The sequence below is a fragment of the uncultured Dokdonia sp. genome, from assembly GCF_947492535.1.
Taxonomy (GTDB): domain Bacteria; phylum Bacteroidota; class Bacteroidia; order Flavobacteriales; family Flavobacteriaceae; genus Dokdonia.
In genome coordinates this window covers 1-49,109 of sequence record NZ_CANLNH010000024.1, presented here as the reverse complement: position 1 = coordinate 49,109, position 49,109 = coordinate 1, and the positions used below count along the sequence as shown (strand labels likewise).

Sequence of the window (49,109 nt, the reverse complement as noted above, 5' to 3'; positions counted from 1 at the left end):
AAAGCCTCAGGAAAGAGGCTTAGAATGAGTTGTTTTTATCAGAATTATGGACTTGTGCAACGATTACCATTGTTACCACCAGTTATTTATTCATAAGTTGTATAAGTATTCCTAATATTCCGATTGTCAAACACAAAGGGATAAACCATTTTGAATCAGCTTTCGCAAATTCAGTATTCTTTATTTTTTTAAATAACCCAATATACTTAAAATCACCAATTGCTCGTAAAATAAAAATGGAAGGAATTATCCAACTTCCATAGGTAATTATCCAATTCGGAATTTGAAAATTGATTATGCCTGTTTTTATCAAATAGATTAAACCAAATGAAATTAAGCCTATACCAACAATTACAGTAGCGATTTTTGGTGGTTCCATTGCTTTTTGTCCAGCTTCTTTTGTAGGTAGAGCTTTTTCAAGTCCCCATTTTCCGCCCAAAATCCAATAAAAATGGATAAAACCTAGTGAAGAAAAAACAGCAAATAAAATTATGGATAATACTGTTATCATATTTTTACCAATTGAAAAATTTGTTCATTCTGTTTTCTATTAACAGACGAAGGTGTTAATCTCAACATTTGATTACGAAGACCAATTAATATAGGGTTTGAAAGATGTGCCATTTTTCCAACAAGCCAACTCGCTTTCACCACTTGATGTGCTTTAGGCAATCTTAAATTTTGATATTCGGAAAATGCTTTAGTAGTTTTATATTTGCTCAAACATTCTGAAAGAACATAAGCATCTTCTATGGCTTGACAAGCACCTTGTCCCATATTTGGGGTTGTTGCGTGTGCAGAATCTCCGATTAAGCAGACATTTTCTTTATACCAAATATTTGTTGGTTTTAAATCAGAAATTTCGGCAGTATTAATTTGTTCTTTTTTAGTTGATTTTATAATGCCTTTAATTACTGAATTGTAATCGCTGAAATACTGTTCTAAATAGTGGATAGAAAACTCTTTTTTATTTTTTTTGAACGATTTTAAAGCATACCAATAAACTTTATTTTTTGCAATTTGAACAAATCCAAAACGTTCTGATTTTCCCCAAGCCTCGTTTAGTTCGTTTCTGAATTTTATCGGTAATTCGTATTCCGTAATTCCTCTCCAACATATTTGATTAGCATTTCGGATGTTATTATTCGGGAATAAATTTTGTCTAACTACTGAATTTAGTCCATCAGCACCCAAAACCGTTGAGGATTGTATTCGTTCTCCATTTTCAAATTCTAACGAATATCCATTTGTGTTTTCAACTATTGAAGTTAGTTTATGGTCAAGATTAATTTTGGTCGATTTTAATTTATCAATTAATATCTGTTGTAAAGTTCCTCTATGAATTGCAATGTTTTTGGTGTTATGTTTTTGTTCAAAATATGACAAGTCGATTTTAGAAAGAGGTTTAAGACTTGATTTGGTAATATTCATTGAAGAAATTGGATTTCCATTTTCCTCAATTAGTTTTCGCAAGCCTAACTTTTCATAAACTTGCATTGCATTATTAGCCAAAATAATTCCCGCTCCAACTGGTTTTATTTGTTCGGCTTGTTCAAAAATTCTTGTTTTGATTCCTTTTTGTTCAAGTGCAATAGCGGTAGTTAACCCTCCTATTCCAGCTCCTATAATATCTATGTTCATAAATGTTTTTTCTAATTGGTGGTAACGGACTTGTGTATGAAACGTAGCGTGTAAAAAGACACTAGTTTTTCGAATTAACACAGAGCCGAATTTTTATATTTTGTTTTTAATTTTTCTCTTTTTAAAAGCCAAATTAAAAATTTTGGCGGACTTTCTAAATATACACAAACCTTTCGGTTAAGCACTTTTTAGCTATGTTTTATACACCGTGTTGTGCCTAGTTTTTTACTTTTTGGTCTTTATATTTTATTACAAATTCTTTTGCTTCTTCGATAGTTTTAGGATACTCTACATAATTTTCAGATTTCGTTTTATAATATTCCGATTTTCCTTCTTGATAAATATGTTGAAATGGAAAACCTTCTGAAACTAGAAACTTAACAAGGTCCTATTTTTTAGTATCAGTCTTTTTAGGTGGTCTAAATTTATGATTTATAAAAATCATTTGATTAGTACATAAAGGACATTTTCCAATATTAATATTAGTTAAATTACTTCCTAGGTTCTCAACTCTATAGCATTCTAAGCAAACTGCTTTATGTCCCATTTATTTTTTAATATTTATTTAGAGTATAATCACTTTATCCACTCAATATCAAGAACATCTCTTAACCTGTCAAGGCTATTTTTAGATATAAACCTAAAAGCTAAACCAATAAAGGCATATCTTATCATTAAAATTTGTCCAATCACTACTAAAATAAAGATTGGATTAGGCTCTTCATTTCCAGTTAGAATCGCAACTAAAATTGCTATTGCAGGAAAACAAAGTATAATGCTCAATAAAATTCGAAACACTTTATGTATTTCCACTCGGACATTTCCTTTATTTGACCCAATTTCTCCAATCATTACACAAAATGCACCTTTTCCAATTACAGATGAAATCAATTTAAAATTGTTTTCACTTATAACTCCACGAAAAGACTTATCTGTATGTTGCGATGTCAAGCTTTCTGACTTTTCAGTTCTTCGATTAAGTCTATTTAGAGTCTCAGATTGGCTATCAATTAATTTAAACTTTAATTCTTTAGTTGGAAATATTTTCATTTTTCATATTAGGTACAACTAGTGTATATCATTACCCATATAATAATTCTATACTAAGGTGTTTCTTCCCAAATGTAACATAATTTTTAAAAAAAAATAGCATTGTAACTAATTGTTTTATAGGCGTTTTTGTTTTGTGGTAATATGGATGATATCATGTGCAAACGACTATAATTATTTGTAAACGTTTGTAACTGTTACGAAACTTACCACATCCTAACTACACTTCTTTACGGTTTCCCGTATGTGAAGTGAAAAAGAGACTTTATTGTAGGATGGAAGTCCTAATAAGAGTGAATTTATTTTCTAAGTCACATTTAAGTTAGCTACATACATAACTCCCCTCCGTCTGAATTTCATTCTTCAATTCATCCACCTCCCCTCAAAGAGGTGAGGAGCTTTTATTTTTGTGTTATAAGTCATATTTGAGCAAGTTTTGTGTATGCCTCCCTTCCGTCTATATCTCGTGCCTCGATATAGCCACCTTCCCTCGCTGAGGGAAGGAGCTTTAATTATTATTGAAGATTACTTTCTGTTCCCCCTTTAGGGGTTAGGGGGCTTTTGAGTCCTGTTTCCATTTTCGCGCAAGCGAATAGAAAAAATCTCCCTATCTTTGCTCTCCGAACATTGTTTTGGAATCATCTATGAGTCAAAAAGTATTACTTAATGCGACCGAGGTACATATTATCCTCAATAGACTAGCTTGTCAACTCATTGAAAATCACGAAGACTTTACCGATACTGTACTTATAGGAATTCAACCACGTGGGGTATTTCTAGCGGAGCGTATCAAGAAATTACTCACCGATACTTATAAGATTGAAAATGTAGAATTAGGGTATTTGGATATTACGTTCTTCCGTGATGATTTTCGCAGAAGCGAAAAAATATTAGCAGCCAATAAAACGCAGATCGATTTTGTAGTCGAAAATAAAAAAGTCGTCTTTATAGATGATGTACTCTATACAGGACGTAGTATCAATGCGGCATTAACTGCCGTACAGAGTTTTGGGCGACCCAAAGAAGTAGAATTATTGTGTTTGATAGACAGACGTTTTAGCAGACACCTCCCTATACAACCTGATTACCGAGGACGCCAAGTAGATGCCATCAATGAAGAAAAGGTAAAAGTGAGTTGGGTAGAAAATGAAGGTGAAGACACCGTGTATGTCATTAATAAGTAGCCATGAGTGAATTAAGTGTAAAACATTTACTAGGAATAAAATACATCACCAAAGAAGATATTGAACTGATCTTCCAAACCGCCGATAACTTTAAGGAGGTGATCAACAGACCGATCAAAAAAGTACCTTCCCTACGTGATATTACCATCGCCAATCTATTTTTTGAAAATAGTACGCGTACCAAACTCTCGTTTGAACTTGCTGAAAAAAGACTCAGCGCTGATGTGATTAACTTTTCGGCAGCAGCTTCATCCGTAAAGAAAGGAGAGACGCTTATTGATACGGTAAATAATATCCTGTCTATGAAAGTAGATATGGTGGTGATGCGTCATCCAAATCCAGGAGCGGGTGTGTTTTTATCGAAACATATCGATGCCAGTATCGTTAATGCTGGTGATGGAGCGCATGAGCACCCTACACAGGCATTATTGGATAGTTACTCCATACGCGAACGTCTAGGCGATGTAGGAGGGAAGAATGTGGTGATTGTAGGTGATATTCTACATAGCCGAGTAGCATTGTCTAATATTTATGCGCTAAAATTACAAGGCGCTAATGTCAAAGTATGTGGTCCTAAAACCTTAATGCCAAAGTATATCGAAAGTCTTGGCGTTGAAGTAGAACTAGATTTACGCAAAGCCCTTGAATGGTGTGATGTGGCAAATATGCTACGTGTACAGAATGAGCGTATGGATATCAGTTATTTCCCAAGTACGCGAGAATATACCCAGCAATATGGAGTAGATAAGGCCTTATTGAATTCGTTAGATAAAGAGATTGTGATTATGCACCCAGGTCCGATTAACCGAGGTGTGGAAATCACCAGTGATGTCGCCGATTCTGATCAGGCGATTATCTTGAATCAAGTAGAAAACGGAGTTGCCGTGCGTATGGCAGTTCTTTATTTATTAGCTTCAAAAATCAAACAGTAATGAAGATTACACAAACAGATACGTATACAATTCTAGAAGATGAACGTGACGATGTACTTGATTTTGCATCGTATTTAGAACGTGTGGTTCCTGAAAAATATGAAGATCTTAATCTCGTGATTGATCTTTTACAATATACCGAACTCACCTTAGAACAACTCGTTGGTTTCATCAAACTTTCAAACTACCAACGCGCCGATAAAAAGTCTTTTGTGATTGTCAATACAGGGATTGATTATGACATCATTCCTGACGAAATGATTGTCGTACCAACGCTACAAGAAGCCGAAGATATCATCCAAATGGAGGAAATCGAGCGTGATCTAGGCTTTTAATTTCATTCCCGCGAAGGCGGGAATCTCAATATCGTTTTCCAGAATCATACATTCTTTTCAAGATTAAGTAAGAGAGTATGAGATTCCCGCCTTCGCGGGAATGAAGAAATATTAGGATTCGAATTCAATTCTATAAACTTATATTTATTTTCGCATTCTTATTTCATAAACAAGAAACATTCATGAGCAGTACATTTACCGTATCCATTTTAGGCTGTTATGCCGCTGCTCCAGGCGCATTTAAAAATCCGACGTCACAAGTACTTGAGATGCGGAATCATGTATTTCTAATAGATTGTGGAGAAGGAACACAGGTTGCCTTACGGCGAAATAAAATAAAGTTTGTACGCATCAAGCATATTTTTATTTCACATTTACACGGAGATCATTTCTTCGGACTCATGGGGGTTATCTCGACCTTTAGTCTTTTAAAACGTACCGCACCGCTTACCATTTATGGTCCTGTAGGTATAAAAGAAATAGTACTGTTACAGCTGAAACTTACACAGAGTTTTACAAGCTATCCGTTACATTTTAAAGAATTGAGTAGCAAAGAACCTGAATTGGTGTATGAAGATGATGCAGTGACGGTGATAACGATTCCGCTGCAACATCGTATTTATGCCAATGGCTATTACTTTCAAGAAAAAGTAGGACAACGTAAATTAAATATCAATGCAGCGCTTAACCTTGAGATTGATAAAGCTTATTTCAATAAAATCAAACAAGGCGGTGATGTGACCTTAGACGATGGGACTATAGTTCCTAATAGCGAACTCACCTTTGATCCACCAAAACCAAAAAGCTATGCCTATTGTAGTGATACAAAGTACAAACCTGCCATTGCTGATCAGATCCAAAAGGCAACCGCATTATACCACGAATCTACATTTCTAGAGAGTCATGAGCATTTGTGCAAACCGACAGGTCATAGTACGGCCAAACAAGCCGCGAGTATCGCCAAACAAGCCGAAGTAGAAAATCTTATCTTAGGACATTATTCTACCCGATATAATGACTTAAACGAATTTAAAGAAGAAGCAGAAACTATATTTCCAGATGTTCATCTTGCCGATGATGGGAAAGTATTCACGTTTTAAAAGAGACCCGAAAAAAGATGATGGAAGAAAAGAAAAAAATATCCAAAGCCGCTGCTGCCCAACTGCAAGAGCACTTTGATCAATTAATACCACGTAATCTTTTTTTGGTAAAACAAGATACCTATCCTGATCGCGTATATCGCATTGCAGGATCTACTGCGATAAAAAATAATATTACCATTGCTTTTAAAATCATAGAAGACAATGGCTATATCTGCGAGTATTTCCTCGATGCCGATGGTTATACCGAACACAGACGTTATTTTATGGCGACAGATCAAGTAGAATTACTCGAAAACTACGAAGCGCTGTATGATGATGAAGAACTATCTTATGAAGAGCATATGCGTATCGTTAAGCATAATAAAGCCGTACGTGATCTCCTTATCCAAAAAGGATTTGTAAAAGGGAAGAAGAAAAAAAATAAGTAAAAGAATAAAGAACATAGACCGCTTCGCTCATAGAACATAGATTTCTTTGTTTTGAATAACACACCCCTTAGTCCCCTCTTCTTAGAGGGGAAACTCATATCTACAAATATTTTATTTCCGCTTTCGCGAAATATCATTCCGAGTCTGTTGAAGTAGTGTACCTAGTTATGCTTTCATCTGAGTATTCTCTCCTAAGAAGGAGGGGTAGAGAGGTGTGCAACTATTGTAGTTTTATGATTTATTATACGCTTTCGCAAAAGCATATAAAAGAATATAGCATATAGATTTCTTTGTTTTGTGAAATCAGAAAAAAGCTCCTTCCCTCAGCGAGGGAAGGTGGCTATAGCGAGGAACGAGATATAGACGGAAGGGAGAGCTTATACAATCTTGCATAAAAGCATATTCAATAACCCACATCAGAAATAGAGCAACACGCTATATTTTGGTATGATCTTTTACAGATGAAACAATAACACCTCCCTAACCCTTACTTCTACATACTCAGCACATCGCCTTCTTAGAAGGGAACACTCAAATGAAGATTTTATAAAACAGAACAGTTTCCTTTTTTTATGAAGATACTGATTGGTACATACTTTAAACTCCCCTCCGTCTGAATCTCATGCTTCGATTCATCCACCTCCCCTCGTTAAGGGGATGAGCTTTTTTTGTGCTCCTGTCTGTCAGCAGAGAGGCGCGTAAAAGTGTACCTAGTACTACTCAAAATGAAGATTTTTTAATACAGAACAGTTTCCCCTCTAGAAAGAGGGAGTAAGGGGTGTGTATGTATAGCAACACAAAATAGAGTACTACTCTATTTTAGAGTGTTACTCTATTTTGATTTCAAGAGAAGTAGCTAAAGTTCCCCCTTCGGGGGTAGGGGGCTTTTAAACAATTGGCCCTAAAAGCATATCCAACCCGCAGCGTTCTATGAATTTATTGGTAAATACTTTTGCTGCATCATTTGTGAGTAATGTATTACGAGCATCAATCCATGCATTTACATGGGTAGTGCCGTACATGTTTTTAACACGCGTTTTGTTGAGGTTAAAATTAATTTTACCCCAATGTAATGTGTATGGAATATTCTTTTCTTCCAGTCGGTTCCAGACGGCTTCATAAAATGTACGTGCCGCTTTACTGTCTACACCATCCATTTCTAGGACACAGGTATGTGTGAATCTTGTAAACCCTAAGGTCGCTTTGGTACCTTTTACATACCGTAAAGAAAGCCCGCCAGGGAATGGACATTTCTTGTTAACGTCTATGATTTCTTCTACGACTTTTGCAGAATTGGCGATATCAATACCTATCGCGGCACTCGCTACTTTTCCTCTGAATTTGGTGTAGTTAAAGAGTTCGCGTATCGTTCCTGTTTGTGGTGGTTGTGGCGCAAATGCGAGTCCAAACATGGTATTCACCATGGGAGGAATTAATAAATCTGAAATAACGCCCAATCGATCGAGGGTAGAAGACATAATCCCTAGTAAGTCATCTCCATAGGTAAAGTTATTATCACGTACTACAGGTGTATAAGGAAGTTGATACGGTTTCTTATACATGTACTTTAAGAAGGCGCCTTTATTTGGATTGTTCTTTTCAAACTTGTGTAGATTAAAGAGGACTTCAAAATGGTATAATTCTTTGTTAGGACCAGCTCCGGGTAAATTAAGACCAGAGAAATCTAGTTGTGTCATCGCCTTTTTTAGATCGGCGTTGTATGGGATATCTCCTTTACGATGTTCTTCTAATAGGAAGATAGGTTCGGTTTCTATCATGACGCCGTGTATAAAACCAAAGCTCCCAAAACTGACTAAAGCTGCTTCAAATAATGCATCATCTTTAATGATTTTGGCATCTAACCAATCAACAAATGTTGGTGCCGCAACGGGATAGGAAGCTCGCTCCAACCATACATGTTCGTTAGGGCCTGTAATGAGATGTAATCCTACCACAAAATCTTGAATAGCACCTACTTCAAAAGCCGCACCATGCGTACCAGTGGATAAGGCTCCAGCAATCGTCTGACCATTACTCGCTCCAGATGCTTTGATAGATCGTGCAGGATTTTTGGTCGCTAACCGATTATTGATTTCGTAGATAATACTTCCACATTGTAAGAAGTACAAATCTTGTGGTTGTTTCGGGTAGTCGGTCGCTACATATTTTCGCGTAAGCGGAAATGAAAAATTTAAAGAGGCTGTATCGATCAATCCTCCTTCGGTAACGCCTACTTTGGTAAACGACCAACCGCTTCCCATAGCGCGAAGTCTGATGTCATTGTCAATGCCGTGTTTGATGAGCCACTGAAAGTTTTTGGTGGTTTTTTGATAACGATCCCTACGATTTTTTCCTGTAGGATTGAATACTTTAAAGGAAGTATCTGGTACGAGATCATGTGTGAAATTTTCGTGCTTATTGGTCCATTCTTGAATGGGTAATTTCTCTAGTCCTTCTGGTATCATAATATGTAGTATTAATCGTCTAATCCGCCATCTCCCTCTTGATCTCTTGCACAACCATAGGTGACGGTTCTGTGGTTTACAGTGCCTACCGTTATTAAGCTTAATAAGAAATCTCCTAAGGAAGATTTGGTTTCTACCCAAGTCATTGCTTTGTTTCTACACGGGCATTCGGTGCCTTCTATTTCAGGGTTTGCACTTACGGTTTTTTGTTTTAATCCCCAGAAGTAACTCCAGCTACTTTTTTCTTGACATGGAATGTTTACCGCTCCGTCTTGATAGGGATTTGCTTCTACACGCGTACTAACGCAAGAAGTGAGATTACTTAGAAAAAATAGCGTACAAATTACGTATAAGTAGCGCTGTAGATATCTTTGTGATTTCATGTGAGAATGGTTTACTTGTAAAGTTATAAAAGTCAGTATGGTATAACAAGGGGTGAATGCCCCTATTTGCGGGATCGTTGTGGAAGGTTAATTCTATGTGAAACCGTATATGACTACTTTTAACTTCGTTAGCTTTCTCGTACCTTAGCAGGTATGAATAGAGACTTACATGCGTTTAGACAAAATTATGAAAAAGGGGCATTGCTTATAGCTGATATGAGTGACAACCCTATAGCGCAATTTGCTACGTGGTATCAAGAAATTGAAGAAGATGGAGGTGTAAAAGAACCCAATGCCATGACACTAGCAACTCTAGGGGAAGATGGTTTTCCTAAGTCACGCATTGTGTTACTAAAAGAATATGATCAGGAAGGGTTTGTGTTTTATACAAATTATGAAAGTGAGAAAGGGATCAGTATGGCAAAGCATCCGCAAATTGGATTATCTTTTTTCTGGCCAAGTATGGAGCGTCAAGTTATAATAAAAGGCACTGTACGAAAAGTAACTCCAGAGCGATCGGATCGTTATTTTAATGCCCGTCCTAAAGGTAGTCAGTTAGGGGCTTTGGTTTCAAATCAGAGTACGGTGATTGAAAATCGTGAAGTTTTAGAGGATAGAATGAATGCGCTTAAAGCGAAATATGCCAATGAAACGATTACAAGACCATCACATTGGGGTGGTTATTTAGTAACACCTGTTTCTGTCGAGTTTTGGCAAGGAAGGCCGAGTAGACTCCATGATAGAATTCGATATAGATTGGATGGAGAACAATGGATCAAAGAACGTTTAGCACCTTGATATATGAAAACACTGTATGTAGTTCGCCATGCGAAGTCTAGTTGGAAATTTGATGTGATAGATCATGAGCGTCCTTTAAATGATAGAGGACTCAATGATGCGCCTAGAGTAGCTGCTCATGTGGCAAGTAAGATGCCAAAGCCAGACTTGATGATGAGTAGTGATGCGATGCGTGCGAAGACAACGTCGTTTTTTTTCGCGAAAGCGTACCAAATACCAGAAGAAGAAATCATATTAGATCATAAACTGTATGATTTTGACGGGAGAGATTTGGTGGATGTGATTCGAAATTGTGATGATGGAATTGATTGCCTCATGGTTTTTGGACATAATAATGCAATGACTAATTTTGTGAATACCTATGGGAGCTTATATGTAGATAATGTACCTACTTGTGGATTTACTGCTATTACATTTAATATAGATCATTGGAAGGATATGAGTCAGGGAGAGACTATTTTTACGTGCATACCTAAAGAATTATAAAATATGAATGAACTCCAGAAGAGTAAGTATATAAATAGAGAGTTAAGTTGGTTACAGTTTAATGGTCGTGTATTACAAGAAGCTGCCGATGAGACGGTCCCTCTAATAGAACGACTCCGTTTTTTAGGTATTTTTTCTAATAATCTCGATGAGTTTTTTAAAGTTCGTTATGCGACAGTACGTCGTATTGTAAGAGCAGGACGAAAAGGTAGAAAAGCATTAGGGGTATATACTGCAGAGGAATTACTACCTATGATTACAGATATAGTAATTGATCAACAGGCAGAAAGTTTACATATTCTACAAGATATTTATAAAAAGCTTGAGGCTGAGGGAATTCATGTTATTAAAGAAACAGAGATTGAACATGAAGAGCATGAACGGTTTGTGAAAGACTTTTTTACAGAAGAAGTGAGTCCTGCTATTGAAACGATCATCTTGAGAGAAGATGTAGAGTTACCACGTATTCAGGATCTAGACGCCTATCTTACGATTAAAATGGTCATGAAAGGAGAAGAAGCTCCTATGTATGCATTGCTTGAAATACCTAGTAGTATTGATCGTTTTATTGTGCTTCCTAAGATAGATGATCAAGATCGTATCATTATGATTGATGATGTGATACGGTATAATCTGGATAGTATCTTTAATATTTTTGATTATGAGTCTATTTCTGCTCATATGATTAAGATTACACGTGATGCTGAGTTGGATATAGAATCTGATTTAGGGAAAAGCTTTATTGAAAAATTATCAAAATCTGTGCAAGGGAGAGAAGATGGAGCGCCTGTACGTTTTGTATTTGATAAAACCATAGAGAAAGAGACCTTAGATTTTTTATTGAATAAGCTGGATATAGAAAATGATGATAGTATCATTCCTGGGGGGCGATATCACAATCGAAAAGATTATATGGGATTCCCTAGTTTGGGACGTAAAGATTTACTGTATCCAAAACAAAAACCACTTCCTATAAAAGGAATCACATTAGATTGTAGCATGTTTGAAAAAATAGCTCAAAAAGACTATTTACAATATGCGCCTTATCACACATTTGCGTATACTATTAAATTTTTACGTGAAGCAGCTTTAGATCCAAAGGTAAAGTCGGTTAAAATTACAATCTATAGACTTGCAAAAATATCTCACATTGCGAGTGCTTTAATTAATGCGGCTCAAAATGGAAAAGAGGTAACTGTTCAGATAGAATTACGAGCGCGTTTTGATGAAGAGTCAAATATGATGTATGCGAAACAAATGGAAAACCAAGGGGTGAAGCTTATTTTTGGTGTGCCTGGTTTAAAAGTACATAGTAAAGTATGTGTAATTGAGAGAGAAGAACAGGAAAAAATAGTAAGATATGGTTTTATAAGTACAGGTAATTTTAATCATAAGACAGCCAATATTTATACAGATTATACCTTATTTACTGCAGATCAGAAAATATTGAAAGATCTATCAAAGCTGTTTGTGTTTTTTGATACGAATTATATCGTTAATAAATATAAGCATCTAGTAGTCTCTCCTCATTATAGTAGGAATACATTTTATAGATTGATAGATGAGGAAATAGAAAAAGTAGAGGAAGGTGGCAAAGGGTATATTCGCCTTAAATTGAATAGTCTTTCTAATTATGCAATTATCGATAAGTTATATGAAGCTAGTCAAGCGGGTGTAAAAGTAGATTTAATTGTAAGAGGTATTTGTTGTTTAATTCCTGGCGTACCTGGATTGAGTGATAATATACGTGGGATTAGTGTTATAGATCGATTTTTAGAACATCCAAGAGTGTATGTTTTTGGAAAAGGAGAGGATTCAAAAGTCTATATATCTTCTTCAGATTGGATGTCTCGTAATTTGGATAATAGAGTAGAGGTGAGTTGTCCTATTTATGATCAAGATGTGAAGAGAGAAATCTTAGAGACCTTAGATATATGCTGGAATGATAATGTGAAAGCAAGAAAACTGAACGAAAGACAAGATAATGCATATGTAGAAAATGATAAACCTAAAGTAAGATCTCAATTTGCTACCTATGAGTATTACTTAAATGCAGTGAATAATTAATGTTAACTATTGAAAAATATGCTGCTATTGATATAGGTTCTAATGCGATTAGGCTTCTGGTTGCTAATGTTATAGAACAGGAGAACAAGCCTACTCTGTTTAGAAAAAATGAGTTAATTAGGGTGCCTATTCGTTTAGGGGAAGATGTTTTTTCTGTAGGAAAAATTTCAGAAAAAAATATTCAAAGGATGTTAGATGCTATGCAAGCATTTAGATTGCTTATGAATGCACATCAAGTAAAATATTACAGAGCTTGTGCCACTTCTGCCATGCGAGAAGCTTCAAATGGTGATGAGGTAGTGCAATTAGTCAAAGAAAAAACATCTATTGCGATCGAAGTCATCGATGGAAAAGAAGAAGCGGCGATCATTGCAGCAACAGATTTACATAGTGTAATAGAAAAAGATAAAGTATACCTATATGTTGATGTAGGAGGAGGGAGTACAGAATGTACTTTGTATGATCAAGGAAAAGTAAAGGCCTCAAAATCGTTTAAGGTAGGAACTGTACGTATTCTAAAAAATCTTGTAGATGAATCTAAATGGGAAGCAATTTCTATTTGGATCAAAGAACAGACAAAAAGCTATTCAAAAATAACGGTGATTGGTTCTGGAGGGAATATCAATAAGATTATTAAAATGAATGGGAAGAAATCTAGAAAATCACTTTCGTATTTAAATATGCTCAACTTTTACAAAATGTTGGAAGATTTGAGTTATGAAGAACGTGTTGTTAAATTAGGGCTAAATCCAGATAGAGCTGATGTAATTATTCCTGCGCTTACAATCTATTTAAGAGCCATGAAATGGGCAAACGCCGAGCATGTTATTGTGCCTAGTATAGGGCTGTCTGACGGTATTATAAAGACCTTGTATAAGAGGAAATAGAAGCTTTTATCGTTCAACTTTTAATGAATATTGGTCATTAGTCGATGTTTTTTTAACATTCAAAGATTAATAGGAATCCTTTTTTTGTTTTTTTTTATAAAACCCGTAAAAGGATGTATCTTTCGCTCGGAAGATAAATACTTGAACTATAAAGGGTGACAGTTTACTAGCTATAGTATGACAACACTTTTATAGTATATAACACTTATACATTATGAAAAAAATTACATTGTTATCTAGCATTTTAATAGCTCTATGTTGTTCATTATCCCATGGGCAAGGTATAGGGTATGGTTTTAAATTAGGAGCTAATGTGAGTCAGATTAATAGCTTCTCTTTTGATATTGTTAATACTGCGGGTGACACCCCTCGAGAAGCTTTTGATATATTAGAAAACAGTAACCTTGGATTTGCTATTACTTTTTTTGCTGAAATTCCAATTAGTGAGCGTCTTGCTTTTCAACCAGAATTTATGTTTTCTTCTCAAGGAAATAAATTTGAAGGATTGCGATATGAATACCTTCAATTGCCATTAGCACTAAAGGTTAATTTGAATAAATTTTTTATTAACCTTGGACCTCAAGCGGGATTAAAAGTATCTGCTTTTGAACAATCGGATGATTTTAAGAGTTTTGAATTTTCAGGATTTGGAGGTCTTGGATACCAATTTACAGATAATATTTTTGCAGAAGTACGTTATACCATAGGATTTTCAGAGGTATTTGAAGATGATGCTGTTATTGAATTACCTAAATTTATAAGTGGTAGTAATGAAACCAATGTAGATAACGTTCTCACGAATCTTTCGGGAAAGAATAGCTACGTTACAATTAGTATCGGATACCGATTATAAGAGTGCATATCATAAAATAATAGAAAAAACCTAATCATTACGATTAGGTTTTTTTGTTATTTATATATATTGAATTTTTTATCCATGTATTGTTTCAGATGTGCTAAGTTCTTTCATAACCTGTGCTTCAAAATCGAGAAGCTCTTGCCATTTTTTATCTACAACTTCACGTTCTCCGTATTGACGTGCAAATCTTAAAAACATAGCATAATGACCTGCTTCGCTAATCATTAACTTCTTATAAAATCTTGCTAACTTTTTATCTTGTAATTCTTCAGAAAGTAAACGGAAGCGTTCACAACTTCTAGCTTCTATAAGACCCGCAACGAGTAACCTATTAATAAGACTTTCTACCCGACTACCTCCTTTTGGGAAATAAAAACGCAGTTTATGCACATAGGCATCCTTGCGTTCACGACCTAATGATAGTCCGCGTTCTACCATAATATCATGGACCATTTTAAAATGACTCATTTCTTCTTGAGCAAGATCACTCATTTCTGCTACAAGATCTGAATACTCAGGAAATCCAATAATAAATGAGATGGCAGAAGAGGCTGCTTTTTGCTCACAATACGCATGATCTGTAAGGATTTCGTCAATGTTTTTTTCTACAATATTTACCCATCTTGGATCTGTAGGTAATTTGAGATGTAGCATCTGTATAGGTTCTTTCTCTTCCATAGGTTATAATTCTAAATCAAATGCACGTTTAAGAATTTCTAAATCAGGGTTTTGTTCCTTTAATTTATCATATTTTTCTTGAGGTGTATAGGCATATTTGCGTTGTACTTCCTCATTTACAATAATATCAAGGGTGATATCATAGTTATTCAATTTTCTTTTAAGAAATTCTAGTAAAGGTCCTTGGGCTCTTTCTACCTCTACCTTCATCGTCGCATTCGGATATTCTAATTGTATGACCGTACCCTGTAGCTTTGGTGTATCAGCTTCTAAATTGGAAGCTATGATTTTTTCTCCTCGATTAGATAATTTAGTAACATATTCTTTCCATGCAGCTTGCATGGCTATTTCTGTAAAAGGCTCTTTAGGTAGATTGGTGATATCTACTTTTTGTTCTTTACGTTTTTCTTCTAGCTCTTTTTTACGCTGTAATCCCTTTAATGATAAACCGGATATTCGTTCTTTAGTAATAGCTAGTTTAGGTTGGGTAACTTCTGGTTTACTTTCGGTTTTAGCAACTTTAGGAAGTACGTCTGTATGAGTTTTTTCAATTTGAGGTTGTACTGAGTTCTCAGTGAGTACTAATGGTTGGGTAGGTGCTGTAACAGTTTTGGTAACTGGAGTTACTTCTTTTTCAATAGTAGCAGTTGCTTTTAATGTTCTATCTACCTTTTGAGCATTTTCTGGAGATAGTTTATAAAATGACGGTGGAATTATGAAAGGTTGGTCATTTTTTTTTTCTCCATCATAGGTGATAGAGGCAAGTTGCATCAGGCAAAGTTCTACAAGTAGTCTTTGGTTGCGGCTTGTTTTATAAGTGAGATCACAACTGTTTGCCATATCAATCGCTTTTAATAGAAAAGCGAGTTCGGTTTGTTGTGACTGTTCGTAGTATTTCTTTTTTGTTCCATCGCCAACTTCTAATAGATGTATGGTTGGTGGATTTTTACATACCATTAAATCTCTAAAGTGAGAAGCGAGCCCTGCAATAAAATGATGTCCATCAAATCCTCTAGATAGTATATCGTTAAACTGTAATAGTAATTGCGGGATATTGTTCTTTAGAATATGGTCAGTCGCTGTAAAGTAGGTATCATAGTCTAAAACATTTAAGTTTTCTGTTACCGCTTTTCGCGAAAGCGTTTTACCACTAAAACTTACAACTCTATCAAATATAGATAAGGCATCTCGCATTGCACCATCTGCCTTTTGAGCAATAATATGTAATGCTTCTTCATCTGCATCTATCCCTTCTTCTTTCGCAATTTGAACAAGATGTTTTCTCGCATCAGCTACTGTGATTCTTTTGAAATCAAATATTTGACAACGTGATAATATCGTTGGTATGATTTTGTGTTTTTCTGTGGTCGCTAGTATGAAAATAGCATGCTTAGGAGGCTCTTCTAATGTCTTAAGGAATGCATTAAAAGCCGCTTGTGACAGCATATGAACCTCGTCAATAATATACACTTTATACGTGCCAACTTGTGGTGGAATTCGTACCTGATCTATAAGATTTCTAATATCATCTACAGAGTTATTAGAAGCGGCATCTAATTCAAAAATATTAAAAGCAAAATCTTCGTCAGGACGCGTATTTTCATCTTGATTAATACGTTTTGCTAAAATACGTGCACAACTGGTCTTTCCGACACCACGGGGTCCACAGAAAAGAAGTGCTTGCGCAAGGTGATTATTTGCAATGGCATTTTCAAGCGTATTTGTGATAGCCTGTTGACCCACAACATCTTTAAATGTCTGAGGGCGGTATTTTCTGGCAGATACGATGAAATGTTCCATGGCTACAAATATAAAATAGGGATTTCAATATCGGCCTATTGCTAGAAAGATTTCTAATTTATTTATTAACAGAAAGTGCAGCAATCTCTTTTTCTATTTCGGCAGCTTTAGCATATAATGCATCACTTTCTGATCGATTACTCTTTGAAAGTTTAAATGCATCTTCAAGTATTTTTTTATGCTGTTTCTGTAATTTTTCTAGGGGTGATTTTTTTCCAAAAAGTCCAAACATAGTTTTTTATTTAAAAATACATCATTCTACAGTATTTATAGCAGTATCAATCAAAAAAACTACAAGTTATGTACATATACTTTTGTATTTTGCAGTAATGTTAAAACTTATATATAATATCAGGCATTATTTTGAGAAACATGGATTTTATGTTTCTTCTCGACTAGCAGATCGACTAGGAATGCGTGCTAAAAATGTGCGTCTGTTTTTTATATATATATCTTTTGCAACATTGGGTGTTGGTTTTGCATTATATCTTACTTCAGCTTTTTTATTAAGACTTAAAGATTTAGTGTATACAAAACGAACTTCTGTTTTTGATCTATAGCGTATGTTTGAATTTTTTAGATCTAAAATATATGTAGCTATCGCATTAGTGCTGGTAACACTACTTATTGGAGTGTTAGGGTATAAAGCAATTGCGGGTTATGGATGGGTAGATGCCCTGTATATGACTGTCATTACGGTAACTACAGTTGGGTTTGGAGAGGTAAACCCGCTCACTCCTGAAGCCAAAATTTTTACGGTTATTCTTATATTGTGTAGTGTTGTAATAGTAGGATATGCTATTTCTGTAATTACTGAATATATTATAAGTAGAAGTGCTTATGATACTATAAAACATAAAAAAGTGCAAAAACAAATAGACAAACTTTCAGGCCATATTATTGTATGTGGCTATGGTCGTAATGGAAAACAAGCGGTAGAAAAACTTCGAGCCTATAACAAGTCTTTTGTTATCATAGATAAAGAAGAAGATGTTATAGAGCGTTATGAAGATGCGACTACATTATTTGTAAAAGGAAATGCAAATGAAGATGAGATATTATTAAATGCAGGTGTAGAACGCGCAAGTACGCTTATTTCAGCACTACCTGACGATGCAGATAATCTTTTTGTTGTTTTAAGTGCACGACAATTGAATCAAAAACTTAAAATCATAAGTAGGGCAGAGTATGAAACTTCTCAAAAGAAATTAAAACTTGCAGGCGCAGATAATGTTATTATGCCTAATAGAATAGGAGGCGATCATATGGCTTCACTTGTTGTGGTGCCTGATTTGATAGAGTTTTTAGACAATCTTTCTGTAGTAGGAGAAGAAGACTCTATTAATGTAGAAGAAATTGGTTTTGAAAAATTTTGTCCTTCAGGTGAAGAAGTAAGTATTAAAGATATAGACTTGCGTTATAAAACGGGTTGTACTATTATAGGGTATAAATCTCCAGAAGGAAAGTATACCGTAAATCCTAGTGCAGATTTTATTTTAAAAAAAGGCTCTAAACTGGTCGTGATAGGGCGTCCAGAACAAATTATTAACCTACATCATATTTTTGAAATTTAATAATTATCACTGATTTTAAGAGTCATTCCTTTGATTAAGGAGCTTTTTTTTGCATATTGCTAGCTGAATTTAATAATAACCTAACATACATTAAATGATGAAGAAATATCTTCTTTCACTTTTAGCCATTTTAACTCCCTTTTTGATTTTTGCTCAAGAAACTCAAGAAGTAGGTATAGATCAAAAAATAGATCAAGCCTTTAAACCAGTTTCTGATTTTTTTAGTGATACAATATTTTTTCTTGTATGGAAGGATCCAGATATTCCATTTGTATTAGTTCTTCTAGTAGCAAGTGCTTTATTTTTTACTATTTATTTTGGATTCCCTAATATCAGATATTTTGGAAAAGCGATTAATGTAGTTCGTGGTAAGTATGATGAAATTGAAGGAGGACATTCTTTAGGTGATGAGAGAGCGGGGGTAGATGGAGATATTCCAGATACGATTAGAGATGAGAGTCAAGATGGAGAAGTAAGTCATTTTCAGGCACTGGCAACCGCAGTATCTGGAACTGTAGGTAATGGTAATATAGCAGGGGTCGCATTGGCTATCGCTTTAGGTGGTCCTGGAGCTACATTTTGGATGATCATCTGTGGTTTGTTAGGAATGTCTACAAAATTTGTAGAGTGTACATTAGGAGTTCAATATCGTGATGTTGGTGAAGATGGGACTGTTTATGGAGGGCCTATGTATTATATAAGTAAAGGCCTTAAAGAAAAAGGATTTGCGGTGCTAGGTAAGATAGCTGCTGTTCTTTTTGCAATATTCTGTATTGGAGGTTCTTTTGGAGGAGGTAATGCTGCTCAATCTAATCAGGCTACGATTGTTTTAAAAGAAATTTTCAACCTAGAGAGTACTGGAGCTGGTTTCTGGATAGGAGTAGTCTTAGCTGTTTTAGTAGGGGTTATTATCATTGGAGGTATCAAGCGTATTGCTTCTGTAACGGAGAAAGTAGTGCCGCTTATGGCTGTAATGTATATTGTAGCTTGTTTGTACATCATATTAAGTAATTTCTCATTGTTAGATGATGCTATTGGTCTCATTGTAAAAGAAGCATTTAATCCAACTGCTTTTGGTGTTGGAGGTGTTATTGGAGTGTTGTTGGTAGGATTTAAACGTGCTGCATTCTCAAATGAAGCTGGGGCAGGATCTGCATCTATTGCGCATTCAGCAGTAAAAACAAAATATTCTGCTAGTGAAGGTCTTGTTGCTTTATTAGAACCTTTTATTGATACGGTAGTAATATGTACAATGACAGCACTTGTAATTGTAATCTTTAATTTTGGTGGATTCTTTGAATATGGAGGAGATGGCTCAGGAGCTGTACTTATAGATGGAGTATCTTATGAAGGAGCAGGAATTACTTCAAAAGCATTTGCTGAATATATACCTTACTCTAATGTGTTCTTAACTATAGCAGTAGTATTATTTGCTGTGTCTACGATGATCTCTTGGTCATACTATGGTCTTCAGTCTTGGAAGTTCTTATTTGGACGTGGTAAGACGGCTGATTTAGTGTATAAATTTTTATTCTTAGCATTTGTAGTTGTTGGAGCTTCTGCGAGTATGCAATCTATATGGGACTTCTCAGACGCAATGATCTTTGCAATGGTATTCCCGAATATGGTAGGATTGTACTTCTTATTCCCAGTTGTGAAAAAACAACTTAGAAGATTCTTAGATGCAATAAAAGCAGATAATAGTTAATAAATAAAGCATTCTATAATGAATAACTTAAAATCCCACTTCTTTTACGATAGACAAAAAAGAAGTGGGATTTTGGTATTTATAGGACTCATTTGTGTTCTTATGAGTGTTTCATTTTGGTATGAGCCTACGCAAGATATTGCGATATCTGAAGAAGAACATGTAGAGGTTCTTGCGTTTCAAAAACAAATAGATTCCCTTAAAGTCGTTGCGTTAGAAAACAAGAAACCTAAACGATATCCTTTTAATCCAAACTACATTACAGATTATAAAGGGTATATGTTAGGAATGAGTGTAGAAGAGGTGGATCGCTTGCACCGCTTTCGCGAAAGCGGACAATGGATCAATTCCGTTTCAGACTTCAAGAAGGTAACCAAAGTGTCCGACTCGTTATTAGCAACTATATCTCCATACTTTAAATTTCCAGATTGGATCACAAACCCAAAACCTAAGAAAAAATATACTGCTAAACCAAAATGGAAAACATACGATCAAAAGAAAGATCTCAATAAAATAACTTTGGAAGCTTTGATGGCTATTGAAGGTTTAGGTGAAGTAGCTGCTGATAAGATACTACGGAATATTCAAAAAATAGGCGGCTATCAAGTAGATGCCCAATTGTATGATGTGTATGGGGTTACTACAAAACAAAAGCGAGCAGTACTTAATGAATACACAGTAAAAGAAAAACCTGTAGTAAAATTTATAAATGTAAATACAGCTTCTGCATCAGATTTGTCTACAATTCCACTTCTTAATTTTGATCTTGCTAAAGAGATCGTGGATTATAGAATACTACATGAAGGAATAAAATCTTTAGAAGAATTGTCAGGACTAGATGGTATGACAGACTACAAATTTGCTAGAATTAAGTTATATTTGTCTATTGAATAGAACTACTGCAAATCTGTTTAACAATCACACGATTTTAAGCCTAAATTTAAGAATAAAGATGAACGAATTATATTTTACAGAAGAACATAATCTTTTTAGAAAAAGCTTACAGGATTTTCTTCAAAAAGAGGTGGTTCCTCATATAGATAAATGGGAGGAAACTGGAAAGATTGATCGTTTTATCTGGGAGAAATTTGGAGAAATGGGCTTTTTTGGAATTGCATACCCTGAAGAATATGGAGGTATGGGATTAGATTTCTTTTATACGGTTATTCTTCTTGAAGAACTTCAAAAAATAAATTCTGGTGGTTTTGCAGCGGCTATATGGGCACATGCATACCTTGCTATGACACATCTTAATGCTGAAGGTGACGCACGTATAAAATCAGAATACCTTGCACCGAGTATTACAGGAGAAAAAATAGGCTGTTTGTGTATTACAGAGCCTTTTGGAGGAAGTGATGTGGCTGGTATGAGGACAACAGCTGTAAAAGATGGAGATCATTATGTTTTAAATGGGTCAAAAACATTTATAACAAATGGAGTCTACTCAGACTACCTAGTAGTTGCAGCAAAAACAGCTCCTGAATTAGGAGGAAAGGGGATGAGTATTTTTCTAGTAGATCGTGATACACCAGGTGTATCTGCAACCAAGCTAGATAAATTAGGGTGGAGAGCTTCAGATACAGGGGAGATTGCATTTGACAATGTTCGTATTCCTGTGGCTAACCTAATGGGTGAAGAAAATAAAGGTTTTGGTTATATTATGCAGCATTTTGCTACAGAACGTTTAATTATGGGAATTAATGCACATGCAAGAGCAGAGTATGCTATAGATTATGCATTAGACTATATGAAAGACCGTATGGCCTTTGGGCAAACCATAGACCGTTTCCAAGCATTACGTCATAAAATTGCAGAACGTAAAGCAGAAGTGGAGATGTCAAAAACATTTAATTACGCGATTGCGTATCGCCTTGATAAAGGGGAATATGTGGTAAAAGAAGCGACCATGTCAAAATTAACAGCAACCAAAATAGCTGATGAAGTAATCTACGATTGTCTTCAAATGCTTGGAGGGTATGGGTATATGGAAGAGTATCCAATGGCTAGATTGTTAAGAGATAGTAGGTTAGGCCCTATAGGCGGAGGTACTTCAGATATTCTTAGAGAGATTATAGCAAAGATGATCATCGATAAAAAAGAATATAAGGTGCAAACTGAAACAAAAGCATAAAATAATTCAATACAAGGTTGCAGGAATAACTAATAGTAGTATATTTGCAGCCTGAAAACAGAATAAGAATTTAAAGAAAGGAGGTCCCACTATGTTAATTATACCAGTAAAAGACGGAGAAAATATAGATAGAGCGCTTAAACGTTTCAAGCGTAAATTTGATCGTACAAAGACTATGCGTAACCTTAGAGAGCGTAAGCAGTTCACAAAACCTTCTGTAAGTAGAAGGCGTGAAATCCAAAAGGCTGCATATATCCAAGGTCTTAGAGATAAAGAAAATATCTAAAAAAGAGTATCCGTCACTCATATTACATGAGAAGTCTGGATATATAGGAAGAGAATACCTCTTTCAAAATATATAACCGTTACTTTATAAAGTATATCTTTGTAGAGTAACGGTTTTTTATTGCGTTTTAGTGATATATCTCCACGAAAGTTGAGACCTCTCTTCAGGGTGACTGTTGCACGCTAAAAACCACTACGTTGAAATGTTCTTACAATCTTTTATAGATTACCTCTCCTTAGAAAAGAAGTATAGTTCTCATACAGTGCTTGCTTATGAGAAAGATATTGAGGCTTTTTACGCTTTCGCGAAAGCGAACTATGATCAAATAGAACTTCAGGAAGTGCATTACAGTCAAATACGAAGTTGGATCGTATCGCTTGTGGATGAGGGTATTTCAAATAGAAGTATTAATCGAAAAGTCTCTTCGTTAAAATCGTTTTATAAGTTCCTTGTAAAGATGGAAGCAATTAAAGTTTCACCCTTGGTAAAGCATAAGGCATTAAAAACATCTAAAAGGCTTCAGATTCCTTTTTCAGAGAATGAAGTGTCTGAGGTATTTGATTTATTATCTATTTCAAATGATTTTGAATCTATACGAGATCTTTTGTTATTGGAGTTATTGTACGGAACAGGGATGAGAAGGGCAGAGCTTATTGGTCTTACCATAGGCAGTGTAGATGTGTCTCAAAAAACAATACGCGTTATCGGGAAGCGTAATAAAGAGCGTTTGATGCCTTTGTTGCCCAATGTGTGTGTTACGATTTCTAAATATTTGGAGAAGAGAAATGAGGTTTCTTTAAATGAATATGATGCGCCACTGCTTATTACTAAGAAAGGCGTTAAATTATATGATACACTTGTTTATAGAATAATAAATCATTATTTTAGTAAGACGTCAAACAAAATCAAAAAGAGTCCGCATATTATTAGACATTCTTTTGCTACTCATTTGCTTAACCAAGGGGCAGATTTAAATACATTAAAAGATCTGTTAGGTCATGCAAGTTTAGCTTCTACGCAAGTATATACTCATAATAGTATAAAAACACTGCGTAATGTTTATAATAATGCCCATCCTCGTAATAAAAAATGATGATTGTTTGTTAAAGTATGGCAGTAGTGCTGCCAAAGTTCTAACCCTTAAAATATCGTGGCATATGAAAGTAACTGTTGAAGCACCACAATTTGACCCAGATGTAAAATTGATTGAATTTATCCAGAAGAAGTTAAATAAGTTAGAGCAGTTTTATGATAAGATAATACACGCAGATGTGTTTTTAAAGCTTGAGCCTAATAATAAACCAGAAAATAAGATTGTAGAAGTATTAATAAGTGTTCCTGGAGATGAGTTTATTGTAAAGAAGAGTGCAAAGTCATTTGAAGAAGGTATCGATGTATGCGTGCAATCCCTTGAAAGAGTGCTTAAAAAAAGAAAAGAAAAGTTAAGAGCACACATTGCATAAAAAAAAATAAATAAAATGTTTTGTTAGATATTAAAAATGTCTACATTTGCAGTCCGTTAGAAATAACGGACTTTTTTTATGTCTCTTTTGAGACTTTTAAAAGTAAAAAAGCCGATGTAGCTCAGCTGGCTAGAGCAGCTGATTTGTAATCAGCAGGTCGTGGGTTCGAGTCCCTCCATCGGCTCTTTAATTTGAAATGTTGGAATACTTTAAACGAATTGCTTTTTTGGGTAATTTATTTAGATTTATTGGGTAAAAAGTCTGCGTTAAACGTAGTTGAAATAAGTCCCTCCCTCAGTTCGAAAAAAAGATTAAAAAAGTTCTTTAAAATTATTGTTGTTTATCGATTTAAAATGCATACTTTTGCATCCTGAAAAATTGATGAAAGGGGAGATACTCAAGCGGCCAACGAGGACGGACTGTAACTCCGTTGTTTTTAACTTCGCAGGTTCGAATCCTGCTCTCCCCACGCTAATTATTTTCAAGTGAAAACTTAATAGGTTTTCACTTGAAAATTTTTGTATGACTGCATTGTTTGTGGTCTGTTTTGAAATATTGAAATCACCTTTTGATACTATAATATATAGTGTTAATAAAAGCGGGAGTAGCTCAGTTGGTAGAGCGTCAGCCTTCCAAGCTGAATGTCGCCGGTTCGAACCCGGTCTCCCGCTCTATAAATGCCTTTGGGTATTGAGCTTTCGCGAAAGCGTAAACTAGCCGACGTAGCTCAGGGGTAGAGCGTTTCCTTGGTAAGGAAGAGGCCACGGGTTCAAATCCCGTCGTTGGCTCAAAAAAATGAATAATTAAGTATAGGTCGTACTAGCCTTTTGTGTTTAGATGAAGAGGGGGTCGATCGAAAAGAAATTAGTACACTAATAATAACTAAGACTAAAGATTAAATAATTACATTATGGCAAAGGAAACATATGATCGTTCGAAACCCCATTTAAATGTTGGTACTATCGGGCACGTAGATCACGGTAAAACAACTTTAACTGCTGCTATCACGAAAGTATTAGCAGATGCTGGTTATTCAGAAGCTTCTGCTTTTGATCAAATTGATAATGCTCCTGAAGAAAAAGAAAGAGGTATTACTATTAACTCTTCTCACGTTGAGTATGCGACTGAAACACGTCACTACGCACACGTTGATTGTCCAGGTCACGCCGATTACGTAAAGAACATGGTAACTGGTGCTGCTCAAATGGACGGTGCTATTCTTGTAGTTGCTGCTACAGATGGTCCTATGCCACAAACACGTGAGCATATCCTTCTTGGTCGTCAGGTAGGTATTCCTCGTATCGTTGTATTCATGAATAAAGTGGATATGGTTGATGATGAAGAATTACTTGAGCTTGTTGAAATGGAAATTAGAGAGCTTCTTTCTTTCTATGAGTACGATGGGGATAATGGTCCTGTAGTTGCTGGATCTGCTTTAGGTGCACTTAACGGTGAGCAAAAGTGGGTTGATACTGTATTAGAGCTTATGAATGCTGTTGATACTTGGATTGAAGAGCCATTACGTGAAACTGAAAAAGATTTCCTAATGCTAATAGAAGATGTATTCTCTATTACAGGTCGTGGAACTGTTGCAACTGGTCGTATTGAAACTGGTATCGCAAACACTGGAGATCCTGTAGAGATTATCGGTATGGGAGCTGAGAAATTAACTTCTACTATTACTGGTATTGAGATGTTCCGTCAAATCCTTGATAGAGGTGAGGCTGGAGATAATGCAGGTATCCTATTAAGAGGTATTGAGAAAACTCAAATCTCTAGAGGTATGGTAATCGTTAAGCCAGGATCTGTAACACCACATGCTAAATTCAAAGCTGAGGTTTATATCCTTAAAAAAGAAGAAGGTGGGCGTCACACTCCATTCCATAATAACTACCGTCCTCAGTTCTACGTACGTACAACTGATGTAACAGGAAATATTGCACTTCCTGATGGAGTTGAAATGGTAATGCCTGGAGATAACTTAACAATTACTGTTGAGCTTATCCAACCTATCGCATTAAATTTAGGTCTTCGTTTTGCTGTTCGTGAAGGAGGTAGAACTGTAGGAGCTGGTCAGGTTACTGAAATCCTAGACTAAGAATAAAAATGAATTTATAAAAGTAAAGGTGTTCCGATTATTCGGAACGCCTTGACTTTTGTTTAAAAGGGGTTTATATGTAAAGGCCTTTTAAACATACGGGTTTAGCTCAGTTGGTAGAGCACTGGTCTCCAAAACCAGGTGTCGTGAGTTCGAGTCTCTCAACCCGTGCTAAGTAAAATGATGGAAGTGTTTATCATTTTCTAAATAAGAATAAAATTATGGCTGGATTTATAAATTACGTACAAGAATCGTACAACGAGTTAAAGAATCATGTGACATGGACACCGCTAGCGGAAGCTCAACGTCTTATGGTAGTAGTTGCTGTTTTTTCAATTATATTCTCTTTGGCAGTTTGGGGTGTTGATTCTGTATTTAGTAATGTGATCAAGCTATACTTTGAAAAAGTAGTAGGTGCTTAATTTTTAACTATGGCTAAAACAAACAACACCAGACATTGGTATGTAGTAAGGGCTGTTAGTGGTCAAGAAAATAAGATCAAAGCTTATATAGAACAAGAGATTACTAGACTTAATCTTGAGGACTATATAGAAGAGGTTTTAGTTCCTACTGAAAAAGTAATTCAAATCCGTAATGGTAAGAAAATAAACAAAGAAAGAGTTTATTTTCCTGGATATATTATGGTTAAAGCTCATTTAGGAGGAGAGATTCCTCATATTATCAAATCGATAAATGGAGTGATTGGATTTTTAGGAGAGGTAAAAGGAGGGGATCCTGTGCCACTTCGTAAAGCAGAAGTAAATCGTATGCTAGGTAAGGTAGATGAGCTTTCTGTAAAACAAGACAATGTAGCAATACCTTATACGGTTGGAGAAACTATTAAGGTAATTGATGGTCCTTTTAACGGGTTTAATGGAACTGTTGAAAAAGTAAATGAAGAAAAACGTAAGCTAGAGGTGATGGTGAAGATATTTGGTAGAAAGACACCGCTAGAGTTAAGCTACATGCAAGTAGAAAAAGTATAAATAATTAAGTGTTACACTAATATTTTGGATTTTGTTCTATTGCTTCCAACTCTAAGAACAAGTCAAAGTTAAATTTTGAAAAATGGCAAAAGAAGTAAGTAAGGTTGTAAAGTTGCAAGTACGAGGAGGTGCCGCAAACCCTTCTCCACCAGTAGGACCTGCTTTAGGTGCGGCCGGAGTTAATATCATGGAGTTCTGTAAGCAATTTAATGCAAGAACACAAGATAAAGCTGGCAAAGTACTTCCTGTTGTTATTACTGTTTATGGAGATAAGTCTTTTGACTTTGTAATTAAAACTCCACCAGCAGCAGTTCAATTAATGGAAGCAGCTAAAGTAAAAGGTGGTTCAGGTGAGCCTAACCGTAGAAAAGTAGCAAAAGTAACTTGGGATCAAGTAAGAACTATTGCAGAAGATAAAATGCCTGATTTAAATGCATTTACAATTGAAAGCGCTATGAAAATGGTAGCTGGTACTGCAAGATCAATGGGTATTACGGTTAAAGGTGGAGATGCTCCAGCTTAACATCCAAAAAGAAAATTAAAATGGCAAAATTAACAAAAAAGCAAAAAGAGAATCAAAGCAAGATTGAAGCTGGTAAAGCTTACAGTATTGATGATGCTTCTGCTTTAATAAAAGAAGTAAGCAACGTAAATTTCGATGCTTCCGTAGATATTGCTGTACGTCTTAACGTAGATCCTCGTAAAGCAAACCAGATGGTTCGTGGTGTAGTAACACTACCACATGGTACTGGTAAGGATGTAAAGGTGCTTGCACTTGTTACTCCTGATAAAGAGGCAGATGCAAAAGCAGCTGGTGCAGATTATGTTGGTCTTGATGAGTACCTTGATAAAATCAAAGGTGGTTGGACAGATGTAGATGTAATTATTACAATGCCAAGTGTAATGGGTAAATTAGGACCATTAGGACGTGTTCTTGGACCACGTGGTTTAATGCCTAATCCAAAGACTGGTACTGTAACTATGGATATATCTAAAGCAGTTTCAGATGTAAAAGCTGGTAAAATTGATTTTAAAGTCGATAAAACTGGTATTGTACATGCATCTGTAGGAAAAGCATCTTTTGATGCAGATAAAATTGCAGGTAACGCAAAAGAATTACTTAGTACATTAGTGAAATTGAAACCTACCACAGCAAAAGGAGTATACATTAAAAGTATCTTCATGTCTAGTACAATGAGTCCTGGGATTGAGGTAGATTCTAAAAGTTACGCTACTAGTTAAATTAGAAATTATGACAAGAGAAGAGAAATCACAAGTAATAAAAAATTTAACTACACAATTAGCAGACAACACTAATATTTATTTAGCTGATATATCTGGATTGAATGCAGATAATACATCTAAGTTACGTCGTGCTTGTTTCAAGCAAGGTATCAAATTAGCTGTAGTTAAAAACACATTGCTTGCAAAAGCAATGGAAGCATCAGATAAAGATTTTGCAGAACTTCCTGAAGTATTAAAAGGAAACACTGCAATAATGTTATCTGAGACAGGTAATGCCCCTGCAAAAGTGATCAAAGAGTTTCGTAAGAAAGCTGACAGACCTTTGTTAAAAGGAGCATTTATAGAAGAAGCTATCTATGTTGGAGATGACCAACTAGATGCACTGGTAGATATCAAGTCGAAAGAAGAACTTATTGGAGAAATCATTGGATTACTTCAGTCTCCTGCTAAGAACGTTGTTAGCGCTCTTAAATCTGGAGGAAGTACAATCGCTGGTATTATCAAAACCCTTTCTGAAAAGGAAGGTTAAGCAGTACGCACTATTAACAATTATATAATTAAGATTATTTTTTTTAAAACGATAGAAAAATGGCAGATTTAAAAGAATTCGCAGAACAATTAGTTAACCTTACAGTAAAAGAAGTAAATGAGTTAGCTGGTATATTAAAAGATGAGTATGGTATTGAGCCTGCTGCTGCAGCTGTTGCTGTTGCTGCTGGTGGTGGTGCTGGTGGTGGAGACGCTGCAGATGAGCAAACTGAATTTGACGTAATCCTTACAGCAGCTGGTGCTTCTAAATTAGCAGTAGTAAAACTAGTTAAAGAATTAACTGGTGCTGGTCTTAAAGATGCAAAAGGATTAGTTGATAACGCACCATCTCCAATTAAAGAAGGTGTTTCTAAAGATGAAGCTGAAGCACTTAAAGCTCAATTAGAAGAGGCAGGAGCTGAAGTTGAGCTTAAGTAAGCTCTCATAATAAAGACATAAAGGTTTAGGTCTGTTATGCTTATATAAAAGCATAATTTGACCTAAACCATTTGTCGTATATAAAGGTTACTATAAGGTAACAAAGACATTTTCTTGATTTTAATGTCTTAAAAATTAAAATCAATAATCGATTTACCCCAACAGTAAATCTAGTTTCTAATCAAATTCCGTTCGTTGATGATGCAAGATGCAAAACAAGCAGAAAGAATTAGTTTCTCATCGGTAAAGAATAGACCTGATTATCCAGATTTCTTGGATATTCAAGTAAAATCCTTCCAAGATTTCTTCCAACTGGAAACAAAACCAGATGAAAGAGGTGATGAAGGACTCTACAACACTTTCCTTGAGAACTTCCCTATTACAGATACCCGTAATAACTTTGTACTCGAATTTTTAGATTATTTCGTAGATCCACCAAGATATTCTATACAAGAATGTATAGAAAGAGGACTTACGTATAGTGTGCCTTTAAAAGCACGTCTAAAATTATACTGTACAGATGAAGAGCATGAAGATTTTGAAACCATCGTACAAGATGTATACTTAGGTACAATTCCATACATGACTCCTAGTGGTACATTTGTTATAAATGGAGCAGAACGTGTAGTAGTTTCTCAATTACACCGTTCGCCAGGTGTATTTTTTGGACAATCTTTCCATGCTAATGGAACAAAGCTTTATTCTGCCAGAGTAATTCCTTTTAAAGGTTCTTGGATAGAATTTGCTACAGATATCAATAGCGTAATGTACGCATATATTGATCGTAAGAAAAAGTTACCTGTAACAACGCTTTTCCGTGCTATTGGTTTTGAAAGGGATAAAGATATCCTTGAAATATTTGATCTTGCAGAAGAGGTTAAAGTTTCTAAAACTGGACTTAAAAAATATTTAGGACGAAAGCTTGCTGCACGTGTATTAAATACATGGCATGAAGATTTCGTTGATGAAGATACAGGAGAGGTTGTATCTATAGAGCGTAATGAGATCGTTTTAGATCGTGATACGATACTAGAGAAAGAACACGTAGAAGAAATTGTTGAAGCAGGAGCAAAAACAATTCTCTTACATAAAGAAGATAATCAGCAAGCAGATTATGCAATCATACATAATACGCTTCAAAAAGATCCTACAAACTCTGAAAAAGAAGCTGTAGAACATATATACCGTCAATTACGTAATGCAGAGCCGCCAGATGAGGAAACTGCACGTGGTATTATTGACAAATTATTCTTCTCAGATCAACGTTATAACTTAGGTGAAGTTGGTCGTTATAGAATGAATAAAAAATTAGGTCTTGATATTGAGATGGATAAGCAAGTACTTACCAAACTTGATATTATTACGATCATCAAATATCTTATTGAGTTAATTAACTCAAAAGCAGAGATTGATGATATTGATCACCTTTCTAATAGACGTGTACGTACCGTAGGTGAGCAATTATCCGCACAATTTGGTGTAGGTCTTGCTCGTATGGCTCGTACCATTAGAGAGCGTATGAACGTGCGTGATAACGAGGTATTTACTCCTATAGATTTGATTAACGCAAAGACATTGTCTTCTGTTATTAATTCTTTCTTTGGAACTAACCAGTTATCTCAGTTTATGGATCAAACCAATCCACTAGCTGAAATTACACACAAACGTCGTTTATCTGCACTTGGACCAGGAGGTTTATCCCGTGAGCGTGCAGGATTTGAGGTACGTGATGTTCACTATACACATTACGGTCGTTTATGTCCTATTGAAACACCAGAAGGACCAAACATTGGTCTTATTTCTTCACTTTCTGTATATGCAAAAGTGAATAGTATGGGATTCATTGAAACACCATACCGTAAAGTAGAAAATGGTAAAATAGATTTATCAACTGAACCAAGATACTTAAGTGCTGAAGAAGAAGAAGGAATGTTAATTGCGCAAGCAAACAATCCTATGACTGATGATGGTACTATTGAATTAGATAAGGTAATTGCTCGTATGGAAGGAGATTTCCCAGTGGTGGAAAAATCTGAAGTACATTATGCCGATGTATCTCCTAATCAAATTGCATCAATTTCAGCATCATTAATTCCTTTCTTGGAGCATGATGATGCAAACCGTGCACTGATGGGATCAAACATGATGCGTCAGGCAGTACCATTATTAAGAGCAGATGCTCCTATTGTTGGAACAGGATTAGAAAGACAAGTCGCTACAGATTCTCGTGTATTAATTAATGCAGAAGGAGATGGAACTGTTGAGTATGTAGATGCAAACAGAATTGATATACGATATGATCGTACAGAAGATGAAGTATTAGTAAGTTTTGATGATGATATCAAATCATACAACCTTATCAAATTCCGTAAGACCAACCAAAGTACAAGTATCAACCTTAAACCTATTGTTAGAAAAGGTGATCGTGTATATAAAGGACAAGTATTATCACAAGGATATGCAACTGAAAATGGAGAGTTAGCACTTGGACGAAATATGAAAGTAGCCTTCATGCCTTGGAAAGGGTATAACTTTGAGGATGCGATTGTAATTTCAGAAAAAGTGGTACGTGACGATATCTTTACATCTATCCATATTGATGAGTATTCTTTAGATGTACGTGATACAAAATTAGGTAATGAAGAATTAACTAATGATATTCCTAACGTTTCTGAAGAGGCAACAAAAGACCTTGATGAACATGGAATGATTCGTATAGGTGCAGAAGTAAAACCTGGAGATATACTTATAGGTAAGATTACACCAAAAGGAGAATCTGATCCTACACCAGAAGAAAAATTACTTCGTGCAATCTTTGGAGATAAAGCAGGAGACGTGAAAGATGCTTCATTAAAAGCATCACCATCTCTTCATGGAGTTGTAATTAACAAGAAGTTATTTGCAAGAGCTATAAAAGATAAACGTAAGAGAGCAAAAGACAAAGAAGATATTGCTATACTTGAAGCTCAATACGATGTGAAGTTTGACGAATTACAAGCAACATTAATTGAAAAATTATTCAAGCTTGTAAATGGGAAAACTGCACAAGGTGTTATGAATGACCTTGGGGAAGAAGTACTTCCAAAAGGAAAGAAATATACACTTAAGATGTTAAACTCTGTAGAAGATTACACGCACCTTACACAAGGAACGTGGACTACTGATGCAGATACAAATGTTCTTGTTGCAGATTTACTTCACAATTATAAGATTAAAGAAAATGATCTTCAAGGAAATCTTCGTCGTGAGAAATTTACAATCTCAGTAGGAGATGAGCTTCCTTCAGGAATTATCAAACTTGCTAAAGTTTATATCGCTAAGAAACGTAAACTTAAAGTAGGAGATAAGATGGCAGGACGTCACGGTAACAAAGGTATTGTTGCACGTATCGTTCGTCAAGAGGATATGCCTTTCTTAGAAGATGGAACTCCAGTAGATATTGTATTGAACCCACTAGGGGTACCTTCTCGTATGAATATCGGACAGATATATGAGACGGTTCTTGGATGGGCAGGTCAAAAATTAGGTAAGACTTATGCGACCCCTATTTTTGATGGAGCAACACTAGATGAGATTAATGCTTTGACAGATGAAGCTGGAATTCCTCGTTTTGGACATACATACTTATATGATGGTGGTACAGGAGATCGTTTTGATCAACCGGCAACCGTAGGTGTGATTTATATGTTAAAACTAGGACATATGGTAGATGATAAGATGCACGCGCGTTCTATCGGACCATACTCTTTAATTACGCAACAACCTCTTGGAGGTAAAGCGCAGTTTGGAGGTCAGCGTTTTGGAGAGATGGAAGTATGGGCTCTTGAGGCTTATGGAGCATCAAGTACCCTACGTGAAATCCTAACGGTAAAGTCTGATGATGTAATTGGTAGAGCAAAAACATACGAAAGTATTGTAAAAGGAGAGCCTATGCCAGAGCCAGGCTTACCAGAATCTTTCAACGTATTGATGCACGAACTTAAAGGACTAGGACTAGACATTCGTCTGGAAGAGTAGTTTGATATACCCTATAGCGAAAGCGTATTTTTCTGAGTACGCTTTCGCGAAAGCGGACGATCAAACAACACAATTTTAATTAATTCGCATACATTGAATTATGGCAAGAAATAATGATAATGCAACACAAAAGCGCTTTAACAAGATCTCTATAGGTCTTGCTTCTCCAGAATCTATTCTGGGAGCTTCTAAAGGTGAAGTTTTAAAGCCAGAAACTATCAACTATCGTACGCACAAACCAGAGCGTGACGGGTTGTTCTGTGAGCGTATTTTTGGTCCTGTAAAAGACTATGAGTGTGCTTGTGGAAAATATAAAAGAATACGTTACAAAGGAATCGTATGTGACCGTTGTGGTGTAGAGGTAACAGAAAAGAAAGTACGCCGTGATCGCGTAGGACACATTAGTCTTGTAGTGCCTGTAGCTCACATATGGTACTTCAGAAGTTTACCAAATAAAATAGGATATTTATTAGGGCTTCCTTCTAAGAAGCTTGATATGATTATCTATTATGAGCGTTATGTAGTAATCCAACCTGGTATTGCAACAAACGAAGAAGGAGAGCCATTACAGAAAATGGATTTCCTTACAGAAGAAGAATACCTTAATATATTAGACGCATTACCTCAAGAGAATTTATATCTTGATGATACAGACCCTAATAAATTCATCGCAAAGATGGGGGCTGAGTGTCTTATTGAACTATTAAGACGTATTGATCTTGATGCGCTTTCATACGAATTACGTCACAAAGCAAATAACGAAACGTCTAAGCAACGTAAAACAGAGGCTCTTAAGCGTCTTCAAGTTGTACAAGCGTTACGTGACGCAAATAAAAATCGTGAAAACCTTCCAGAATGGATGATTATGAAAGTAGTTCCGGTGATTCCACCAGAATTACGTCCATTAGTACCACTTGATGGAGGTCGTTTTGCAACATCAGATTTAAATGACTTATATCGTCGTGTAATTATACGTAACAACCGTCTGAAGCGTTTGATGGAAATCAAAGCACCAGAAGTAATTTTACGTAATGAAAAGCGTATGCTACAGGAATCTGTAGATTCACTTTTTGATAACACACGTAAGTCATCTGCAGTAAAAACAGATAGTAACAGACCACTTAAATCACTTTCTGATTCCTTAAAAGGTAAGCAAGGACGTTTCCGTCAAAACTTACTTGGAAAGCGTGTTGATTATTCTGCACGTTCTGTAATTGTTGTAGGTCCAGAACTTAAATTATTTGAGTGTGGTCTTCCTAAAGGAATGGCAGCAGAGCTTTATAAGCCTTTTGTAATCCGTAAATTGATTGAAAGAGGAATTGTAAAGACTGTAAAATCTGCAAAGAAAATTATAGACAAAAAAGAGCCAGTAGTTTGGGATATACTTGAAAATGTTCTTAAAGGACATCCAGTACTTCTAAACCGTGCTCCTACACTTCACCGTTTAGGGATACAAGCATTCCAACCTAAACTTATTGAAGGAAAAGCAATACAGTTACACCCATTGGTTTGTACAGCATTTAACGCCGATTTTGATGGAGATCAAATGGCGGTACACTTACCATTAGGACCAGAAGCGATTCTTGAAGCACAATTATTAATGCTTGCTTCACATAATATCTTAAATCCTGCAAATGGAGCACCAGTAACGGTACCATCTCAGGATATGGTATTAGGTCTTTACTATATGACAAAGGCCAGAAAATCGACGCCTGAATTCCATGTGAAAGGAGAAGGGATTACATTCTACTCTGCTGAGGAAGTAACAATAGCATACAATGAAAAGCGTGTTGATATTAACGCGATGATCAAAGTACGTGCTTTAGATTATAACGAAGAAGGAAATCTTTCATATCAAGTGATAGATACTACTGTAGGTCGTGTATTATTTAATGAAGCTGTACCAGAAGTTGCAGGATATATTAATGAAGTATTAACTAAGAAGTCATTACGTGATATTATTGGTAACATATTAAAAGTTACAAGTGTACCACAAACGGCAGAATTCTTAGATCGTATCAAGACGATGGGTTATGGATATGCATTCCGTGGAGGATTATCATTCTCACTTGGAGATATCATTATTCCAGCAGAGAAGCATACGATGATTGCTGAGGCAAATTCTGAAGTAGATGGTATTACAGGATCTTATAATATGGGTCTTATTACAAATACTGAGCGTTATAATCAAGTAATTGATGTTTGGACATCTACCAATGCTACGCTTACAGAATTATCTATGAAGCGTATTCGTGAAGATCAGCAAGGATTTAACTCGGTGTATATGATGCTTGATTCTGGAGCTCGTGGATCTAAAGAACAGATTCGTCAGCTTACAGGTATGCGTGGTCTGATGGCAAAACCTAAGAAATCTAATGATGGAGGAGGAGCTATTATTGAAAACCCAATTCTTTCTAACTTTAAAGAAGGACTTTCAATTCTTGAATACTTTATCTCTACGCACGGTGCTCGTAAAGGACTTGCAGATACCGCTCTTAAAACAGCAGATGCAGGATACTTAACACGTCGTCTAGTAGATGTATCACAAGATGTTATTATAAACAGTACAGATTGTGGTACGTTACGAGGAGTTGAAGTATCTGCGCTTAAGAAGAATGAAGAGATTGTAGAAAAACTAGCAGATCGCGTTGTAGGTAGAACATCATTAAATGATGTTATAAATCCATTAAACAATGAGATTCTTGTTCATTCTGGAGAAGAAATTACACAAGATATGGCAGATGCTATTGGCGCTGCACCTATTGAAAGCGTAGAAGTAAGATCGGCTCTTACTTGTGAAGCTAAGAAAGGTATCTGTGTAAAATGTTATGGTCGTAACCTAGCTACTGGTAAGACAGTACAAATGGGAGAGGCTGTAGGAGTTGTTGCAGCACAGTCTATTGGAGAACCTGGTACACAGCTTACACTTCGTACGTTCCACGTAGGAGGAGTTGCTGGAGGGGTATCTGAAGATAGTAATGTAGCAGTAAAATTTCCAGGTAAATTAGAAATAGAAGATCTTAAGACAGTAAAAGGAGAAGATAATGAGGGTAATGAAGCGCTTATTGTTATTTCTCGTACTTCTGAGGCTAAAATTACAGACCCTAAGACAGGTATCACGTTAAGTACAAATCCAATTCCTTACGGTTCTCAACTTTTTATAGAGTCTGGAGCTACAGTAAAACAAGGAGATGTTATTTGTAAGTGGGATCCATTTAATGGAGTTGTAATCTCAGAATTCTCAGGAAAAATTAAATTCGAAAGTATTGAACAAGGTATTACATACCGAGTTGAAACTGATGAACAAACAGGATTCCAAGAGAAAGTAATTTCTGAATCTAGAGATAAAAAGAAGATCCCTACGTTAATTATAGAAGATACTGCAGGTAATGCATTACGTTCATATAACCTTCCTGTAGGCGCTCACTTAATGATAGATGATGGTGATAAAGTAAAAGAAGGAAAGATTCTTGTTAAGATACCGCGTAAATCTGCAAAAGCAGGCGATATTACAGGAGGTCTTCCACGTGTAACAGAATTGTTTGAAGCACGTAACCCTTCTAACCCAGCAGTAGTTTCAGCTATAGATGGTGTTGTTTCTTTTGGTAAGATTAAGCGTGGTAATCGTGAGATTATCGTTGAGTCTAAATTAGGAGAGATAAAGAAATACTTAGTGAAGTTATCTAATCAGATTCTTGTACAAGAAAATGATTATGTACGTGCAGGTATGCCGCTTTCTGATGGTTCTGTAACACCAAATGACATCTTAAATATAAAAGGCCCATCGGCTGTACAGCAATACTTAGTAAATGAAGTACAAGAAGTATATCGTTTACAAGGGGTGAAGATTAATGATAAGCACTTCGAAGTAGTTGTACGTCAAATGATGCGTAAAGTACGTATTGAAGATCCGGGAGATACTATCTTCCTAGAAAATCAATTAGTACATAAAGATGATTTTATTGAAGAGAATGATGCTATTTTCGGAATGAAAGTAGTTGAAGATGCAGGAGAATCAGAAAACCTTAAACCAGGTCAGATTGTTTCACCTCGTGAACTTAGAGATGAGAATTCAATACTAAGAAGAGAAGATAAAAACCTTGTTGTTGCTAGAGGAGTAACTCCAGCAACTGCATCGCCAATTCTTCAAGGTATTACAAGAGCATCACTTCAAACAAAATCATTTATCTCTGCGGCTTCTTTCCAAGAGACAACGAAAGTATTAAACGAAGCTGCTGTAAGTGGTAAAGTAGATACATTAGAAGGTCTTAAGGAGAATGTAATTGTTGGACATAAAATACCAGCAGGAACAGGAATGCGTCGTTACGATAATATTATCGTAGGGAGCAAAGAAGACTTGCAGAATATGATGGCTGAAAAGCAAGAAGTAAATTATAACTAGTACGCTTTTTTAAAGCAGACTAATTCATAATAACAATCCCATCTTGCATTTTGTGAGATGGGATTTTTTAAATGAAAGCCTTCTTTGAAGGTGGAAGTATTATAAATTAAGTAACAATCGCTCTAGGCTGAATAAGATTTCCGCCTTTGCGGAAATATAGAATTATGGCAGACGATAAGAGTACTCAAAAGAAAAAAGGACAAATCAATATAGAATTAGATGAAGCGATTGCACAAGGAACGTATTCTAACTTGGCAATTATCAATCATTCTGTATCCGAATTTGTGGTTGACTTTGTCAATATTATGCCTGGAACACCAAAAAGTAAAGTAAAATCTAGAATTATACTTACGCCTCAACATGCAAAGAGATTGACAAAAGCATTGGCAGAAAATATCAAGCGTTTTGAGAAAGCACACGGCGAAATCAAAGATTATGAGAAACAACCGATTCCATTAAATTTTGGACCGACTGGACAAGCATAATAGTATTTAAAGGGTGTTTAACCTTTTGACTATGAATAAAAAAGCCAAGAATATTTCATTGTTCTTGGCTTTTTTTATTTACTGCAATGCCATCTTGTCATATTCCTAAAGTTGGTATTTTTTTTGTCTAAGCATTCCCAGAGTAAAACAACAAATTATCAAAAAATAAAAATATGTCAACAGGAAAAATTAATGTGTCGGTAGAGAATATCTTCCCACTTATTAAAAAGTTCTTATATAGTGATCACGAAATATTTCTCAGAGAACTAATTTCTAATGCAACAGATGCCACGCTTAAACTAAAGCATCTTACTAGTATAGGAGAATCTAAAGTAGAATATGGAGATCCTATTATTGAAGTAAAAGTAGATAAAGAAGGAAAAAAACTTCATATCATAGATCAAGGTCTTGGTATGACCGCAGATGAAGTAGAAAAGTACATTAATCAAGTGGCATTTTCTGGAGCAGAAGAGTTTTTAAATAAATATGAAGATTCTGCTAAAGATGCTGGAATCATAGGTCATTTTGGTTTAGGATTTTATTCTGCGTTTATGGTTGCAGAAAAAGTTGAAATCATTACAAAATCTCACAAAGATGAGCCAGCAGCACACTGGACATGTGATGGATCTCCAGAATTTACCCTTGTAGAAGCAGATAAAACAGAGCGAGGATCAGAAATTATTCTTCATATAGCCGAAGATAGTACAGAATTTCTTGAAGATGCACGTATTACAGAGCTGTTGACAAAGTACAATAAGTTCATGCCAGTACCGATTAAATTTGGTATGAAAACAGAAACACTTCCAAAGCCAGAAGACGCTAAAGAAGAAGATCCAGCACCAACTCAGGAAGTAGATAATATCATTAATAACCCTAATCCAGCTTGGACAAAACAACCGTCTGATCTTGAAGAAGCAGATTACAAAGGCTTTTACCGTGAGTTATATCCGATGCAGTTTGAAGAGCCGCTGTTTAATATACATCTTAATGTAGATTATCCATTTAACCTTACAGGAATATTATATTTCCCTAAGCTAGGACAGGATATGAATGCTCAAAAAGATCGTATCCAATTATACCAAAATCAAGTATTTGTTACTGATAATGTAGAAGGAATTGTACCTGATTTTTTAACAATGCTACGCGGAGTTATTGACTCGCCAGATATTCCTCTTAATGTATCTCGTAGTTATTTACAGGCAGATGGTGCTGTAAAGAAAATCTCAGGATATATTACACGCAAAGTGGCAGATAAACTGAAGTCATTATTTAATAATGATCGTGCAGACTTTGAAAAAAAATGGAATGATATTAAAGTAGTAATCGAGTATGGAATGCTTTCTGAAGATAAATTCTTTGAAAAAGCAGACCAGTTCGCTTTATATCCAACAGTAGATGACACCTACCTTACTTGGGAAGAATTAGAAGCAAAAATCAAAGATTCACAAACAGATAAAGACAATAAGCTTGTCATATTATATGCAAGTAATAAGGATGAACAACATGCATATATCCAAAGTGCAAAAGACAAAGGATATGAAGTGTTACTATTAGATTCTCCTATTGTAAGTCACTTAATCCAGAAGTTAGAAACAAGTAAAGAAAATGTTTCTTTTGTACGTGTAGATGGCGATCATGTGGATAACTTAATCAAGAAAGAAGAAGAACAAATTAGTAAGCTTTCTGATGAAGAAAAAGAAGCGCTTAAAACCGTTATTACAGAGTCTATAGGAGATACATCGTATACAGTGCAAATGGAAGCGATGGATAGTAATGCAGCGCCATTTATTATTACACAACCAGAATTTATGCGTCGTATGAAAGAGATGCAGCAATCTGGTGGCGGTGGCGGCATGTTTGGTATGGGGAATATGCCAGATATGTACAACCTAGTAGTCAATGCAAATCATGAGTTAGTTTCTGAAATCATGAACACCAAAACAGCTAAGAAGAAAGAGCGCTTAATTAAGCAATCTTTCGATCTTGCTAAACTTTCTCAGAACCTTTTAAAAGGAGAAGAACTTACTGATTTTATCAAGCGTTCATATAGCATGATAAAATAAAATGTAAAAGCAAGATTTTCGTCATTCTGAATTTATTTCAGAATCCCACTGAGTCAGATGTATTGGGATGAGAAACTGAAACAAGTTCAGTTTGACATATTAAAACTTAAGTACATATAAGAAGAACCACTTTCTATATTTTTGGAAGTGGTTTTTTTTACGCTTTCGCGAAAGCGTACACATTAAAAAGACTATTACAAGAGTAGCCGATAACATTATAAAAGAGCAACTCAATACGTAACAAACCACTGTTTTTTGCGTCCAATTAGTATGTATCTTTAATGAGATACTATTAATCTATAATTTATACTATAAACTATGGCACTTACACCTTCAAATATGATTGAGCTAGGTACAAAAGCTCCCGATTTTAAACTTATAGATAGCATTACAAATCAACAATGTAGCTATGCAGATATAAGCGGAAAACGTGGGACTGTCGTGATGTTTATTTGTAACCATTGCCCTTTTGTTGTTCATGTGATAGACGAAATAGTACGTGTTGCAAATGATTATCGTGTATTAGGGTTTGGATTTGTAGCCATAAGTAGTAATGATATCGTAACATATCCACAAGATGGACCTGCTGCTATGTGGGATAATGCACGTAAAAATAATTTTACATTTCCGTATCTGTTTGATGAAACTCAAGAAGTAGCAAAAGCATATGATGCTGCATGTACGCCTGATTTTTATCTTTTTGGAGCCGATGAAAGATTGGTATACCGAGGACAACTAGATGCTTCTCGTCCAGGTAATGGAATCCCTGTAAATGGACGTGACTTAAGGGAAGCTTTAGACAATGTATTTAATAGTAGACCACAAACGATGATTCAGAAGCCAAGTGTGGGATGTGGTATTAAGTGGAAGTGATTGTTACACTCTTATATTTATTAAGTTATTACCTAAGGGTAACAAAAATAATCAATAAGGAACTATTGGTTGTAAAATAGGAAAGACCTATTTAATAATATAAATATAAGTTACAATGAAAAAAAAGAATCTAAAGTCTTTAAGTCTTAATAAAATGACCATTTCACGTTTGCAACAAAATCAAATCAATGGTGGTATTGAATCTCATATGCTTACGCCTATGATAGAGTTTATAACAGATTTGAGTAATGAGGTGTGCCTCACCGATACGTGCATTTCTACAGTGTACGACGGTCCAGTTAAGCATACATGTGCTAATTGTTAAAATATCTATTATTAAATTTTATTTTAATAGATATATAATATAACCGTATACATTAAACCGTTTTTAGACTCCTAAAAATGGTTTTTTTATGTAGCAAGTTTTGGAATGTCATTTTTTCCTTTACTTTTACTACAAAGCATTTTTTTTGGAAATATTTGAAAATTTTAGAATTCTCGATATCATAGATATTGTTTTAGTGGCTACGTTGCTTTACTATGTATATAAACTAGTGAAAGGAACAGTGGCTATAAATATATTTATTGGAATTGTCGTGATCTATCTCATATGGCAGCTTACAGCGCTATTAAAGATGGAAATGCTCAGCACAATCCTTGGGCAATTTATTGGCGTTGGGATGTTTGCTTTAATTGTTGTGTTCCAGCAAGAGATACGAAAGTTTTTACTGATGATTGGAAGTACAAACTTAGCTAGAGGAAAAGGCGTATTTAAAAATTTCCAATTTTCTAAAAATGATACATTATTAGAAATAGATGTCAATGCCATTTTAGATGCTTGTGTGAATATGGGAAATATACACTCAGGCGCACTCATCGTGATACGAAGAACAACAAGTTTGGAATTTGTAAAAGCATCAGGAGATGCTATGGATATTGAAGTTAATAGGCCTATTATTGAAAGTGTTTTTTATAAAAACTCTACACTTCATGATGGAGCTATGATTATAGAAAATAATAAAATTACGGCTACTAGAGTGATTTTACCAGTCACACAAGAGCGTAATATTCCTTTACGATTCGGACTAAGACATAGAGCTGCATTTGGAATCACTGAAAAAACAGATGCACTAGCACTTGTTGTCAGTGAAGAATCTGGAGAAATTAGTTATGTTAAGAATGGAGAGTTTGTACGTTACAAAACAATAGATGAATTACGCGAATTAATTACATTAGATTTAAGTTAATCTTATGGAAGAAGATATACTCCCAGAAGAAGAAAAAAAAGAGATAATACTGCCTAAAGAAGGAAAGGAAAAGAAGCGAGAACAGCTTCGTCTCATTTCCGATAGATGTAAAAACTGTGATACGTTATTAAACTTAGATCAAGCTTATTGTCCAAGTTGTGGAGCAAAGCGAATGTACAATAGACTAAATTGGAGTAATCTTACCGAAGATTTTGTAGATCGATTTTTAAATATTGAAAATAATTTTCTTAGAACTTTTTTTGCACTTTTTAGAAAGCCCGAGGATGTTATAGGAGGATATATAGATGGAATGCGTAAGCGCTACTTATCTGCCTTTAGTTATTTTGCAATTTCTCTTACCATTACAGGATTGTACACCTTTGTTTTACGAAAATGGTTTCTAAATGAAGCTATGTTTGAAGCTGCTGCAAAGGAAGGCAATGGAGAAGCTGTAGTTAACTCTATAGGCCCTACTATGGAGATCGTAAATTGGGTATTTGAATATCAATCTATTCTTACATTTATTAATATTCCTCTATATGCATTGATTTCAATAATGGTATTCTGGAATTATAAAAAATACAATTTTATAGAACATGTGGTGATTTACTTATACGTATACTCACACACACAAATTATTACTTCTGTCATATCAATCCTTTTTATGTGGTCGAGCTTTATACAAGTAATGATTAGTTCTTTAGTAACGTTTTTATATATCATTTATACCGCCTATGTATTGATGCGTCTTTTTAATTTAACGATTGAAAAAATAATTTTAAAGACCTTATTGTTTTTTGCTGTTGGTCTGGTCATTAGTATACTCTTTTTTGGTATAAGTGGTTGGTTTTTATATGAATTAGGTGTTTTTGATACGTTTATAGAAAAAATAGATCAAATGAAGGAAGCTCAAAAAGCAGCAAAAGAAGCAAGAAAGGCAATTATAGATAGTCTTAAAATAGATAGTATCAAACAAGTGCCAAAAAACGTAAAGGATACAGTGTTACTTTTGGGAAGCTAGTAACATTATAGTAACTTGTCATTGCTAACAGACCAAATGATCCCTATGGGTAAAGTATCCAAACGTAAACAAGAACTTCTTGAAGTAAGTAATACATGCATTAATTGTGAACAACCCCTTGCCTTAGATCAACGTTTCTGTTCTAATTGTGGAGGGAAACGTATGTACAATAGAATTACGTGGCGTAATCTCTTTGAAGACTTTGTAGATCGTTTTTTGAATATAGAAAACGCATTTTTAAAAACTTTTTTTGCCCTTTTTAAAAAACCAGAAGATGTTATCGATGGCTACATGAGGGGAATGCGTAAAAAATACCTCCCAGCCTTTAGTTATTTTGCAGTAGCACTTACGGTAGCGGGGATATATGCTTTTATTATAAAGCATTGGTTTATGGATGATATGATACAAGCACAAACCAGCTTTTATAGTGGTGACGCAGCAGAGATTCAAAAATCTTTTGCTTCTAAATGGCTTACAACAGTCATGGAAAATCAATCAGTGATCTATTTTGCGATTATTCCGGTATTAGCATTACTCTCTAAAGTAGTTTTTTGGAATTATAAAAAATACAATCTGGTAGAACATTTTGTTATTTACTTATATGGTTATTCGCATATTGCTTTAATAACCACAGTACTAGGGTTATTATTTATATGGAATCAAACAGCATCTCAGCTATATGGAATGATTACGCCATTTATTACGATTGCTTATATGGGCTATGTGTTGAAACGATTATTTAAATTAGACTCAGGGAATTTGGTACTGAAAACAGGGCTTTTCTTCTTGTTGAGTTTTGTCTTATTACTGCTATTTTTTGTTATCACAGCAGTTACAGGTTATTTTATGGCCAAAACAGGAGCATTAAACGATACAGAGTTTTATAAATTAATACAAAAACAAGCTGAAGCACAAAAAGCAGCAAAGGCTCTAAGAGACTCTATAAACGGAGATACCCTTAAACACACTGTAGAACTTATTAAAGATAGTATTCAGTAAGGGTGCGCTTTCGCGAAAGCAATAAAAATATGCGCAAATTTTCTAAAGAAGAAATCTGGTATTATGCAAAACGAGCTTTTTGGGTGCTTTTTGCTTGGGTGCTTATTTTTAATTCGTTGTTTCTATATGAGTATTTGACATTAGTAGAAAATAATGCGTTGACTTCAGAATATGATTTTACAATCTCTTTTCGAGCGAGTCTTTTAGTATCTATAATCGCCGGTCTTATTGGTGGTACCGTTACGCTTAACTTTATGGAGCGTAGTCTTCGAAAGTATGCGTTTGGTAAAGCACTTATTGTAATAGCACTTACATACATTGTAGTAGCGCTTCTTATTAGTTTAATAGGAAGTGTTTTTTACTATAGTGATTATACAGGAGAACCATTTCATAGTAAAAAAGTGATCACTGAAGTAAAGCTATTTTTTCAAAGTTGGCTTTTTATAAAAAATCTTATTATTTGGTTATTTATTGTATTAAGTACCGTAATTATTTTTATGGTTAATGATAAGTATGGTCCGGGTGTGTTTCCTGATTATCTTAAGGGGAAATATTTTAGTCCCAAAAGAGAACGCCGTATTTTCATGTTTGCAGATATACGTAACGCAACAGGAATTGCTGAGGTATTAGGCGAGGAAAAATATTTTCATTTTTTAAAAGATTTTTTTAATGATATAGCTTCTCCCATTCAACAAACACAAGGGGAAGTATACCAATATGTAGGCGATGAAGTTGTGGTTACTTGGAAAATGAAGAATGGACTTAAAAGGGGAAATGCATTACGGTGTTATTATAAAATGCGAGATGCAATTACAAAACGAGAAGCTTATTATACTAAGGCATATGGATATTTACCAATATTTAAAATAGGACTTCATTATGGAGCCGTTATGGTAGGAGAGCTTGGAAGGATTAAACGTGATATTGCTTTTTCTGGAGATGTTCTTAATACAACAGCTCGTATTCAAGCGAGATGTAATGAAAACAATGTAGATATTTTGGTTTCTAGTGATTTTGCAGATGTTTTATATCAATTACCAGAAGGTCTTACTAAAGAAACGATAGGCAGTGTACAATTGCGAGGGAAATCTGAAGAGATGACGTTGGTGACATATCGTGAATTATAATATTCTTTATACCGTTTCTACTTCAGTAAACTGAGCTTCATAAAGCGCTAAATAATGTCCGCCTTTATTTTTAAGAAGTTCTTTATGAGTTCCTTTTTCGACTACTCTTCCATTATCCATGACCATAATTAGATCTGCTTTTTTGATGGTCGCAAGGCGGTGTGCAATTACGATAGATGTACGTCCTTTTGTGATTTTACCTATCGCTTTCTGAATAAGTTGTTCGCTATATGAATCTACAGATGAGGTGGCTTCATCTAAAATCAAAATAGAAGGATTACTCACATACGCACGTAAAAATGCAATCAGCTGTCGTTGTCCACTAGAGAGCATAGCGCCTCGTTCTTTTACATTATAATGATACCCGTCTGGAAGACTAGAAATAAACTTATGAACACCAATTTCTTTTGCAGAAGTAATCACCGTTTCTTCAGAAATTGCAGGATCATTAAGTGTAATATTATTAAGTATAGAATCTGCAAATAAGAATACATCTTGAAGTACAACGGCAATTTCTTTACGTAGTTGCTGTAATTTGATATCGGCTATAGAAGTTCCATCTATAGCAATACGACCACTATCAATCTCATAAAAACGACTCAACAAATTAATGATGGTTGATTTCCCAGCTCCCGTAGAACCTACAATTGCAATCGTTTGTCCAGGCTTTGCAGTAAAAGTAACTCCTTTTAAAACCTCTTCATCTGGCACATAACTAAAGTGTACATTTTCAAAAGTGATTTCTCCTCTTACTGTAGTGAGTTCTTTCGTTCCTATATCTTTAATTCGAGACTCAGTATCTAAAATGCCAAATACACGATCTGCGGCTACCATTCCCATTTGTAAGGTGTTAAACTTATCAGCTATTTGACGTAATGGTGTAAACAGCATTTGGATATAACTTATAAATGCAGTGATCACCCCTAGTGTAATAGCTTCAGATTCGGCGATATGCATTCCTCCGTACCATACAATAAGTCCAATTGTAATAGAGGTACACATCTCTGCAATGGGAAAAAAGATAGAATTATACCATACTGTTTTATTCCAAGCATCCATGTGCTTTTTATTAATAGCTCCAAATTTTTTGTGTTCTATCGCTTCACGATTAAAGATTTGTACAATTTTCATACCCGTAACACGCTCTTGTACAAATGTATTTAGATTGGATACTTGTGTGCGAACTTCTTCAAAAGCTATTTTCATTGCACGTTGAAATACGCGTGTTGCATATAATATAATAGGAAAAATTGCAAGTACGATAAGTGTGAGTTGCCAGCTTTTCCAAAACATAAAGCCTAATACTACTCCCATTGTAAGTAAATCTGCAATGATCATAAATAATCCTTGACTAAAAATACTGGCAATCGTTTCTATATCGCCTACAGCTCTAGTAACCAATCTTCCCACAGCAGAAGTGTCATAATATTGCATTTTAAACTGTAGCATATGCTTAAACAGTTTTACACGTATATCACGTATTACTTGTTGTCCTATCCAGTTAGAATAATAAATAAATAAAAGTCTAAAAATAACTTGTCCCAAGAGAACAATACCCATTAAAATAATATAATAAAGTAAGCTGTCAGGCTCTTTATTGCTAATTCCTATATCAATGGCTTTTTCCATGAAATTAGGACGTAATGCTGCAAATACAGATAATAAGATAGCACCAATACCCGCTAAATACAATTGCGATTTATAAGGTTTTGCAAATTGCAATAGCCTTTTAAATAGTTTTGTATCAAATGCTTTTCCTTTGGTTGTTGCCATTTAGTTTATAAATATATGTTTTGGATATCCAATATCAGTTAGGTATAATCCATGTGCTGGAGCAGACGCTCCTGCGAGACTTCTATTTTTTCCTTTAATCACTTCATGCATCCATGAAACAGATTTTTTACCTTGCCCAATTTCGATTAATGTACCTACGACCGCGCGTACCATATTACGTAAAAAACGATCTGCTGTGATTTTAAAATGGTACTCATCATCTACTTGAGACCAGGATGCTTCTTTGATATCACAAAGATACGTGTTGACATCTGTATTTGACCTGCTGAAACATTCAAAATCTGAATACCTTAATAAAATATTTGATGCTTCTTGCATTCGTTGTATATCCAAAGGAATTTTATAGTAAAATGCACGTTCTTGTGTAAACGGATTTTTAGTGGGGCTTATTCTATAAATATACGATCTATGTGTAGCATCAAAGCGGGCATGTGCCTCTGGTGTTACAGGAATGATTTGTGTAATCGCAATGCTAGGTGGTAAGAAACTATTGAGTTTGTAGGTGAGTTTTGTTAAGTCCGCTTTCGCGAAAGCGATATCAACACCATCTTCATTTTCAATATTCACATGTGCATACATCATACGTGCATGTACACCAGTATCTGTCCGTCCAGCGCCCATAATAGTTGTAGGCATGCGTAACAGTGTAGAAAGTGCTTCTTCAATAGTCTGTTGCACGGTTACAGCATTTGGTTGACGTTGCCAGCCATGATATGGAGTTCCGTTATAAGATAGTTGTATAAAATACCGCAAAGTGTATTATTTTTGAGCAAATATACGCTTTCGCGAAAGCGTATAAAAACGCAATCTATAAGGTTGTTGTTTATAGTATAATGAGTACATTATGTATAAACGATGCTTTGAAAAAAAATACTATATATTTTGAAAAAAATCCTTCTTCTTAGCGATACTCATAGTTATATAGATGATCATATACTCGATCATGCACAACAAGCTGATGAGGTGTGGCATGCGGGTGATATTGGAGATTTGCGAGTGACAGATGCGCTTCAAAAAATAAAGCCATTACGTGCTGTTTTTGGAAATATAGATGACACCGAAGCACGTCAAGAGTTTCCGTTGAATAATCGATTTGTTTGTGAAGGTGTGGATGTGTGGATTACGCATATAGGCGGATATCCAGGACGTTATTTTCCAGCCATTAGAGAAGAAATTCGTGCAAATCCTCCTAAATTATTTATTTGCGGACATAGCCATATTTTGAAAGTAATGCCAGATAAAAAATTAGGATTACTTCACATGAACCCAGGTGCGATAGGGAAGCATGGTTTTCATAAAGTACGTACGATGTTGCGATTTACTATAGATGCAGGAAAGATTGATAATCTAGAAGTGATTCAGATGGATCGATGATTTGTTAGCGCTATAAGTTCTAAAAGAGCGAAATTAAGCACCTGGAAGAGTGGGTGGTTGTTTTCAAAAATTTGTAGACTGCGTAGCACAAATTTTAGAAAACTTTGCGTTTCTCCTTTTTTAGATGGTTTTCATAAAGTGCGTACGATGTTGC

Annotated in this window: 46 protein-coding genes and 5 tRNA genes; 41 read left to right on the top strand and 10 right to left on the bottom strand. The window is 35.2% G+C overall.

Translation table 11 applies throughout. The features are described 5' to 3' along the window. Positions 1 to 82: 82 nt before the first annotated feature. The 3 genes from Q1A60_RS20605 to Q1A60_RS20595 form a co-directional block, all read right to left on the bottom strand. On the bottom strand, positions 83 to 511 hold the full coding sequence (locus Q1A60_RS20605) for a DUF3995 domain-containing protein (protein ID WP_299769239.1): 429 nt from the start codon (positions 509 to 511) through the stop codon (positions 83 to 85). Beyond that, positions 508 to 1,641 (bottom strand): FAD-dependent monooxygenase, encoded by a 1,134-nt coding sequence (locus Q1A60_RS20600; RefSeq protein ID WP_299769242.1) that lies wholly within the window; start codon positions 1,639 to 1,641, stop codon positions 508 to 510. The genes Q1A60_RS20605 and Q1A60_RS20600 overlap by 4 nt, the downstream gene beginning before the upstream one ends. A gap of 576 nt (positions 1,642 to 2,217) precedes the next feature. Beyond that, the gene (locus Q1A60_RS20595) at positions 2,218 to 2,691 is read right to left on the bottom strand and encodes a hypothetical protein (protein WP_299769245.1); all 474 of its coding nucleotides are present in this window, start codon (positions 2,689 to 2,691) and stop codon (positions 2,218 to 2,220) included. A gap of 644 nt (positions 2,692 to 3,335) precedes the next feature. On the opposite strand from Q1A60_RS20595, the gene pyrR reads away from it, so the two are divergent. The 5 genes from pyrR (at position 3,336) to Q1A60_RS20570 (ending at position 6,673) form a co-directional block, all read left to right on the top strand. Beyond that, positions 3,336 to 3,875 (top strand): bifunctional pyr operon transcriptional regulator/uracil phosphoribosyltransferase PyrR, encoded by a 540-nt coding sequence (gene pyrR, locus Q1A60_RS20590; protein WP_299769248.1) that lies wholly within the window; start codon positions 3,336 to 3,338, stop codon positions 3,873 to 3,875. Between the two features lie 2 nt (positions 3,876 to 3,877). Then, complete coding sequence (locus tag Q1A60_RS20585) at positions 3,878 to 4,807, top strand: aspartate carbamoyltransferase catalytic subunit (protein WP_299769251.1); 930 nt, start codon at positions 3,878 to 3,880, stop codon at positions 4,805 to 4,807. Continuing rightward, positions 4,807 to 5,142: a ribonuclease Z gene (locus Q1A60_RS20580; RefSeq protein WP_299769254.1), complete on the top strand. Its 336-nt coding sequence runs from the start codon at positions 4,807 to 4,809 to the stop codon at positions 5,140 to 5,142. The genes Q1A60_RS20585 and Q1A60_RS20580 overlap by 1 nt, the downstream gene beginning before the upstream one ends. Before the next feature lie 182 nt (positions 5,143 to 5,324). Then, positions 5,325 to 6,242: a ribonuclease Z gene (locus Q1A60_RS20575; RefSeq protein WP_299769257.1), complete on the top strand. Its 918-nt coding sequence runs from the start codon at positions 5,325 to 5,327 to the stop codon at positions 6,240 to 6,242. A 17-nt stretch (positions 6,243 to 6,259) separates the two neighbouring features. After that, the gene (locus Q1A60_RS20570) at positions 6,260 to 6,673 is read left to right on the top strand and encodes a hypothetical protein (RefSeq protein WP_299769260.1); all 414 of its coding nucleotides are present in this window, start codon (positions 6,260 to 6,262) and stop codon (positions 6,671 to 6,673) included. A gap of 887 nt (positions 6,674 to 7,560) precedes the next feature. Here Q1A60_RS20570 and Q1A60_RS20565 read toward each other — a convergent pair. Both Q1A60_RS20565 and Q1A60_RS20560 read right to left on the bottom strand, forming a co-directional pair. Further along, positions 7,561 to 9,138 carry a hypothetical protein gene (locus Q1A60_RS20565; protein ID WP_299769263.1) on the bottom strand — a complete coding sequence of 526 codons (1,578 nt, stop codon included), beginning with the start codon at positions 9,136 to 9,138 and terminating at the stop codon, positions 7,561 to 7,563. Between the two features lie 11 nt (positions 9,139 to 9,149). Beyond that, positions 9,150 to 9,521: a hypothetical protein gene (locus Q1A60_RS20560; RefSeq protein ID WP_299769266.1), complete on the bottom strand. Its 372-nt coding sequence runs from the start codon at positions 9,519 to 9,521 to the stop codon at positions 9,150 to 9,152. Positions 9,522 to 9,674: 153 nt separating this feature from the next. Between Q1A60_RS20560 and pdxH the strand changes: the two genes are divergently transcribed. The 5 genes from pdxH (at position 9,675) to Q1A60_RS20535 (ending at position 14,612) form a co-directional block, all read left to right on the top strand. Continuing rightward, entirely contained in the window at positions 9,675 to 10,319 is a 645-nt protein-coding gene (pdxH, locus tag Q1A60_RS20555) for a pyridoxamine 5'-phosphate oxidase (protein ID WP_299769269.1), read from the top strand. Positions 10,320 to 10,322: 3 nt separating this feature from the next. Then, positions 10,323 to 10,805, top strand: a complete 483-nt coding sequence (locus tag Q1A60_RS20550) for a histidine phosphatase family protein (protein WP_299769272.1) — start codon at positions 10,323 to 10,325, stop codon at positions 10,803 to 10,805. Positions 10,806 to 10,808: 3 nt separating this feature from the next. Continuing rightward, the gene (ppk1, locus tag Q1A60_RS20545) at positions 10,809 to 12,872 is read left to right on the top strand and encodes a polyphosphate kinase 1 (protein ID WP_299769275.1); all 2,064 of its coding nucleotides are present in this window, start codon (positions 10,809 to 10,811) and stop codon (positions 12,870 to 12,872) included. Next, positions 12,872 to 13,759: an exopolyphosphatase gene (locus Q1A60_RS20540; RefSeq protein ID WP_299769277.1), complete on the top strand. Its 888-nt coding sequence runs from the start codon at positions 12,872 to 12,874 to the stop codon at positions 13,757 to 13,759. The genes ppk1 and Q1A60_RS20540 overlap by 1 nt, the downstream gene beginning before the upstream one ends. Positions 13,760 to 13,973: 214 nt before the next feature. After that, a complete protein-coding gene (locus Q1A60_RS20535; protein WP_299769280.1) occupies positions 13,974 to 14,612 on the top strand; it encodes a porin family protein in 639 nt (212 codons plus the stop codon). 78 nt (positions 14,613 to 14,690) lie between these two features. Here Q1A60_RS20535 and Q1A60_RS20530 read toward each other — a convergent pair whose 3' ends face one another. Genes Q1A60_RS20530 through Q1A60_RS20520 form a run of 3 tightly spaced genes read right to left on the bottom strand, consistent with a single transcriptional unit; the run spans position 14,691 to position 17,328 of the window. Further along, complete coding sequence (locus tag Q1A60_RS20530) at positions 14,691 to 15,272, bottom strand: tRNA-(ms[2]io[6]A)-hydroxylase (protein WP_299769367.1); 582 nt, start codon at positions 15,270 to 15,272, stop codon at positions 14,691 to 14,693. Positions 15,273 to 15,299: 27 nt separating this feature from the next. Further along, the gene (locus Q1A60_RS20525; RefSeq protein ID WP_299769283.1) at positions 15,300 to 17,096 is read right to left on the bottom strand and encodes a DNA polymerase III subunit gamma/tau; all 1,797 of its coding nucleotides are present in this window, start codon (positions 17,094 to 17,096) and stop codon (positions 15,300 to 15,302) included. A 58-nt stretch (positions 17,097 to 17,154) separates the two neighbouring features. After that, positions 17,155 to 17,328, bottom strand: coding sequence for a Lacal_2735 family protein (locus tag Q1A60_RS20520; RefSeq protein ID WP_299769286.1), 174 nt, complete (start codon positions 17,326 to 17,328; stop codon positions 17,155 to 17,157). A gap of 97 nt (positions 17,329 to 17,425) precedes the next feature. On the opposite strand from Q1A60_RS20520, the gene Q1A60_RS20515 reads away from it, so the two are divergent. The 30 genes from Q1A60_RS20515 (at position 17,426) to Q1A60_RS20370 (ending at position 45,787) form a co-directional block, all read left to right on the top strand. Beyond that, the gene (locus tag Q1A60_RS20515) at positions 17,426 to 17,656 is read left to right on the top strand and encodes a PspC domain-containing protein (protein ID WP_299769289.1); all 231 of its coding nucleotides are present in this window, start codon (positions 17,426 to 17,428) and stop codon (positions 17,654 to 17,656) included. 3 nt (positions 17,657 to 17,659) lie between these two features. Beyond that, positions 17,660 to 18,670, top strand: coding sequence for a potassium channel protein (locus tag Q1A60_RS20510; protein ID WP_299769292.1), 1,011 nt, complete (start codon positions 17,660 to 17,662; stop codon positions 18,668 to 18,670). 97 nt (positions 18,671 to 18,767) lie between these two features. Beyond that, complete coding sequence (locus Q1A60_RS20505; RefSeq protein ID WP_299769370.1) at positions 18,768 to 20,378, top strand: alanine/glycine:cation symporter family protein; 1,611 nt, start codon at positions 18,768 to 18,770, stop codon at positions 20,376 to 20,378. Between the two features lie 18 nt (positions 20,379 to 20,396). Further along, complete coding sequence (locus Q1A60_RS20500) at positions 20,397 to 21,272, top strand: helix-hairpin-helix domain-containing protein (protein WP_299769295.1); 876 nt, start codon at positions 20,397 to 20,399, stop codon at positions 21,270 to 21,272. Positions 21,273 to 21,330: 58 nt separating this feature from the next. Then, positions 21,331 to 22,509 carry an acyl-CoA dehydrogenase family protein gene (locus Q1A60_RS20495; RefSeq protein WP_299769298.1) on the top strand — a complete coding sequence of 393 codons (1,179 nt, stop codon included), beginning with the start codon at positions 21,331 to 21,333 and terminating at the stop codon, positions 22,507 to 22,509. A gap of 91 nt (positions 22,510 to 22,600) precedes the next feature. Further along, positions 22,601 to 22,795: a 30S ribosomal protein S21 gene (gene rpsU / locus Q1A60_RS20490; RefSeq protein WP_089373348.1), complete on the top strand. Its 195-nt coding sequence runs from the start codon at positions 22,601 to 22,603 to the stop codon at positions 22,793 to 22,795. A gap of 202 nt (positions 22,796 to 22,997) precedes the next feature. Beyond that, positions 22,998 to 23,888 carry a tyrosine-type recombinase/integrase gene (locus Q1A60_RS20485; RefSeq protein ID WP_299769303.1) on the top strand — a complete coding sequence of 297 codons (891 nt, stop codon included), beginning with the start codon at positions 22,998 to 23,000 and terminating at the stop codon, positions 23,886 to 23,888. 64 nt (positions 23,889 to 23,952) lie between these two features. Further along, positions 23,953 to 24,258, top strand: coding sequence for a ribosome-associated translation inhibitor RaiA (gene raiA / locus Q1A60_RS20480; RefSeq protein ID WP_299769307.1), 306 nt, complete (start codon positions 23,953 to 23,955; stop codon positions 24,256 to 24,258). Positions 24,259 to 24,368: 110 nt separating this feature from the next. Then, positions 24,369 to 24,442 (top strand) — tRNA-Thr (locus tag Q1A60_RS20475). 203 nt (positions 24,443 to 24,645) lie between these two features. Further along, positions 24,646 to 24,727: transfer RNA gene (locus Q1A60_RS20470), tRNA-Tyr, on the top strand. A gap of 129 nt (positions 24,728 to 24,856) precedes the next feature. Next, positions 24,857 to 24,929, top strand: a tRNA-Gly gene (locus tag Q1A60_RS20465). Positions 24,930 to 24,974: 45 nt separating this feature from the next. Beyond that, positions 24,975 to 25,046 (top strand) — tRNA-Thr (locus Q1A60_RS20460). A gap of 122 nt (positions 25,047 to 25,168) precedes the next feature. After that, on the top strand, positions 25,169 to 26,356 hold the full coding sequence (gene tuf / locus Q1A60_RS20455; protein WP_299769310.1) for an elongation factor Tu: 1,188 nt from the start codon (positions 25,169 to 25,171) through the stop codon (positions 26,354 to 26,356). A gap of 98 nt (positions 26,357 to 26,454) precedes the next feature. Next, positions 26,455 to 26,527: transfer RNA gene (locus Q1A60_RS20450), tRNA-Trp, on the top strand. A gap of 50 nt (positions 26,528 to 26,577) precedes the next feature. Continuing rightward, entirely contained in the window at positions 26,578 to 26,778 is a 201-nt protein-coding gene (gene secE, locus Q1A60_RS20445) for a preprotein translocase subunit SecE (RefSeq protein ID WP_299769313.1), read from the top strand. A gap of 9 nt (positions 26,779 to 26,787) precedes the next feature. Continuing rightward, entirely contained in the window at positions 26,788 to 27,342 is a 555-nt protein-coding gene (nusG, locus tag Q1A60_RS20440) for a transcription termination/antitermination protein NusG (protein WP_299769316.1), read from the top strand. 82 nt (positions 27,343 to 27,424) lie between these two features. Further along, complete coding sequence (gene rplK / locus Q1A60_RS20435; RefSeq protein ID WP_299769318.1) at positions 27,425 to 27,865, top strand: 50S ribosomal protein L11; 441 nt, start codon at positions 27,425 to 27,427, stop codon at positions 27,863 to 27,865. Positions 27,866 to 27,885: 20 nt separating this feature from the next. Continuing rightward, a complete protein-coding gene (gene rplA / locus Q1A60_RS20430; protein WP_299769322.1) occupies positions 27,886 to 28,584 on the top strand; it encodes a 50S ribosomal protein L1 in 699 nt (232 codons plus the stop codon). A gap of 10 nt (positions 28,585 to 28,594) precedes the next feature. Further along, positions 28,595 to 29,116 (top strand): 50S ribosomal protein L10, encoded by a 522-nt coding sequence (rplJ, locus tag Q1A60_RS20425; protein WP_299769325.1) that lies wholly within the window; start codon positions 28,595 to 28,597, stop codon positions 29,114 to 29,116. Between the two features lie 59 nt (positions 29,117 to 29,175). After that, positions 29,176 to 29,553, top strand: coding sequence for a 50S ribosomal protein L7/L12 (gene rplL / locus Q1A60_RS20420; RefSeq protein ID WP_299769328.1), 378 nt, complete (start codon positions 29,176 to 29,178; stop codon positions 29,551 to 29,553). A gap of 198 nt (positions 29,554 to 29,751) precedes the next feature. After that, positions 29,752 to 33,570 (top strand): DNA-directed RNA polymerase subunit beta, encoded by a 3,819-nt coding sequence (gene rpoB / locus Q1A60_RS20415; RefSeq protein ID WP_299769331.1) that lies wholly within the window; start codon positions 29,752 to 29,754, stop codon positions 33,568 to 33,570. Positions 33,571 to 33,670: 100 nt separating this feature from the next. Further along, complete coding sequence (gene rpoC, locus Q1A60_RS20410) at positions 33,671 to 37,972, top strand: DNA-directed RNA polymerase subunit beta' (protein ID WP_299769334.1); 4,302 nt, start codon at positions 33,671 to 33,673, stop codon at positions 37,970 to 37,972. Positions 37,973 to 38,136: 164 nt separating this feature from the next. Continuing rightward, entirely contained in the window at positions 38,137 to 38,457 is a 321-nt protein-coding gene (locus tag Q1A60_RS20405) for a DUF3467 domain-containing protein (protein WP_299769337.1), read from the top strand. Between the two features lie 173 nt (positions 38,458 to 38,630). Beyond that, a complete protein-coding gene (gene htpG, locus Q1A60_RS20400) occupies positions 38,631 to 40,520 on the top strand; it encodes a molecular chaperone HtpG (protein ID WP_299769340.1) in 1,890 nt (629 codons plus the stop codon). 318 nt (positions 40,521 to 40,838) lie between these two features. After that, a complete protein-coding gene (locus Q1A60_RS20395) occupies positions 40,839 to 41,393 on the top strand; it encodes a thioredoxin family protein (RefSeq protein WP_299769343.1) in 555 nt (184 codons plus the stop codon). Between the two features lie 115 nt (positions 41,394 to 41,508). Next, complete coding sequence (locus Q1A60_RS20390; protein WP_299769346.1) at positions 41,509 to 41,718, top strand: class I lanthipeptide; 210 nt, start codon at positions 41,509 to 41,511, stop codon at positions 41,716 to 41,718. 145 nt (positions 41,719 to 41,863) lie between these two features. Then, the gene (locus tag Q1A60_RS20385) at positions 41,864 to 42,640 is read left to right on the top strand and encodes a diadenylate cyclase (RefSeq protein WP_299769348.1); all 777 of its coding nucleotides are present in this window, start codon (positions 41,864 to 41,866) and stop codon (positions 42,638 to 42,640) included. Between the two features lie 4 nt (positions 42,641 to 42,644). Next, positions 42,645 to 43,661 carry a DUF3667 domain-containing protein gene (locus Q1A60_RS20380; RefSeq protein ID WP_299769350.1) on the top strand — a complete coding sequence of 339 codons (1,017 nt, stop codon included), beginning with the start codon at positions 42,645 to 42,647 and terminating at the stop codon, positions 43,659 to 43,661. Between the two features lie 45 nt (positions 43,662 to 43,706). Then, a complete protein-coding gene (locus tag Q1A60_RS20375) occupies positions 43,707 to 44,660 on the top strand; it encodes a DUF3667 domain-containing protein (protein ID WP_299769352.1) in 954 nt (317 codons plus the stop codon). 29 nt (positions 44,661 to 44,689) lie between these two features. Beyond that, positions 44,690 to 45,787, top strand: coding sequence for an adenylate/guanylate cyclase domain-containing protein (locus Q1A60_RS20370; RefSeq protein ID WP_299769355.1), 1,098 nt, complete (start codon positions 44,690 to 44,692; stop codon positions 45,785 to 45,787). A gap of 6 nt (positions 45,788 to 45,793) precedes the next feature. On the opposite strand, the gene Q1A60_RS20365 is transcribed toward Q1A60_RS20370, so the two are convergent. Further along, a complete protein-coding gene (locus tag Q1A60_RS20365; RefSeq protein ID WP_299769358.1) occupies positions 45,794 to 47,560 on the bottom strand; it encodes an ABC transporter ATP-binding protein in 1,767 nt (588 codons plus the stop codon). Then, positions 47,561 to 48,334, bottom strand: a complete 774-nt coding sequence (gene truA / locus Q1A60_RS20360; protein WP_299769361.1) for a tRNA pseudouridine(38-40) synthase TruA — start codon at positions 48,332 to 48,334, stop codon at positions 47,561 to 47,563. Between the two features lie 129 nt (positions 48,335 to 48,463). On the opposite strand from truA, the gene Q1A60_RS20355 reads away from it, so the two are divergent. Beyond that, on the top strand, positions 48,464 to 48,955 hold the full coding sequence (locus Q1A60_RS20355) for a metallophosphoesterase family protein (RefSeq protein WP_299769364.1): 492 nt from the start codon (positions 48,464 to 48,466) through the stop codon (positions 48,953 to 48,955). The last annotated feature ends 154 nt before the right edge of the window (positions 48,956 to 49,109 follow it).

Coding starts and splice junctions, on each gene's coding strand:
- Q1A60_RS20380 (WP_299769350.1), top strand. CDS start 42,645: ATGGAAGAAGATATACTCCCAGAAGAAGAAAAAAAAGAGATAATACTG.
- Q1A60_RS20570 (WP_299769260.1), top strand. CDS start 6,260: ATGATGGAAGAAAAGAAAAAAATATCCAAAGCCGCTGCTGCCCAACTG.
- Q1A60_RS20495 (WP_299769298.1), top strand. CDS start 21,331: ATGAACGAATTATATTTTACAGAAGAACATAATCTTTTTAGAAAAAGC.
- Q1A60_RS20370 (WP_299769355.1), top strand. CDS start 44,690: ATGCGCAAATTTTCTAAAGAAGAAATCTGGTATTATGCAAAACGAGCT.
- Q1A60_RS20375 (WP_299769352.1), top strand. CDS start 43,707: ATGGGTAAAGTATCCAAACGTAAACAAGAACTTCTTGAAGTAAGTAAT.
- Q1A60_RS20550 (WP_299769272.1), top strand. CDS start 10,323: ATGAAAACACTGTATGTAGTTCGCCATGCGAAGTCTAGTTGGAAATTT.
- Q1A60_RS20565 (WP_299769263.1), bottom strand. CDS start 9,138: ATGATACCAGAAGGACTAGAGAAATTACCCATTCAAGAATGGACCAAT.
- Q1A60_RS20485 (WP_299769303.1), top strand. CDS start 22,998: ATGTTCTTACAATCTTTTATAGATTACCTCTCCTTAGAAAAGAAGTAT.
- rpoB (WP_299769331.1), top strand. CDS start 29,752: ATGATGCAAGATGCAAAACAAGCAGAAAGAATTAGTTTCTCATCGGTA.
- nusG (WP_299769316.1), top strand. CDS start 26,788: ATGGCTAAAACAAACAACACCAGACATTGGTATGTAGTAAGGGCTGTT.
- rpsU (WP_089373348.1), top strand. CDS start 22,601: ATGTTAATTATACCAGTAAAAGACGGAGAAAATATAGATAGAGCGCTT.
- rplK (WP_299769318.1), top strand. CDS start 27,425: ATGGCAAAAGAAGTAAGTAAGGTTGTAAAGTTGCAAGTACGAGGAGGT.
- Q1A60_RS20505 (WP_299769370.1), top strand. CDS start 18,768: ATGAAGAAATATCTTCTTTCACTTTTAGCCATTTTAACTCCCTTTTTG.
- htpG (WP_299769340.1), top strand. CDS start 38,631: ATGTCAACAGGAAAAATTAATGTGTCGGTAGAGAATATCTTCCCACTT.
- Q1A60_RS20530 (WP_299769367.1), bottom strand. CDS start 15,272: ATGCTACATCTCAAATTACCTACAGATCCAAGATGGGTAAATATTGTA.
- Q1A60_RS20500 (WP_299769295.1), top strand. CDS start 20,397: ATGAATAACTTAAAATCCCACTTCTTTTACGATAGACAAAAAAGAAGT.
- ppk1 (WP_299769275.1), top strand. CDS start 10,809: ATGAATGAACTCCAGAAGAGTAAGTATATAAATAGAGAGTTAAGTTGG.
- rplL (WP_299769328.1), top strand. CDS start 29,176: ATGGCAGATTTAAAAGAATTCGCAGAACAATTAGTTAACCTTACAGTA.
- rplA (WP_299769322.1), top strand. CDS start 27,886: ATGGCAAAATTAACAAAAAAGCAAAAAGAGAATCAAAGCAAGATTGAA.
- Q1A60_RS20540 (WP_299769277.1), top strand. CDS start 12,872: ATGTTAACTATTGAAAAATATGCTGCTATTGATATAGGTTCTAATGCG.
- Q1A60_RS20560 (WP_299769266.1), bottom strand. CDS start 9,521: ATGAAATCACAAAGATATCTACAGCGCTACTTATACGTAATTTGTACG.
- tuf (WP_299769310.1), top strand. CDS start 25,169: ATGGCAAAGGAAACATATGATCGTTCGAAACCCCATTTAAATGTTGGT.
- Q1A60_RS20365 (WP_299769358.1), bottom strand. CDS start 47,560: ATGGCAACAACCAAAGGAAAAGCATTTGATACAAAACTATTTAAAAGG.
- Q1A60_RS20600 (WP_299769242.1), bottom strand. CDS start 1,641: ATGAACATAGATATTATAGGAGCTGGAATAGGAGGGTTAACTACCGCT.
- pyrR (WP_299769248.1), top strand. CDS start 3,336: ATGAGTCAAAAAGTATTACTTAATGCGACCGAGGTACATATTATCCTC.
- pdxH (WP_299769269.1), top strand. CDS start 9,675: ATGAATAGAGACTTACATGCGTTTAGACAAAATTATGAAAAAGGGGCA.
- Q1A60_RS20405 (WP_299769337.1), top strand. CDS start 38,137: ATGGCAGACGATAAGAGTACTCAAAAGAAAAAAGGACAAATCAATATA.
- Q1A60_RS20525 (WP_299769283.1), bottom strand. CDS start 17,096: ATGGAACATTTCATCGTATCTGCCAGAAAATACCGCCCTCAGACATTT.
- Q1A60_RS20580 (WP_299769254.1), top strand. CDS start 4,807: ATGAAGATTACACAAACAGATACGTATACAATTCTAGAAGATGAACGT.
- Q1A60_RS20575 (WP_299769257.1), top strand. CDS start 5,325: ATGAGCAGTACATTTACCGTATCCATTTTAGGCTGTTATGCCGCTGCT.
- Q1A60_RS20605 (WP_299769239.1), bottom strand. CDS start 511: ATGATAACAGTATTATCCATAATTTTATTTGCTGTTTTTTCTTCACTA.
- Q1A60_RS20520 (WP_299769286.1), bottom strand. CDS start 17,328: ATGTTTGGACTTTTTGGAAAAAAATCACCCCTAGAAAAATTACAGAAA.
- raiA (WP_299769307.1), top strand. CDS start 23,953: ATGAAAGTAACTGTTGAAGCACCACAATTTGACCCAGATGTAAAATTG.
- secE (WP_299769313.1), top strand. CDS start 26,578: ATGGCTGGATTTATAAATTACGTACAAGAATCGTACAACGAGTTAAAG.
- Q1A60_RS20395 (WP_299769343.1), top strand. CDS start 40,839: ATGGCACTTACACCTTCAAATATGATTGAGCTAGGTACAAAAGCTCCC.
- Q1A60_RS20510 (WP_299769292.1), top strand. CDS start 17,660: ATGTTTGAATTTTTTAGATCTAAAATATATGTAGCTATCGCATTAGTG.
- Q1A60_RS20390 (WP_299769346.1), top strand. CDS start 41,509: ATGAAAAAAAAGAATCTAAAGTCTTTAAGTCTTAATAAAATGACCATT.
- Q1A60_RS20585 (WP_299769251.1), top strand. CDS start 3,878: ATGAGTGAATTAAGTGTAAAACATTTACTAGGAATAAAATACATCACC.
- Q1A60_RS20595 (WP_299769245.1), bottom strand. CDS start 2,691: ATGAAAATATTTCCAACTAAAGAATTAAAGTTTAAATTAATTGATAGC.
- Q1A60_RS20535 (WP_299769280.1), top strand. CDS start 13,974: ATGAAAAAAATTACATTGTTATCTAGCATTTTAATAGCTCTATGTTGT.
- rplJ (WP_299769325.1), top strand. CDS start 28,595: ATGACAAGAGAAGAGAAATCACAAGTAATAAAAAATTTAACTACACAA.
- Q1A60_RS20515 (WP_299769289.1), top strand. CDS start 17,426: ATGTTAAAACTTATATATAATATCAGGCATTATTTTGAGAAACATGGA.
- rpoC (WP_299769334.1), top strand. CDS start 33,671: ATGGCAAGAAATAATGATAATGCAACACAAAAGCGCTTTAACAAGATC.